Annotated in this window: 57 protein-coding genes; 22 read left to right on the top strand and 35 right to left on the bottom strand. The window is 72.6% G+C overall.

Features of this window, described 5'->3' with window-relative positions; all coding sequences use genetic code 11:
• Window positions 1-131: 131 nt before the first annotated feature.
• The 4 genes from PKC53_RS03140 to PKC53_RS03125 all read left to right on the top strand — a co-directional run bounded on the left by PKC53_RS03140 (window position 132) and on the right by PKC53_RS03125 (window position 3,273).
• Entirely contained in the window at window positions 132-428 is a 297-nt protein-coding gene (locus tag PKC53_RS03140) for a hypothetical protein (RefSeq protein ID WP_324426206.1), read from the top strand.
• Entirely contained in the window at window positions 421-1,686 is a 1,266-nt protein-coding gene (locus PKC53_RS03135) for an AMP-binding protein (RefSeq protein ID WP_324426204.1), read from the top strand. Before PKC53_RS03140 ends, PKC53_RS03135 begins: the two co-directional genes overlap by 8 nt.
• A 121-nt stretch (window positions 1,687-1,807) precedes the next feature.
• Window positions 1,808-2,773 carry a tripartite tricarboxylate transporter substrate binding protein BugD gene (locus tag PKC53_RS03130; protein ID WP_324426310.1) on the top strand — a complete coding sequence of 322 codons (966 nt, stop codon included), beginning with the start codon at window positions 1,808-1,810 and terminating at the stop codon, window positions 2,771-2,773.
• 110 nt (window positions 2,774-2,883) lie between these two features.
• On the top strand, window positions 2,884-3,273 hold the full coding sequence (locus tag PKC53_RS03125) for a hypothetical protein (protein ID WP_324426202.1): 390 nt from the start codon (window positions 2,884-2,886) through the stop codon (window positions 3,271-3,273).
• Window positions 3,274-3,311: 38 nt separating this feature from the next.
• Here PKC53_RS03125 and PKC53_RS03120 read toward each other — a convergent pair whose 3' ends face one another.
• The 6 genes from PKC53_RS03120 to PKC53_RS03095 are packed head-to-tail and all read right to left on the bottom strand — an operon-like array spanning window position 3,312 to window position 7,765.
• The gene (locus tag PKC53_RS03120) at window positions 3,312-3,704 is read right to left on the bottom strand and encodes a VOC family protein (RefSeq protein ID WP_324426200.1); all 393 of its coding nucleotides are present in this window, start codon (window positions 3,702-3,704) and stop codon (window positions 3,312-3,314) included.
• A 20-nt stretch (window positions 3,705-3,724) separates the two neighbouring features.
• Window positions 3,725-4,165 (bottom strand): D-aminoacyl-tRNA deacylase, encoded by a 441-nt coding sequence (gene dtd, locus PKC53_RS03115; RefSeq protein WP_324426198.1) that lies wholly within the window; start codon window positions 4,163-4,165, stop codon window positions 3,725-3,727.
• Entirely contained in the window at window positions 4,165-5,055 is an 891-nt protein-coding gene (locus PKC53_RS03110; RefSeq protein WP_324426196.1) for a cation diffusion facilitator family transporter, read from the bottom strand. The genes dtd and PKC53_RS03110 overlap by 1 nt, the downstream gene beginning before the upstream one ends.
• A complete protein-coding gene (locus PKC53_RS03105; RefSeq protein WP_324426194.1) occupies window positions 5,052-5,738 on the bottom strand; it encodes a hypothetical protein in 687 nt (228 codons plus the stop codon). The genes PKC53_RS03110 and PKC53_RS03105 overlap by 4 nt, the downstream gene beginning before the upstream one ends.
• Before the next feature lie 36 nt (window positions 5,739-5,774).
• Entirely contained in the window at window positions 5,775-6,746 is a 972-nt protein-coding gene (locus PKC53_RS03100; protein WP_324426192.1) for a lysylphosphatidylglycerol synthase transmembrane domain-containing protein, read from the bottom strand.
• Window positions 6,743-7,765, bottom strand: a complete 1,023-nt coding sequence (locus tag PKC53_RS03095; RefSeq protein ID WP_324426189.1) for a glycosyltransferase family 2 protein — start codon at window positions 7,763-7,765, stop codon at window positions 6,743-6,745. The genes PKC53_RS03100 and PKC53_RS03095 overlap by 4 nt, the downstream gene beginning before the upstream one ends.
• Before the next feature lie 33 nt (window positions 7,766-7,798).
• Between PKC53_RS03095 and PKC53_RS03090 the strand changes: the two genes are divergently transcribed.
• Complete coding sequence (locus tag PKC53_RS03090) at window positions 7,799-9,262, top strand: glycosyltransferase family 39 protein (protein WP_324426187.1); 1,464 nt, start codon at window positions 7,799-7,801, stop codon at window positions 9,260-9,262.
• 9 nt (window positions 9,263-9,271) lie between these two features.
• On the opposite strand, the gene tyrS is transcribed toward PKC53_RS03090, so the two are convergent.
• Window positions 9,272-10,525, bottom strand: coding sequence for a tyrosine--tRNA ligase (tyrS, locus tag PKC53_RS03085; protein WP_324426185.1), 1,254 nt, complete (start codon window positions 10,523-10,525; stop codon window positions 9,272-9,274).
• Window positions 10,526-10,791: 266 nt separating this feature from the next.
• Between tyrS and PKC53_RS03080 the strand changes: the two genes are divergently transcribed.
• Together PKC53_RS03080 and PKC53_RS03075 are read left to right on the top strand one after the other, a co-directional pair.
• The gene (locus PKC53_RS03080; protein ID WP_324426183.1) at window positions 10,792-12,126 is read left to right on the top strand and encodes a M23 family metallopeptidase; all 1,335 of its coding nucleotides are present in this window, start codon (window positions 10,792-10,794) and stop codon (window positions 12,124-12,126) included.
• Between the two features lie 10 nt (window positions 12,127-12,136).
• A complete protein-coding gene (locus PKC53_RS03075) occupies window positions 12,137-13,267 on the top strand; it encodes an anhydro-N-acetylmuramic acid kinase (protein WP_324426308.1) in 1,131 nt (376 codons plus the stop codon).
• Between the two features lie 310 nt (window positions 13,268-13,577).
• On the opposite strand, the gene erpA is transcribed toward PKC53_RS03075, so the two are convergent.
• The 5 genes from erpA to rplM form a co-directional block, all read right to left on the bottom strand.
• Window positions 13,578-13,952 (bottom strand): iron-sulfur cluster insertion protein ErpA, encoded by a 375-nt coding sequence (erpA, locus tag PKC53_RS03070; protein WP_324426181.1) that lies wholly within the window; start codon window positions 13,950-13,952, stop codon window positions 13,578-13,580.
• A 22-nt stretch (window positions 13,953-13,974) separates the two neighbouring features.
• Window positions 13,975-14,373 (bottom strand): polymer-forming cytoskeletal protein, encoded by a 399-nt coding sequence (locus PKC53_RS03065; protein ID WP_324426179.1) that lies wholly within the window; start codon window positions 14,371-14,373, stop codon window positions 13,975-13,977.
• Window positions 14,374-14,422: 49 nt separating this feature from the next.
• Window positions 14,423-15,130, bottom strand: coding sequence for a DUF6776 family protein (locus PKC53_RS03060; RefSeq protein WP_324426177.1), 708 nt, complete (start codon window positions 15,128-15,130; stop codon window positions 14,423-14,425).
• A gap of 81 nt (window positions 15,131-15,211) precedes the next feature.
• Window positions 15,212-15,604: a 30S ribosomal protein S9 gene (rpsI, locus tag PKC53_RS03055; protein ID WP_324426174.1), complete on the bottom strand. Its 393-nt coding sequence runs from the start codon at window positions 15,602-15,604 to the stop codon at window positions 15,212-15,214.
• 11 nt (window positions 15,605-15,615) lie between these two features.
• Window positions 15,616-16,044, bottom strand: a complete 429-nt coding sequence (gene rplM, locus PKC53_RS03050) for a 50S ribosomal protein L13 (protein WP_324426172.1) — start codon at window positions 16,042-16,044, stop codon at window positions 15,616-15,618.
• 346 nt (window positions 16,045-16,390) lie between these two features.
• On the opposite strand from rplM, the gene PKC53_RS03045 reads away from it, so the two are divergent.
• From PKC53_RS03045 to PKC53_RS03035, 3 genes are all read left to right on the top strand, one after another.
• Window positions 16,391-17,098 carry a GNAT family N-acetyltransferase gene (locus PKC53_RS03045; protein ID WP_324426170.1) on the top strand — a complete coding sequence of 236 codons (708 nt, stop codon included), beginning with the start codon at window positions 16,391-16,393 and terminating at the stop codon, window positions 17,096-17,098.
• A gap of 194 nt (window positions 17,099-17,292) precedes the next feature.
• Entirely contained in the window at window positions 17,293-18,123 is an 831-nt protein-coding gene (locus PKC53_RS03040) for a DUF2726 domain-containing protein (RefSeq protein WP_324426306.1), read from the top strand.
• Complete coding sequence (locus PKC53_RS03035; protein WP_324426304.1) at window positions 18,120-19,148, top strand: serine/threonine protein kinase; 1,029 nt, start codon at window positions 18,120-18,122, stop codon at window positions 19,146-19,148. Before PKC53_RS03040 ends, PKC53_RS03035 begins: the two co-directional genes overlap by 4 nt.
• An 84-nt stretch (window positions 19,149-19,232) precedes the next feature.
• Here the strand turns inward: PKC53_RS03035 and htpG are convergent, their stop codons facing one another.
• From htpG to PKC53_RS02995, 8 genes are all read right to left on the bottom strand, one after another.
• Complete coding sequence (gene htpG, locus PKC53_RS03030) at window positions 19,233-21,116, bottom strand: molecular chaperone HtpG (RefSeq protein ID WP_324426168.1); 1,884 nt, start codon at window positions 21,114-21,116, stop codon at window positions 19,233-19,235.
• 98 nt (window positions 21,117-21,214) lie between these two features.
• Entirely contained in the window at window positions 21,215-21,490 is a 276-nt protein-coding gene (locus PKC53_RS03025; RefSeq protein ID WP_324426166.1) for a DUF493 family protein, read from the bottom strand.
• A gap of 156 nt (window positions 21,491-21,646) precedes the next feature.
• Window positions 21,647-22,534: an aminotransferase class IV gene (locus PKC53_RS03020; protein WP_324426164.1), complete on the bottom strand. Its 888-nt coding sequence runs from the start codon at window positions 22,532-22,534 to the stop codon at window positions 21,647-21,649.
• 26 nt (window positions 22,535-22,560) lie between these two features.
• On the bottom strand, window positions 22,561-23,745 hold the full coding sequence (locus tag PKC53_RS03015; protein ID WP_324426162.1) for a D-alanyl-D-alanine carboxypeptidase family protein: 1,185 nt from the start codon (window positions 23,743-23,745) through the stop codon (window positions 22,561-22,563).
• Between the two features lie 89 nt (window positions 23,746-23,834).
• Window positions 23,835-24,443, bottom strand: a complete 609-nt coding sequence (locus PKC53_RS03010) for an alpha/beta fold hydrolase (RefSeq protein ID WP_324426160.1) — start codon at window positions 24,441-24,443, stop codon at window positions 23,835-23,837.
• Between the two features lie 32 nt (window positions 24,444-24,475).
• The gene (locus tag PKC53_RS03005) at window positions 24,476-24,802 is read right to left on the bottom strand and encodes a (2Fe-2S) ferredoxin domain-containing protein (RefSeq protein ID WP_324426158.1); all 327 of its coding nucleotides are present in this window, start codon (window positions 24,800-24,802) and stop codon (window positions 24,476-24,478) included.
• Window positions 24,803-24,825: 23 nt separating this feature from the next.
• On the bottom strand, window positions 24,826-25,941 hold the full coding sequence (locus tag PKC53_RS03000) for a VanZ family protein (RefSeq protein ID WP_324426156.1): 1,116 nt from the start codon (window positions 25,939-25,941) through the stop codon (window positions 24,826-24,828).
• A gap of 87 nt (window positions 25,942-26,028) precedes the next feature.
• Window positions 26,029-26,469 carry a CopD family protein gene (locus tag PKC53_RS02995; RefSeq protein ID WP_324426154.1) on the bottom strand — a complete coding sequence of 147 codons (441 nt, stop codon included), beginning with the start codon at window positions 26,467-26,469 and terminating at the stop codon, window positions 26,029-26,031.
• 209 nt (window positions 26,470-26,678) lie between these two features.
• Here PKC53_RS02995 and hemB point away from each other — a divergent pair, with 209 nt between their 5' ends.
• The 3 genes from hemB to PKC53_RS02980 are packed head-to-tail and all read left to right on the top strand — an operon-like array spanning window position 26,679 to window position 29,667.
• Entirely contained in the window at window positions 26,679-27,686 is a 1,008-nt protein-coding gene (hemB, locus tag PKC53_RS02990) for a porphobilinogen synthase (RefSeq protein ID WP_324426152.1), read from the top strand.
• A complete protein-coding gene (locus PKC53_RS02985) occupies window positions 27,686-28,771 on the top strand; it encodes a magnesium transporter CorA family protein (RefSeq protein WP_324426150.1) in 1,086 nt (361 codons plus the stop codon). The genes hemB and PKC53_RS02985 overlap by 1 nt, the downstream gene beginning before the upstream one ends.
• Complete coding sequence (locus PKC53_RS02980; protein ID WP_324426148.1) at window positions 28,768-29,667, top strand: DMT family transporter; 900 nt, start codon at window positions 28,768-28,770, stop codon at window positions 29,665-29,667. Before PKC53_RS02985 ends, PKC53_RS02980 begins: the two co-directional genes overlap by 4 nt.
• Window positions 29,668-29,688: 21 nt before the next feature.
• On the opposite strand, the gene ybeY is transcribed toward PKC53_RS02980, so the two are convergent.
• Both ybeY and PKC53_RS02970 read right to left on the bottom strand, forming a co-directional pair.
• Complete coding sequence (gene ybeY / locus PKC53_RS02975; RefSeq protein WP_324426146.1) at window positions 29,689-30,138, bottom strand: rRNA maturation RNase YbeY; 450 nt, start codon at window positions 30,136-30,138, stop codon at window positions 29,689-29,691.
• Window positions 30,135-31,127 (bottom strand): PhoH family protein, encoded by a 993-nt coding sequence (locus PKC53_RS02970; RefSeq protein ID WP_324426144.1) that lies wholly within the window; start codon window positions 31,125-31,127, stop codon window positions 30,135-30,137. Before PKC53_RS02970 ends, ybeY begins: the two co-directional genes overlap by 4 nt.
• Before the next feature lie 189 nt (window positions 31,128-31,316).
• On the opposite strand from PKC53_RS02970, the gene PKC53_RS02965 reads away from it, so the two are divergent.
• From PKC53_RS02965 to ruvA, 3 genes are read left to right on the top strand one after another with little or no spacing between them, the layout of a single operon-like run.
• Window positions 31,317-33,224 (top strand): ATP-binding protein, encoded by a 1,908-nt coding sequence (locus tag PKC53_RS02965; protein WP_324426142.1) that lies wholly within the window; start codon window positions 31,317-31,319, stop codon window positions 33,222-33,224.
• Between the two features lie 46 nt (window positions 33,225-33,270).
• Window positions 33,271-33,921, top strand: coding sequence for a response regulator transcription factor (locus PKC53_RS02960; RefSeq protein WP_324426139.1), 651 nt, complete (start codon window positions 33,271-33,273; stop codon window positions 33,919-33,921).
• A 30-nt stretch (window positions 33,922-33,951) separates the two neighbouring features.
• Window positions 33,952-34,524, top strand: a complete 573-nt coding sequence (gene ruvA / locus PKC53_RS02955; RefSeq protein ID WP_324426138.1) for a Holliday junction branch migration protein RuvA — start codon at window positions 33,952-33,954, stop codon at window positions 34,522-34,524.
• Between the two features lie 3 nt (window positions 34,525-34,527).
• Here the strand turns inward: ruvA and PKC53_RS02950 are convergent, their stop codons facing one another.
• Both PKC53_RS02950 and PKC53_RS02945 read right to left on the bottom strand, forming a co-directional pair.
• Complete coding sequence (locus PKC53_RS02950; protein ID WP_324426136.1) at window positions 34,528-34,998, bottom strand: copper chaperone PCu(A)C; 471 nt, start codon at window positions 34,996-34,998, stop codon at window positions 34,528-34,530.
• A gap of 94 nt (window positions 34,999-35,092) precedes the next feature.
• Entirely contained in the window at window positions 35,093-35,494 is a 402-nt protein-coding gene (locus tag PKC53_RS02945; RefSeq protein WP_324426134.1) for a DUF2946 domain-containing protein, read from the bottom strand.
• A 55-nt stretch (window positions 35,495-35,549) separates the two neighbouring features.
• Here PKC53_RS02945 and ruvB point away from each other — a divergent pair, with 55 nt between their 5' ends.
• The 4 genes from ruvB (at window position 35,550) to PKC53_RS02925 (ending at window position 40,017) form a co-directional block, all read left to right on the top strand.
• Window positions 35,550-36,608 carry a Holliday junction branch migration DNA helicase RuvB gene (gene ruvB, locus PKC53_RS02940; RefSeq protein WP_324426132.1) on the top strand — a complete coding sequence of 353 codons (1,059 nt, stop codon included), beginning with the start codon at window positions 35,550-35,552 and terminating at the stop codon, window positions 36,606-36,608.
• Between the two features lie 9 nt (window positions 36,609-36,617).
• Window positions 36,618-37,925, top strand: a complete 1,308-nt coding sequence (locus PKC53_RS02935; RefSeq protein ID WP_324426130.1) for an efflux RND transporter periplasmic adaptor subunit — start codon at window positions 36,618-36,620, stop codon at window positions 37,923-37,925.
• Between the two features lie 143 nt (window positions 37,926-38,068).
• Window positions 38,069-39,298, top strand: coding sequence for an FtsX-like permease family protein (locus PKC53_RS02930; protein ID WP_324426128.1), 1,230 nt, complete (start codon window positions 38,069-38,071; stop codon window positions 39,296-39,298).
• The gene (locus PKC53_RS02925; protein WP_324426125.1) at window positions 39,295-40,017 is read left to right on the top strand and encodes an ABC transporter ATP-binding protein; all 723 of its coding nucleotides are present in this window, start codon (window positions 39,295-39,297) and stop codon (window positions 40,015-40,017) included. The genes PKC53_RS02930 and PKC53_RS02925 overlap by 4 nt, the downstream gene beginning before the upstream one ends.
• A 210-nt stretch (window positions 40,018-40,227) precedes the next feature.
• Here the strand turns inward: PKC53_RS02925 and PKC53_RS02920 are convergent, their stop codons facing one another.
• From PKC53_RS02920 to PKC53_RS02885, 8 genes are all read right to left on the bottom strand, one after another.
• Window positions 40,228-43,521 carry a PilC/PilY family type IV pilus protein gene (locus PKC53_RS02920; protein WP_324426123.1) on the bottom strand — a complete coding sequence of 1,098 codons (3,294 nt, stop codon included), beginning with the start codon at window positions 43,519-43,521 and terminating at the stop codon, window positions 40,228-40,230.
• A gap of 23 nt (window positions 43,522-43,544) precedes the next feature.
• Window positions 43,545-44,201, bottom strand: a complete 657-nt coding sequence (locus tag PKC53_RS02915) for a hypothetical protein (protein WP_324426121.1) — start codon at window positions 44,199-44,201, stop codon at window positions 43,545-43,547.
• A gap of 1 nt (window position 44,202) precedes the next feature.
• Window positions 44,203-45,306 (bottom strand): PilW family protein, encoded by a 1,104-nt coding sequence (locus PKC53_RS02910; RefSeq protein WP_324426119.1) that lies wholly within the window; start codon window positions 45,304-45,306, stop codon window positions 44,203-44,205.
• Between the two features lie 9 nt (window positions 45,307-45,315).
• Complete coding sequence (locus PKC53_RS02905; protein WP_324426117.1) at window positions 45,316-45,786, bottom strand: pilus assembly protein PilV; 471 nt, start codon at window positions 45,784-45,786, stop codon at window positions 45,316-45,318.
• Entirely contained in the window at window positions 45,780-46,367 is a 588-nt protein-coding gene (locus tag PKC53_RS02900) for a GspH/FimT family pseudopilin (protein WP_324426302.1), read from the bottom strand. Before PKC53_RS02900 ends, PKC53_RS02905 begins: the two co-directional genes overlap by 7 nt.
• Window positions 46,361-46,813: a prepilin-type N-terminal cleavage/methylation domain-containing protein gene (locus PKC53_RS02895; protein WP_324426115.1), complete on the bottom strand. Its 453-nt coding sequence runs from the start codon at window positions 46,811-46,813 to the stop codon at window positions 46,361-46,363. Before PKC53_RS02895 ends, PKC53_RS02900 begins: the two co-directional genes overlap by 7 nt.
• Window positions 46,814-47,201: 388 nt before the next feature.
• Window positions 47,202-47,825, bottom strand: coding sequence for a histidine phosphatase family protein (locus PKC53_RS02890; RefSeq protein ID WP_324426300.1), 624 nt, complete (start codon window positions 47,823-47,825; stop codon window positions 47,202-47,204).
• 68 nt (window positions 47,826-47,893) lie between these two features.
• A complete protein-coding gene (locus PKC53_RS02885) occupies window positions 47,894-48,253 on the bottom strand; it encodes a DUF1840 domain-containing protein (RefSeq protein ID WP_324426112.1) in 360 nt (119 codons plus the stop codon).
• Window positions 48,254-48,331: 78 nt separating this feature from the next.
• Here PKC53_RS02885 and PKC53_RS02880 point away from each other — a divergent pair, with 78 nt between their 5' ends.
• Window positions 48,332-49,174, top strand: a complete 843-nt coding sequence (locus PKC53_RS02880) for a fumarylacetoacetate hydrolase family protein (protein WP_324426110.1) — start codon at window positions 48,332-48,334, stop codon at window positions 49,172-49,174.
• Window positions 49,175-49,205: 31 nt separating this feature from the next.
• Here PKC53_RS02880 and PKC53_RS02875 read toward each other — a convergent pair whose 3' ends face one another.
• From PKC53_RS02875 to PKC53_RS02865, 3 genes are all read right to left on the bottom strand, one after another.
• Window positions 49,206-51,293, bottom strand: a complete 2,088-nt coding sequence (locus PKC53_RS02875) for an EAL domain-containing protein (protein WP_324426298.1) — start codon at window positions 51,291-51,293, stop codon at window positions 49,206-49,208.
• A 2-nt stretch (window positions 51,294-51,295) separates the two neighbouring features.
• Window positions 51,296-52,639, bottom strand: a complete 1,344-nt coding sequence (locus PKC53_RS02870) for an HD domain-containing phosphohydrolase (RefSeq protein WP_324426109.1) — start codon at window positions 52,637-52,639, stop codon at window positions 51,296-51,298.
• An 89-nt stretch (window positions 52,640-52,728) separates the two neighbouring features.
• Window positions 52,729-53,634, bottom strand: a complete 906-nt coding sequence (locus PKC53_RS02865; protein WP_324426107.1) for a helix-turn-helix domain-containing protein — start codon at window positions 53,632-53,634, stop codon at window positions 52,729-52,731.
• A gap of 113 nt (window positions 53,635-53,747) precedes the next feature.
• Between PKC53_RS02865 and pobA the strand changes: the two genes are divergently transcribed.
• A complete protein-coding gene (gene pobA / locus PKC53_RS02860) occupies window positions 53,748-54,926 on the top strand; it encodes a 4-hydroxybenzoate 3-monooxygenase (RefSeq protein ID WP_324426105.1) in 1,179 nt (392 codons plus the stop codon).
• Window positions 54,927-55,131 lie beyond the last annotated feature (205 nt).

Here is a 55,131-nt window from a genome sequence, read left to right as displayed (position 1 = left end):
CGAAGCGCCTACGGCGCCTCCCCCCGGGGGGGGCGCCGCCAGCGGACCGGCGAAGCCGGATCCGCGGCGGCCGCCTGACCGGGTCGCCCTTGGCTTGAACGCCGCCGCTCGTGGCGCGAGAAAAGGCGGCCATGAGTGACGACTGGGGCTTCGCGCCGCCGTTCAAGGCCGATGAAGCGTTGGCCGGCCTGAAGCGCAGCCTGCGCGAGCTCGGGCTGGCCGAGCGCGAGGGGCGCTTCGAGCGCCGCGGCGTCGCGATCGCGAGGGTCGCCGTCGACGGCGCGACGATCGCGGCGGCGCTGGTGCGCAAGCCGTCGCGCACCAGCCCCGAGTGGCAGGCGCGGACGCTGAAGTCCGGCGCCGACGTGCGCGATTTCGTGGCCCACGTGAAGAAGCAACTCGCCGCCTGGAGCGACCGCGATGAGTGAGTACTACGACGCGCTGGAGACGCGCGAACCCGGCGAGCGCGAGGCCACCCTGCTCGCGGCGCTGCCGGCGCAGGTCGCGCGTGCGCAGGCCACCGCGGCGTTCGCACAGATCCTGGCCGGCGTCGACGCCGGCGCGGTGCGCTCGCGGGACGCGCTGGCCGCGCTGCCGGTGACGCGCAAGAGCGAACTGCTCGCGCGGCAGAAGGCCGCGCGCGAAGCCGGGGGCGACCCGTTCGGCGGCTTCGCCGCGGTCGGCTGGGCGACGCTGGGCAGCGTGCGCACGGCACGACGCGTGTTCCAGTCGCCCGGGCCGATCTACGAGCCCGAAGGCGAGGCGCGCGACTACTGGCGCTTCGGCCGCGCGCTGTTCGCCGCCGGCGTGCGCGCCGGCGACCTGGTGCACAACAGCTTCAGCTACCACCTCACGCCGGCCGGCTCGATGGTCGAGACCGGCGCGCACGCGATCGGCTGCACCGTGTTCCCGGGCGGCGTCGGCAACACCGAACTGCAGCTGCAGGCGATGGCCGAGTTGCGGCCACGGGCCTACGCCGGCACGCCGAGCTTCCTGCGCATCGTCTTCGAGAAGGCCGACGAGCTCGGCGTGCGCCTGCCCAGCCTGACCCGCGCCTCGGTCGGCGGCGAGGCGTTCCCGCCGGCGCTGCGCGACGCGCTGCGCGCGCGCGGCGTCGAGGGCTACCAGAGCTACGGCACCGCCGACGTCGGCCTCATCGCCTACGAGACGACGGCACGCGAGGGGCTGGTGCTCGACGAGGGCGTGCTGGTCGAGATCGTGCGCCCGGGCACCGGCGAGCCGGTGCCCGACGGCGAGGTCGGCGAGGTCGTCGTGACCACGCTGAACCCCGACTACCCGCTGATCCGCTTCGGCACCGGCGATCTGTCGGCGGTGCTGCCGGGCGGCTGCCCGACCGGGCGCACGAACCGCCGCATCCGCGGCTGGCTCGGCCGCGCCGACCAGACCGCCAAGGTGCGAGGCATGTTCGTGCACCCGAGCCAGGTCGCCGAGATCGTCAGGCGCCACCCGGAAGTGGCGCGGGCGCGACTGGTGATCGAAGGCGAAATGGCCGACGACCGCATGACGCTGCACGCCGAGGTCGCCGCCGCACCCGCGGCGCTGGTGCAGGCACTCGCGGCGACGATCCGCGACGTCACCAAGCTGCGCGGCGACGTGCGGATCGTCGCACCGGGCAGCCTGGCCAACGACGGCAAGGTCATCGACGACGCGCGCCGCTACGCGTGAGCCGGCGCTGCGGCTGCGGCGCCGCGATGCGGGATCGCCCCTACGTAGTTCCCGCGGCGCGACGGCGGGCCGCGTCGCTAGCATTGACCGTTGGACCAACTCGCCCTGGAGACCCCCGATGCTGAAGAAGACCCTGTTCGCTACGCTGGCGCTGGCCGCGGGTGCCGCGTTCGCCTACCCCGACAAGCCGATCACGATCGTCGTGCCGTTCGCCGCCGGCGGGCCCACCGACAAGGTCGCGCGCGACTTCGCCGAGGCGCTGCGCAAGCCGCTGGGTGGCGCGTCGATCGTCGTCGAGAACGTCGGCGGCGCCGGCGGCACGCTCGGGGCGAACAAAGTCGCCAAGGCGGCGCCGGACGGCCACACGCTGCTGCTGTACCACATCGGCATGTCGACCTCGGCGTCGCTGTACCGCAACCTGCCGTACAAGACGCTCGACGACTTCGAGTACCTGGGCATGATCAACGACGTGCCGATGACGCTGATCGGCCGCCCGACGCTGCCGGCCAACAACTACGCCGAGCTGGTCAAGTGGCTGGGCGACAACAAGGGCAAGGTGAACCTCGCCAACGCCGGGCTCGGCGCCGCGTCGCACCTGTGCGGGCTGCTGTTCCAGCAGAGCCTGAAGATGGAGATGACCACCGTGCCGTACAAGGGCACGGCGCCGGCGATGACCGACCTGATCGGCGGCCAGGTCGACATCATGTGCGACCAGACCACCAACACCACGCCGCAGATCGAGGGCGGCAAGGTCAAGGCCTACGCGGTGACGACGACCAGCCGGCTCACCACGCCGGCGCTGAAGAACCTGCCGACGCTCGACGAAGCCGGCCTGAAGGGCTTCAACGTGAGCATCTGGCACGGCCTGTACGCGCCCAAGGGCACGCCGAAGGCGGTGGTCGACAAGGTCAACGCGGCAATGCGCGAGGCGCTGAAGGACCCCGAGTTCATCAAGCGCCAGGAAGCGCTGGGCGCGGTGATCGTCACCGACGACCGCGTGACACCGGCCGGCCACAAGAAGTTCGTCGCCGCCGAGATCGACAAGTGGGGCGCGGCGATCAAGGCCGCCGGGCAGTACGCCGACTGACGACCCGCCCGAAGCGCCTTCGGCGCTTCCACCCGGCCGGCGTCGGGCGCGTCCTCACGGGCCACGGCGTGACCCCGCTCGGCAACGATGCAGGCACCGCGGCCGCCCGCGTGGATGACGCTTTCGTCGTTGTCGGCGGTGTGCGCCGGGCACTGTACGTGCTCGACAGCATCACCGAGGCGGTCGGCCGCGCCGAAGGCGCGGTGGTCGTCAGCGGTTCGCACGGCGGGCTCAGCGCCGGGCGTTTCGCGCTGCAGGCGCGCGTCGCTCTGGCGGTGTTCAACGACGCCGGCGTCGGCAAGGACGGCGCCGGCATCGCCGCGCTGGCGCTGCTCGATGCGCAGGATGTCGCCGCCTGCGCGGTGTCGCACGACAGCGCGTGCATCGGCAACGCGCGCTCGACGCTGCAGCACGGCGTGCTCTCGCACGTCAACGCCGCCGCGGCCGCGCTCGGCGCCCGGCCCGGGCTCGCGTTGCGCGACTGGCTGCACCCCGACTGACGCCGCCGCGCACCCGCGCCGAAGACGCCGTGGCCGGCTCAGCGCGCCGCGCGGCAGACCACCGCGATCTTGTGCCCCTCGGGGTCGCGGAAGTAGGCGGCGTAGAAGTGGGGGCCGTAGTGCGGCCGCGGCCCCGGCGCGCCTTCGTCGTGCGCACCATGCGTCAGCGCCGTCGCGTGCACCGCGTGCACCTGCGCACGCGTGACCGCGTGCAGCGCGACCATCGTGCCGTTGCCGACCGAGGCCCGGCCGCCGTCGAACGGGCGGCACAGCCACAGCGACGCCGGTGCATCGTCGGCGCCACCGGGGCCCCAGCCGACGTAGGTGTCGTCGGTGTGGCAGCGCCGCTGGCCCAGCGGCGCGAGCACCGCATCGTAGAAGCGCGCCAGGCGCGGGGGGTCGTCGCTGCCCAGGGTCACGTAGCTGATCATCGTCGGCGGCCGGCGTGGCGTCAGCGCAGCACCAGCGGGATCGTCACCGGCCCGTCGTTGACCAGGTACACCTGCATGGCCGCACCGAACTCGCCGGCGCCCACCAGCGGATGCGCGGCACGCGCGAGATCGAGCACGCGCTCGTACAGGCGTCGGCCCTGGTCGGGCGGCGCGGCGCCGGTGAAGCTCGGCCGGTTGCCGCCGCGGGTGTCGGCAGCGAGCGTGAACTGGCTGACGATCAGCAGCCCACCGCCGACGTCGCGCACGCTGCGGTTCATGCGCCCGGCGGCGTCGCCGAAGATGCGCAGCTTGAGCAGCTTGTCGACCAGTTGCTGCGCGTGCGCGTCGGTGTCGGCAGGCTCGGCGCAGACGAACACCAGCAGCCCCGCGCCGATCTCGCCGACGACGCGCGCGTCGACGACGACGCGGGCCTGCGCGACACGCTGCACCAGCGCCAGCATCAGATCGCGTCCTCGGCGTCGCCGGCGTGCGCCTCGACGTCGCTGGGCAGCAGCTGGATCGTCGCGCGCAACCCCGGCACCGCGCTCATCAGCGCCAGTTCGACCGAGTTGCGCAGCGCCGCGGCGCGGCCCAGCGACCACTGCGCCGGCATGTGCATGTGCAGGTCGACGAAGCGGCGCTGGCCGGCGCGGCGCGTGACGACGTGGTCGAAGCGGATCGTGCGGTGCGCGAAGCCGGCGAGCACCTGGTCGATCTGCGCCAGCACCTCGGGTTCGAGCGCGCGGTCCATCAGCCCGTCGGCCGAACGGCGGATCAGCGACACGCCCTCGCGCGCGATGTTCAGCGCCACCGCGATGGCGAGCAGCGGGTCGAGCCACAGCCAGCCGGTAGCGCCGGCGACGAGCACGCCGGCGACGACGCCGATCGAGGTCCAGACGTCGGTCATCAGGTGGCGCGCGTCGCCCTCGAGCGCGATCGAACGGTGCTCGTGCGCCTTGCGCAGCATCGCCCAGGCCAGTGAGCCGTTCAGCGCCGTGGCCGCCAGCGACAGCGCCGTGCCCCAGCCCAGCTGCTCGAGCGGCTGCGGCGCGAGCAGCCGCTGCACCGCGGCCCAGATGATCGCCAGCGCGGCCACCAGGATCAGCACGCCCTCGAAGCCGCTCGAGAAATACTCGGCCTTGTGGTGGCCGTAGGGGTGCTCGTCGTCGGGCGGTGTCGCCGCCAGCGTGACCATCAGCAGCGCGAAGCTGGCGCCGGCCAGGTTGACCAGCGACTCGAGCGCGTCCGACAGCAGGCCCACCGAGCCGGTCAGCCACCAGGCGCCGGTCTTCAGCGCGATCGTCGCCAGCGCGACGGCGACCGAGATCTTCAGGTAGGCGGCGGCGCTCATCCGGCGTCGGGTGGCGCCGCGGTGCGACGCGCCAGCGCGCGGTGCTGCCCCAGCCCCAGCAGCACCAGCAGCGCCAGCGCCATCTCCAGCACTTCCTCGAACGCCAGCCCCAGCGCACGCGCGCGCGCCGACACCGCGACGCCGAGGTCGTCGGAGAGGATGTTCACGCCGCGGTCGACCGCCTTGGTCAGCACCAGCGTCACCAGGAACACCGCCGCGGTCACGGCCACCGGGTGGCGCTCGCGCAGCGCGCGCCACAGCGTGGCGCCGCGATGCCGCGCCAGCCACCACAGCGCCCAGGCCACCGGCGCCAGCACCGCCAGCGCCGCCGCCTTGTGCGTCAGCGGCTGCGCGCCGATCCAGAAGCGCGACTTGAGCACGCTGATCTCGGTCCACGCCTTGTGCAGGTCGAGCTCGCGCAGGCCGAACGCCGTCATCACGATCGCCAGCGCCAGCCACAGCGCCAGCGGCTGGCGCGCGTCGCGCAGCGCCAGCAGCGCCAGCGCGGCGACGAAGTAGCCCGCCGCGGCAACCGTCTCGAACGGCCCCTGCTCGGACATCAGCGCCTGCACCCGCGGCGGCGACGCGAGCGCACCGATCATCAGCGCGACGACCCCCAGCGCGGCCACCAGCGCGACCGCAGCCGACGGGCGGGTCAGCCGCGAAGCGGGCGGCGTGGGCATGCGGTCAGCGCGCGGCACATGGCCTCGATTGTCGGCTCATTCGCGCGCACCCCCGACCAGCAGCGCCAGCCCGGCGACCGCCTGCACCAGCGCCGCGGCGCCGTAGAGCATCGCCGCCGCCACCGCCTGCGGCGCCGCGACGCCGAACGCGCCCAGCGCGAGCACCGCCGCGGCCTCGCGCGTGCCCCAGCCTCCGAAGCTCACCGGCAGCGTGGCCATCAGGAACACCGGCACCGCCGCCGCCGCCCAGGCCCAGTACGGCAGCGCGACGCCGAGCGCCGCGCCGCCGCAGGCCAGCGTGCCGATCGACAGCAGTTGCACCGCCGTCGAGGCGATCACCTGCACACCGTACTGCGCCAGCAGCCGCGGGCGGCGCACGAGTGGCACCAGCTTGGCGATCCCGCGCCGCCGCGTCGCCGCGGCGGTCGACGCCCGCGAGCCGGCGCGCTGCCAGGCCCACAGCAGCGGCACCGGCAGCAGCAACGCCACGACGGCGCCCGCGGCCAGCGCCGCCGGGCCGACGACCGCGCCGGCGCGCTGGCCCGACGCGGCGAGCAACGCCGCCACCGCGTCGGCCTGCGCCAGCCCGTACGCGGCGCCGAGCGCGCCGATCACGACCAGCAAGCACAGGCCGCCGACGCGGTCGACCAGCACCGACACGCCGGCCTCGAGCAGCGGCAGGCCGCGGCGCGACAGCGCCTGAGCACGGTACAGATCGCCGCCGACCACCGCGCCGGGCAGCAGCGCGTTGATCGCCACGCCGCGGAAGTACGCCGCCAGCGCCCAGCCGGCACGCACCGTCGACCCGAGCCAGCGCGCCAGCGCCCACCAGCGCAGCGCCGATGCGGCGTTGGCCGCCACCGCGCTGGCCAGCCCGAGCGCCAGCCAGCCCGGGTCGGCGCCGCGCAGCGCGAGCCACAGCGCGCGCGGGTCGACCCACCACAGCAGCAGCGCCAGCAGCAGCGCCGCGGCCGCGACACGCGCGACGGCGCGCGCCGGCGGGCTCAACCGCCGCGCTCCGCGTCGCGCGTCGGGCGGTCGCCGTCGGCACGCACGTGGTACTGCGGGCGACCTTGCCCTTCATGGTAGACGCGCATCAGCATCTCGCCGGTCAGCCCGGCGACGATCAGTTGGGCGCCGATCAGCACGAGCATCACGCCGGCCAGCAGCAGCGGACGCCCGCCGATGTCCTCGCCGCCGAGCTTGAGCACCAGCAGGTACGCCAGCACCAGCACCCCCGGCGTGGCCAGCCACAGGCCGAGCCCGCCGAAGGCGTGCAGCGGGCGTTGCCGGTAGCGCATGAAGAACACGATCAGCACCAGGTCGAGGATCACGCGGAACGTGCGGTCGATGCCGTACTTGCTCTGCCCCCGCGTGCGCGCGTGGTGGCGCACCGGCATCTCGGCGATGCGCGCGCCGGCGTCGCGCGCGAGCGACGGGATGAAGCGGTGCAGTTCGCCGTACAGCCGGATGCGGTCGATGATGTGGCGCCGGTACGCCTTCAGCGCACAACCGTAGTCGTGCAGCGGCACGCGCGTGGCGCGCGAGATCAGGCGGTTGGCGATGCGGCTGGGCAAGCGGCGCGACAGCGCGGCGTCCTGGCGCTCGCGGCGCCAGCCCGACACCATGTCGACGCCTGGGTCGGCCTCCAGGCGCTGCAGCAGCAGCGGGATGTCCAGCGGTTCGTTCTGCAGGTCGGCGTCGAGCGTGACGACGTAGCGCCCGCGCACGCGGTCGAAACCCGCCTGCAGCGCGCTCGACTGGCCGTAGTTGCGCGCCAGCGGTACCGCGCGCAGCCAGCCGTGATCGCGCGCGAGCCGCCCGAGCAGCTCGGCGCTGCCGTCGGTCGATCCGTCGTCGACCGCGATCAGCTCGAAGCGGTAGCCGCTCGGCGCCATCGCCGCGCCGACACGCTCGACGAGCTCGCGCAGGTTGTCGACCTCGTTGAACACCGGGATCACGATCGACACGTCGGGCGGGGCCGCGGCGACGTCGTTCGGCGGCAACACGGGCGCAGGCAGCGGCATGCGCGCATTCTGCCCGCCGCTATGCTGCGCGCCGTGCCGCACCCTGCCCCGCCCTGGCCGGCGACCGCTCGAAACGACCAGCCGCTGGCCGGCGGCTGGTGGGTTGCGCTGTGTGCCTACTTCGCGGCGCACGCGCTGCTGCGTGTGGCGCTCGGCGACGGGCTCGAGCTCGACGAGGCCGAGCAGGTGCTGTGGACGCAGCGGCTCGCGCTGGGCTACGGCACGCAGCCGCCGCTGTACACCTGGCTGCAGTGGGCGGTGTTCCAGGTGCTCGGCGTGTCGGTGGCGTCGCTGGCGCTGCTGAAGAACACGCTGCTCGCGCTGACCTACCTGTTCACCTTCCTCGCCGCGCGCACGCTGGTGCCGGCGCCGCTGGCGGCGCTGGCATCGGCGAGCATGCTGCTGATCCCGCAGATCGGCTGGGAGTCGCAGCGCGACCTGACCCATTCGGTGGTGTGCACGACGGCCGCGGCGGCGACCCTGTGGCTGGTGCTGGCGCTGCGCCAGCGGGCCAACCCGGTGCGCTACCTGGCGCTCGGGCTGGCCGTCGGGCTCGGCGTGCTCGCCAAGTACAGCTACGCCGTGTTCGCCACGGCGCTGCTGCTCGCGCTGCTCGCGGCGCCCGACACGCGCGCACTGCTGGTCACACGCTGGACGGCCGCGGCGCTGGCGCTGGCGCTGCTCGTCGTGCTGCCGCACGGCGTGTGGCTCGCGACGCACCTGGAACAGGCCACGCAGGGCACGCTGGCGAAGATGGGCGCCGACGCGCCGCTGCCGTGGGCCGAGGGCGTCGCGCGCGGGCTGGGCAGCGGTGCGCTCGCGGTGCTGAGCTTCCTCACGCCGCTGTGGCTGGTGCTGCTGGCGCTGTTCGTTCGACGCGCCACGGTGGCCGAAGCGCCCGCGCCGGGGCGGGGCTGCGGGCTGCTGCGCCGCTACCTGGCGGCGCTGGCGTTGCTGCTGCTGGTGCTGGTGCTCGCCGGCGCGGTGACGCAGTTCAAGGACCGCTGGATGCAGCCGCTGCTGTTCCTCGCCCCGCTGGCGTTCTTCGCGTGCGCACCGCATGGCGCGACGCCGCGGCGGCTGCGGCAGCTGCGCCGCCTGCTCGCCGGCTGGGCGCTGCTGGTGCTGGCGCTGATCGCGCTGCGCGCGCCGCTGGACGGCTGGCGCGACACCCCCGACGAGCTGAACGTGCCGGCACGCGCGCTGGCGGGGTCGCTGCGCGACGCCGGTTTCGACGGCGGGGCGATCGTCAGCGACGACCGCCACCTCGCCGGCGTGTTGCGGCTGCAGTTCCCGCATGCGCGCGTGCACGTCGTCGGCCGCGACGCCGGCGAGCCGCCCGCCGCGGCGCTGTGGATCGCGCGCGGCGACAGCCTGGATGCGATCGAGGCGGTCTTGGGCCGGCCGGCCGAGGCGGCGCGCACGCTGGCACTGCCGCCGGCGCTGGCGCCCGCAACGGCCACGCCACTGCGCTTCACCTACGCCCTGGTGCGCTGAGCGTCTGCGTCAGGCCAGCGTGACGCGCGCGAACCTGCGCTTGCCGACCTGCACGACGAAGGTGCCCGGGCCCAGCTTCAGGCCCTTGTCGCCGACCGCGCCGCCGTCGACGCGCACGCCGCCGCCGTCGATCAGGCGCATCGCCTCGCTGGTCGACGGCGCCAGCCCGGCCTGCTTGAGCAGCGCGCCGATGCCCAGCGGCGCGCCGCTCAGGTGCACCTCGGGGATGTCGTCGGGCACGCCGCCGCGCGCGCGCAACTCGAAGTCGGCCTGCGCCGCGTCGGCCGCCGCCGTGCCGTGAAAGCGCGCGGTGATCTCGCGCGCCAGCAGCACCTTCGCGTCCTTCGGGTTGCGCCCGGCGTCGACCTCGGCCTTCAGCGCCGCGATCTCGGCTTCGCTGCGGAAGCTCAGCAGCGTGAAGTAGCGCCACATCAGCGTGTCGTTGATCGACAGCAGCTTGGCGAACATCGTCGCCGGCGGCTCGGTGATGCCGACGTAGTTGCCCTTGCTCTTGGACATCTTGTCGACGCCGTCGAGCCCCTCGAGCAGCGGCATCGTCAGGATGCACTGCGGCTCCTGCCCGTACTCGGCCTGCAGTGTGCGGCCGACCAGCAGGTTGAACTTCTGGTCGGTGCCGCCGAGCTCGAGGTCGGACTTCAGCGCCACCGAGTCGTAGCCCTGCATCAGGGGGTACAGCAGCTCGTGCACGCTGATCGGCAGGCCGCCCTTCAGGCGCCTGGCGAAGTCGTCGCGCTCGAGCATGCGCGCCAGCGTGTACTTGGCGGCGAGCTGGATCATGCCGCGCGCGCCCAGCGCGTCGCTCCATTCGGAGTTGTAGCGGATCTCGGTGCGCGCCGGGTCGAGCACCATGCTCGCCTGCGCGTAGTAGGTCTGCGCGTTGGCCTCGATCTGCTCGCGCGTCAGCGGCGGGCGCGTGGTGTTGCGCCCCGACGGGTCGCCGATCGTCGACGTGAAATCGCCGATCAGGAAGATCACCTGGTGCCCCAGGTCCTGCAGCTGGCGCATCTTGTTGAGCACCACCGTGTGCCCGAGGTGGATGTCGGGCGCGGTCGGGTCCAGCCCGAGCTTGATGCGCAGCGGCTGGCCGGTGGCCTCGGCGCGCGCCAGCTTGGCCAGCCAGTCGGACTCGGGCAGCAGTTCCTCGCAACCGCGGCGGCTGACCGCCAGTGCCTCGCGCGTGCGCTCGGTCACCGGAAACGACGGCTTCTCGTGATGCGAAACGGCGGACACAGGCGCTGACATGATGGCTCGGCGGTGGCACCGAAAGCGGGCATTTCCCAGGTTCGGGGCCACTTTCGGCCGGATATACTGGCCGGCGGTCATCAGACCGCCACAGAAAAAAATCAACCGGAGCAAGGTCCGGCGGGCGAATTCTATCGGTCGGCCGGAGTTTCCTATTGCACCGTGTCGCGCGCTCCTGCGGAGCGTGTCGGCCGCAGACGCCGGGGCGTTGGGCCCCGCCCGCACTCGTGGATCCGTTGGGCTGGTTGAACCGCAGCACTGCAGACGTGCAGCAATTCGTCGCAAGGCACCACCGCGGCCTGATGGCCGGCGTCGCCGTCGGTCTGGTCGGCTTCGCCGCCGCCGCGTTCGGCATCGCCCCGCTGGCGCCCGACGCTGCCGAGTTGCCGCGCCGCGTGGTCAGCGAGGCGATCGACGTGCTGCCGCTCGAGGCTCAGCTCGAGGCGCTGGCCGACCACTCGCTGGCGCTGTCGCGCAGCCAGGTCACGCGCGTCGGCGACACCGCCGACAGCCTGCTGCAGCGCCTCGGCGTCGCCGACGTCGACGCGTCGGCGTTCCTGCGCCGCGACGCCACGGCGCGGCGCGTGCTCGAGGGCCGTCCGGGCAAGCTGGTCAGCGCCACGGCGCGCGGCGACGGCACGCTGCTCGAACTGGTGGCCCGCTTTCCGGCCGAGCGCGACCAGGCGCGCACCCACTTCACTCGCCTGACGGTGCAACGCGACGGCGACGGCTGGCGCGCCTTCGCCGAGATCGCACCGCTCGAGGCGCAGGTGCGGGTGGGCAGCGGCACGATCCGCTCGTCGCTGTTCGCCGCCACCGAGGAAGCCGGCATCGCCGATGCGATCGCGATTCAGGTGGCCGAGATCTTCTCGACCGACATCGACTTCCACCGCGAACTGCGCCGCGGCGACACCTTCAGCGTGGTCTACGAGACGCTGACCGCCGACGGTGAGCCGATCGTCTGGAACCAGGGCACCGGCCGCGTGCTGGCCGCCGAGTTCGTCAACGGCGGGCGCGTGCACCAGGCGCTGTGGTACCAGGGCCGCGACGGCCGCGGCGGCTACTATGCGTTCGACGGGCAGAGCAAGCGCCGCACCTTCCTCGCCAGCCCGCTCGAGTTCTCGCGCGTGACATCGGGTTTCGCGATGCGCATGCACCCGATCCTGCAGCGCCTGCGCGCGCACAAGGGCGTCGACTACGCCGCGCCCACCGGCACCCCGGTGCGCGTGGTCGGCGACGGCGTCGTCGACTTCGCCGGCCGGCAGAACGGCTACGGCAACGTCGTCATCGTGCGCCACAGCAACCACCGCACCACGCTGTACGCGCACCTCAGCCGCATCGACGTGAGGCGCGGCGAGCGCGTCGCGCAGGGGCAGCACCTGGGCGCCGTCGGCGCGACCGGCTGGGCCACCGGGCCGCACCTGCACTTCGAGTTCCACGTCAACGGCGTGCACCAGGACCCGATGCGCATCGCCAAGTCGTCGGAGGCAGTGACGCTGGCCGCCAGCGAGCGCGCCGGGTTCGAGCAGCAGGCGCAGGTCGCGCGCGTCAAGCTCGACGTCGCGCGCTCGATCACCACCGCCGCGCTCGACCGCGACTGAACCCGCCCGGCTGCCGATGTCGCTGTACGTCGGCCTGATGTCGGGCACGTCGCTCGACGGCATCGACGCCGTGCTGGCCGACATCGAAGGCGACGCGGCTGCGCTGCGCATCGCCACCGTCGCCCACCGCCACGCCGGCTACCCCGACGACCTGCGTGCCGAGTTGCTGGCGCTGAACACGCCGGGCCGCGACGAACTCGCCCGCGCCGCGCGCGCGGCGCAGCGCATGGTCGAACTCGCCGCGCGCCTGGTCGGCGAACTGCTCGCGCACGCCGGTGCCGACGCTGCCGCCGTGCGCGCGATCGGCTCGCACGGCCAGACCGTGCGCCACCATCCACCTGCGGCGGACGAGGCGGTGCCGTTCACGGTGCAGATCGACAACGGCGCGCTGCTCGCCGAGCTGACCGGCATCGACGTGGTGTGCGACTTCCGCCGTCGCGACCTCGCCGCGGGCGGCCAGGGCGCGCCGCTGGTGCCTGCGTTCCACGCGGCGCGCTTCGCGCGTCCCGGCACCGCCGTCGCGGTGCTCAACCTCGGCGGCTTCGCCAACCTGACGCTGCTGCACGCCGACGGACGCGTCACGGGATTCGACTGCGGGCCGGGCAATGTGCTGCTCGACCTGTGGTGCGAGCGGCACACCGGCCAGCGTTTCGACGCCGAGGGCCGCTGGGCGGCGAGCGGCCGCGTCGAACCGGTGCTGCTCGAAGCCTTGCGCGCCGACCCCTTCTTCGCGCAGCCCCCGCCGAAGAGCACGGGCCGCGACCAGTTCAACGCGGCGTGGCTGGACGCACGCCTGGCACGCTTCGGCGCGCTGGGCGCCGCCGACGTGCAGGCCACGCTGGTCGCGCTGACCGCCGGCGTCGTCGGCGACGACCTGCAGCGGCACGCGCCGCGGACGGCGCAGCTGGTGGTGTGCGGCGGCGGCGCGCACAACGTTCGCCTGCTCGACGTGCTGTCGCGCGCACTGCCGCACGTCGACGTGATCACTGCCGACCGGCTCGGCATCGGCGCCACCCAGGTCGAGGCCACCGCCTTCGCCTGGCTCGCGCACGCGCACCTGCAGCGTCAGCCGGGCAACCGGCCGGAAGTCACCGGCGCGCGCGGACCCCGCGTGCTCGGTGCGCTGTACCCGGCGCGCTAGTGCGGGTTTGCGATCGACCACCGAAGACCCGGGCCATCGGTCGCGGCCTGCGGGCGTCGAGCGTGCCGAGGCCGGCGGGCCCCTGTCGCGCCATGTCCCCCCGGACCCGGCTGCCCGCGCCCCTGCCCCCGTATTTGCGCACCAGGGTCGCCGCCCTCGGTGGCCGACGTGTCGGTGGTCGAGGCCCGAGCTTCAAGACGGTGGCCGGTCGCGGGCAGTGCGCATGCCGTCGAACGCGGTGTCGTGCAGGACCGGGGAGCCAGAAACGCGACGGCCGCCCGTGGGCGGCCGTCGGCGGGGCTGCAGTCGATCAGACCGAGAACGACGACCCGCAACCGCAGGTGGTGTTGGCGTTCGGGTTCTTGATCACGAACTGCGCGCCCTGCAGGTCGTCCTTGTAGTCGATCTCGGCACCGAGCAGGTACTGCAGGCTCATCGCGTCGATCAGCAGCGTGACCCCGTTCTTGGTCATCTGTGTGTCGTCCTCGTTGATCACCTCGTCGAAGGTGAATCCGTACTGGAAGCCCGAACACCCGCCGCCCTGCACGAACACGCGCAGCTTCAGGTCGGGATTGCCCTCCTCGTCGACGAGTTCCTTGACCTTCTCGGCCGCGCTGTCGGTGAACACCAGCGGTGCCGGCATCTCTTCGCTCACACCCTGGACCTGCTCGGCAACTGCGTTCATCGGTACTCCATTCAAGACAGAACTAACCTGGGCCTGAAGCGGCGAGTTTCAACGCCACCCGTTCCTCGGACTTCAACGGCCGCAACTCGCCGTCGATCACCGCGCCCTGATGCATCTCGAGGGCTGCGTAGCGCACGTCGCCGACGATGCGCGCCTTCGGTTGCAGTTCGACCAACTCGCGCGCCTCGACCGGCCCCGTCACAGACCCGTTGATGATCACATGGTCGGCTTTGACCTTGCCATGGACCCGGGCATTCTCGCTGACCACCAGGATGCTCGGCGCGTCGCCGACGGCGACGACGTCGCCGTGAATCTCGCCGTCGACGCGCAGACCGTCACAGAAGCGCAACTCGCCGCGCACCTGCGTGCCCTCGCCGACCAGGCTGCGGATCGGCGGCTGCTTGCGTCGGGAAAACCACATCGCCCACGACTCCCTTGTTCGTCCGGCGCGGCGGCGGGACTTCGCGCGGTCACAGACTCGCCCACTGCATCGCACGCACCGCGCCGCCCTGATCCAGGATCCTGACCTGGACCGTTTGTACCACGGCGTCCGGTGGATGGTCGACGAGTCCGTCGACGCGCATGTACTGCCGCAACTGCAGCGGCAGTCCGCCTACGGGCATCGCCTGCGACCAGGCCTGTCCTGCGCGCGTGCCCACCAGCGACACCTCGTACCTGCCCGTGAACGGCGCCGGCGACTTGCCCGACTGCATCACCAGCAGCTGGTAGCGCAACTGCCCCGGCCCGGCCGCCTCGACCTGCAGACCGCGCACGGCCAGCGCGTCGCCCTGCGCCGGTAGCAGCGTCTCGAAGAAGCCCAAATCGGCCTTCAGCGCCAGGTTCTCGCTCTCGGCCTGGCGCAACCGCTGCTGCACCGCCTCGAGCGCGGTGCGCTCGGCACGCAGCAGGCTCTCCGCGGTGTTGGCCACCGACTGCACGGCGCCCAGTTCGCTGCGTGAACGCGCGAGCTCGCGCCGCAACTCGCGCACTTCGGTGTGCAGGTCGCGGTCGAGGCCGGCGATGTCCTTGCCCAGTTCGAACGCCCACAGCGCGATCGCTGCCGAGAAGCCGAGCACCACGGCGGCCAGCGCCCAGCGCAGTGGCCACGGCAGGTGGCTGCGCACGATCATGCGCGGCGCGGACACCGACAGGCGACGGCGCAGCAGCTTCCAGCGCATCAGGCTGCCGGCGCGACGCGGCGCACAAACGAACGAGGCCGCACAGCGGCGGCCTCGATGCGGGTCCTGCGGGCAGGCGCCTCAGCGCTTGCTGAACTGCTTGCGGCGGCGCGCACCATGCAGGCCGACCTTCTTGCGCTCGACCTCGCGCGCGTCGCGCGTGACGAACCCGGCCTGGCTCAGTTCGGGCTTGAGCGCCGCGTCGTAGTCGATCAGCGCACGCGTGATGCCGTGGCGCACCGCACCGGCCTGGCCCGATTCGCCGCCGCCGTGCACGTTGACCTTGACGTCGAACGCCTCGCCGTTGTTCGTCAGCAGCAGCGGCTGCTTGACGATCATGATCGACGTCTGGCGGCCGAAGTACTCGTCCACCGGCTTGCCGTTGACGACGATCTGGCCGTTGCCCTTCTTGATGAACACCCGGGCCACCGACGACTTGCGGCGGCCGGTGCCGTAGTTCCAGTTTCCGATCATCCCGCCGCTCCTCAGATTTCCAGCGTCTTCGGCTGCTGGGCCGCGTGCGGATGCGCGCCACCCGCGTAGACCTTCAGCTTCTTGGCCATCGCGTAGCCCAGCGGGCCCTTGGGCAGCATGCCCTTGACGGCCTTCTCCAGCGCGCGGCCGGGATGCCTGGCCTGCATGTCCTTGAACGATGTACCGTAGATGCCACCCGGATAGCCCGAGTGGCGGTAGTACACCTTGTCGGTGGCCTTGCTGCCGGTGACGCGGATCCTGTCGGCGTTGACGACGATGATGAAATCGCCGGTATCGACGTGAGGCGTGTAGATGGCCTTGTGCTTGCCGCGCAAACGACGTGCCACTTCGCTGGCGACACGTCCGAGCACCTTGTCGGTGGCGTCAATCACAAACCACTCGTGCTTCACCTCGGCCGGCTTGGCGCTGAAGGTCTTCATGAGGGTCTTTCGTTGCGGCCGCCCGCACCCACCCGTCGGGGTGCGCTGCGTCGGCCTCGTCACGGCTGTGCGGGCGCCGCGGTCACCTCGGTGCGGGCTCGTGCTGGCCCCCTCTCGGTGCTGGTCCGGTGCGCCGGGGCGACGACCTGTCGACGCCGGCGGTTCGCCGACGCCGCGCACTGCGCGCCCTGTTTCCCCGCCGTTTTCGGGAAAGCCGCGCAGTATATCCGGCTTTTGCGGCCAGCGAGAACACGTGGCGCCGAGCGCGGCATCACGGTTGGAGCACGCTCTCCACCAAGTGCCGCTACCATGCGGGTTAACCCTAGATTCCCACAAGGAGTAAGGCATGGGCTTCCCAGGCGACATCCTCAGCCGGCCCGGACTTCGCCCCGACCGCCACGCGCGTCCCGACGAACCGAAGCACGAACCCGCATTTCACTGGATCCCGATCCGCTCGCTGGCCGAGCGCCACCGACCGCGCATCCTGACGCACCTGCTGGCGCTGGGCGACGCCGACCGCTACCTGCGCTTCGGTCACCCCGCCACCGACAGCCAGATCGGGCGCTACGTCGACGGCATCGACTTCGCCCGCGACGAGGTGTTCGGGATCTTCAACCGCCGCCTCGAGCTGATCGCGATGGCGCACCTGGCGCACGCCGGCGAGGCGCACAGCGCCGAGTTCGGCGTCTCGGTGCTGCCGAAGGCGCGTGGGCGCGGCTACGGCGCGCGGCTGTTCGACCACGCGGTGCTGCACGCGCGCAACCGCGGCGTCGACACGATGATCATCCATGCGCTCAGCGAGAACACGGCCATGCTGCGCATCGCGCGCAAGGCGGGCGCGACGATCGATCGCGCCGGCACCGACTCGCAGGCCGTGCTCAAGCTGCCGCCGCACGACATGGCGTCGCACGTCAGCGAGATCGTCGAGGACGGCGCTGCCGAGATCGACTACCGCATCAAGGCCCAGGCACGGCGCATCGACGGACTGCTCGACGCGATCGCCGACGTCAAGGCGGGGGTTCGGGGCCAGAGCGGGCACACGGCCATGGACTGACCCGTCGGGCCGATGCGGCGAAACCGCACGGTTGCGGGGCTGCCCGGGGTTGTGACCGGCGGTAACATGCGCGCGGTTTCAGTGCGGAACTGCGCCGGCGGTCGTGGCGCCCCCGCGACACGACCCGACACGGCTGCATGACCTCGACGACATTGCCCTGGCTGCTTGCGCTCGCGACCCTGACGCTGGTCGCCATGGGAATCGCCGCCGGCCTGTGGTGGCGTTCGCGCCGCAGCGCGCGCCCCAAGCCGCTGCCCACCGAATGGGCGCTCACGCCCCGTCCGGTGTTCAACACCGAGGAGCGGCGCCTGTACCGCCAGCTGCGCGAGGCGCTGCCGCACCACATCGTGCTCGCCAAGCTGCCGCTGGTGCGGTTCTGCCAGCCGGCCGACCCACAGGACGTGCGCTACTGGTACGAGCTGCTCGGCTCGACGCATGTCACCTTCGCGATCTGCAGCGCCAACGGCCGCGTGCTCGCCGCGATCGACTTCGACCACGACCGCAGCGGCTCGCGGCGCACGCTGCTGATCAAGCAGTCGGTGCTCGGCGCCTGCCGCATCCGCTACCTGCGCTGCCCGCTGGACCACCTGCCCACGGTGCACGAACTGCAACTGCTCGTGCCGCAGGCCGGCGCGCCGGCGCGCAGCCCGCAGGTCAGCGCCGCCGCGGTCACCATGCACGCCGCGGCGCCGATCGCCGAGCCGGCGCGCGACGCGCTGGGCGCGGCACCCGCCGCCGGTGCGCGCCGGCGCCGCCGCGCCACGCTGTGGCAGGACTCGGGCTTCTTCCACGACTCGTTCTTCGGCCTCGAGACCCGCAACGACGCCAGCTTCCCGAGCGAGTTCAGCCCCTACTCGCCACCACCTGCGCCGCCGGCGGTGCGCCGCGCCAACGGCGCCGACGATGAACGCCCGCGTGCGCCGCTGGACACGGCGTGGCCTGCACCGTGGCCCGAGCGCCGTCGCGACGAAGGCGGCGACGCCGACGACGAGCCACCACAGCTCGGCGCATCGGGCGGCCGCTGAACGTGTCGCGCCCTGCCGCGGCGGTCGACGGCTACGCCGCGCTGACCCCCGACGCCGTGCTCGACGCGCTGGCCGGCGCCGGGCTGCACCCGGACGGCCGGCTGCTGCAGCTCAACTCGTACGAGAACCGGGTGTTCCAGGTCTTCCTCGACGACGGCACGGCGGTGGTCGCCAAGTTCTACCGTCCGCACCGCTGGAGCGACGCGCAGATCCTCGAGGAGCACGCCTTCGCGCTCGAGCTCGCAGCCCACGACGTGCCGGTGGTGGCACCGCTCGCGCTGCGGACCACGCCGTCGTCGGCGGGCGGCTGCATGCTGGCCGGCACGCCGGCGACGCTCGCCGCCGACCTCGCCAGCGGTTTCCGCTTCAGCGTCAGCCCGCGCCACGCCGGGCGCTCCCCCGAACTCGACGACCCCGCCGTCGCCGCCTGGCTGGGCCGCTTCATCGGGCGCCTGCACGCGGTCGGCGCGCGGCAGCGCTTCGCGCACCGGCGCAGCCTCGACGTCGCCTCCTGGGGAGACGCGTCGCGGCAGTGGCTGGTCGACCACGACGTCGTGACGCCCGCCGAGCTGGGCGCCTGGCGCGCCGCGGCCGACGCCGCGCTGGCGCTGGTGCACGCCGCCTTCGCACGCCTGAGCGGCCTGCGCGTGCTGCGGCTGCACGGCGACTGCCACCTCGGCAACATCCTGTGGCGCGACGAAGGTCCGCACGTCGTCGACCTCGACGACGCCTGCAACGGCCCGGCGGTGCAGGACCTGTGGATGCTCGAGCCCGAGGGCCCGCAGCGCACGGCCGCCTGGGCCGCGCTGCTCGACGGCTACCGCGTGTTCATGCCGTTCGACGACCGCGAACTGGCGCTGATCGAGCCGTTGCGCACGCTGCGCATGCTGCACCACAGCGCGTGGATCGCGCGCCGCTGGAGCGACCCGGCGTTTCCGGTGGCGTTTCCCTGGTTCGGCACACCGGCGTACTGGAGCCAGCAAGCGACGCAGCTGCGCGAGCAGGTCGAGCTGATGTCCGGCTGAGCGCCCACCCGGGGCGGGCTCCCCCCGGGGGTCAAGCCGCCCCGTGGCGGCCCGGCGACGACTCGAGGGCGACGGCGCGCGGTGTCAGGCGCTGAGCAGCCGCGTCACGCGCTGCACGTAGGCGGCAGGGTCCTCGAGCTGCCCGCCTTCGGCGAGCCAGGCTTGGTCGAACAGGATCTGCGCCAGGTCGTCGAAACGCTCGTCGGTGTCGAGCCGCCTGACCAGCGGGTGCTCGGGGTTGACCTCGAGGATCGGTTGCGACCTCGGCGCGTTCTGACCGGCCTGCTTGAGCAGGCGCGCCAGGTGCGCACTCATGTCGCCTTCGTCGACGACGATGCACGCCGGCGACTCGACCAGCCGCGTCGTCACGCGCACGTCCTTGGCGCGCTCCTTCAGCGCCGTCTTCAGCCGCTCCAGCACCGGCTTGAACGCCTCCGCCACCTCCTCGGCGTGCTTCTTCTCCGCCTCGTCCTGCAGCTTGCCGAGGTCGACCGCGCCCTTGGCGACGCTTTGCAGCGGCTTGCCGTCGAACTCGTAAAGGTGCGCGAGCATCCACTCGTCGACGCGGTCGACGAGCAGCAGCACCTCGATGCCCTTCTTGCGGAACACCTCGAGCTGCGGGCTGGCCTTCGCGGCACCCAGGCTGTCGGCGGTGACGTAGTAGATCGCCTCCTGGCCGTCCTTCATGCGCGCGACGTAGTCAGCGAAGCTCACGCCCTCGTCGGCGTGCGTCGACGCGAAGCGCAGCAGCTTGGCCAGGCGCTCCTGGTTGGCGTGGTCCTCGCCGACGCCCTCCTTCAGCACGGCACCGAACTCGCGCCAGAACTTCAGGTACTTCTCGCGCTCGCCGGCGTCGTCGCTGTCGGCCAGGCCCTCGAGCATGCCGAGCACGCGCTTCGTGCAGCCCTCGCGGATCGCCTTCACGTCGCGGCTTTCCTGCAGCAGTTCGCGGCTGACGTTCAGCGGCAGGTCCGCCGAGTCGACGACGCCCTTGACGAAGCGCAAGTACACCGGCATCAGCGCCTGCGCGTCGTCCATGATGAACACGCGCTTGACGTACAGCTTCACGCCGGCGTGCTTGTCGCGGTTCCACAGGTCGAACGGCGCCTTGGCCGGGATGTACAGCAGCTGCGTGTATTCGGTGCGCCCCTCGACGCGATTGTGCGTGTACGCCAGCGGCGCTTCGCTGTCGTAGCTGATCTGCTTGTAGAACTCGACGTACTGCGCGTCGGTGATCTCGCTCTTGGGCCGGGTCCACAGCGCCGCGGCCTTGTTGACCGTCTCCCACTCGTCGGACAGCGCGTATTCCTTCTTCTCCTCGTCCCACGCCTCCTTGCGCATCAGGATCGGCAGCGAGATGTGGTCGGAGTACTTGGCGATGATCGACTTGAGCTTCCAGGTCTTCGCGAACTCCTCCTCGCCGTCGCGCAGGTGCAGGATCACGTCGGTGCCCCGCTGCTCGCGCGTGATCGGCTCGACGTCGAATTCGCCGCTGCCGTCGCTGGTCCAGCGCACGCCTTCCTCGGGCTTGAGGCCGGCGCGGCGCGACTCGACGGTGATGCGGTCGGCGACGATGAAGCCCGAGTAGAAGCCCACGCCGAACTGGCCGATCAGGTTGGCGTCCTTCTTCTGCTCGCCTTCGAGCTTCGACAGGAACTCGCGCGTGCCGCTCTTGGCGATCGTGCCCAGGTGCTGCACGGCCTCCTCGGCGCTCATGCCGATGCCGTTGTCGCGGATCGTCACCGTCTTCGCGTCGGGGTCGAAGAAGACGCGGATCTCGAGGTTCGGCGCGTCCTCGTACAGCCCGGGCGCGTCGAGCGCCTCGAAGCGCAGCTTGTCGCAGGCGTCGCTGGCGTTGGAGACCAGCTCGCGCAGGAAGATCTCCTTGTTCGAGTACAGCGAATGCGTGACCAGGTGCAGGATCTGCTTGACCTCGGCCTGGAAGGACAGGGTTTGCTTCTCGCTCATCGTCGTTCGCGTCGGATTCGTGGAAAAGCGGCGCCCTCGCGCCGTCGGGGCCGGACATGGGGGCGTCCGGCCGGGCTTCAAGCCCCGGCCGGCGGGCTTCAGAGCACGACCTTGACCATCGGGTGCGCGCTCAGCGTGCGGTACAGCTCGTCGAGCTGCTCGCGGCTGGTCGCCGTGACGGTCACCGTCAGCCCCAGGTAGTTGCCGCTGCGGCTCGGCCGCTCCTCGACCGAGGCCGGGTCGAAGCCGGGGTCGAAACGCTGCACCACCTGCACGATCGCCGCGCGGAAACCGTCGACGTGCGCGCCCATCACCTTGATCGGGAACGCGCTCGGGTACTCGATCAGGCTCTGCTCGGACGGAATGTCGCGCATCGGCTGCAGACTCAGTACAGCCCTACGGGTTGCGCGGCAGCACCTGCGCCGCTGGAGCGCAAGCCCATCGAGCGGCCGCCAGCGGATCCGGCTTCGACGGTCCGCTGGCGGTGCCCCCTCGAGGGGGAGGCGCCGAAGGCGCTGCGGGGTGGTGCATCAGATCGACTGTTCGCGCTTCGCGCGCTGGTAGGCCTCGTGCAGCCGTGCGTACACCGGGCCGGGCTTGCCGCGCAGCGCACCGTGGCCGACCGGCTCACCGTCGATCTTGGTCACCGGCAGCACCTCCTTGGTGGCCGAGCTCAGCAGCACCTCGTCGGCGGCGCGCACGTCGGCCTCGGAGATCGGGCGCAGGTTGTACGCGATGCCCTCCTCCTCGCACAGTTCGCGCAGCAGCTCGACGCGGATGCCCTCGAGCACCTGCTCGCTCTTCGGCGGGCCGAGCAGCGCGCCCTCGTGCACGATCCACACGTTGCTCGCCGACGCCTCGGTCAGCCAGCCGTCGCGGAACAGGATCGTCTCGACCGCGCCGTGGTCGGCCGACAGCTGGCGCGCCAGCACCGCGCCGAGCAGGCTGGTGCTCTTGATGTCGCCGCGCTGCCAGCGGAAGTCGGCCGCCGTCGTGCACGCCACGCCGTGGTGGCGCTGCTCGGCGGTGGGCGGCTTCATCGGGTTGGCCATCATGAACACGGTCGGCTCGATGTCCGGCGGCATCACGTGGTCACGCGGCGCGACCCCGCGCGTGACCTGGATGTACACCAGCTGGTCTTCGGCGCCGCTGTGCGCGTGCAGCGCCGCGACCAGCGCGCGCGCGCGGTCAAACCACTGCTCGCGCGTGGCCGGCGCGGCGATGCGCACCTTGGCCAGGCTGCGCCCGAGCCGCGCGACATGGTCGTCGAAACGGAACAGCCGGCGCGCGTACACCGGGATCACCTCGTAGACGCCGTCGCCGAAGATGAAACCACGGTCGAGCACGCTGACCTTGGCGTCGCACAGGCGCGTGTACTCGCCGTTGAGGAAACACGGGGTGTCGGGCAGGGCGGTCATCGCGGGCCTTTCGCGGGTCGGTCAGCTTAACGGATCCACAGCCGCAGCGCATCCCAGGCGCGGCCGAACACACCCGCCTCGGGCACCGCCTCGAGCACCACCAGCGGCACCTCGCCAACCGGCGCGCCGGCGCGCGTCGTGATCTTCACCGTGCCCACGCGCTGACCCTGCGCCAGCGGCGCGACCAGCGGGTCGGTGCGCTCGAGCCGCGTCTGCAGCCGGTCGGCCTCGCCACGCGGCACCGCGAGCACCACGTCGCTGGCCACCCCCAGCGCCGCCTGGCGCTTCGTGCCCTTCCAGACCTCGGGGCTGGCGATGGCCTTGCCGCCGTCGAAAAGCTTGATCGCGTCGAACGCGGCGAAGCCCCAGTTGAGCAGCTTCTGGCTCTCGTTGGCGCGCGCCTCGCGGCTGTCGGTGCCCAGCACGACGCTGAGCAGCCGGCGCTTGCCCGGCGTGTTGCCGCCGGGGCCGAGGTTCGGGAACTCGCGCACCGCACTGGCCACCAGGCAGTAGCCGGCCGCGGCGGTGTAGCCGGTCTTCATGCCGTCGACGGTGGGGTCGCGGCGCAGCAGCAGGTTGCGGTTGTCCTGCCGGATGCGGTTGTAGGTGTACTCCTTGACCGAGTAGTAGCGGTAGTACTGCGGGAAGTCGGCGATGATGCGCGAGGCGATCGTCGCGATGTCGCGCGCGCTGCTGCGGTGACCCGGCTCGCTCATGCCGGTGACGTTGCGGAACTCGGTGTTCTTCAGCCCCCAGGCCTGCGCCTGGCGGTTCATCATCGCGACGAAGTTCTCCACCGTGCCGGCCACCCCCTCGGCCAGCGCCACCGTCGCGTCGTTGCCCGACTGCACGATCATGCCGTGCAGCAACTCGTCGACCTTGGGCGTCATCGTGGTGTTGATGAACATCAGCGACGGGTCGCCCTTGCGCTCGTCCCAGGCGCGCTGGCTGACCGGCAGCGTCTGCTCGAGCGTCAGCCGACCCTCGCGCAGCGCGCCGAACACGATGTAGGCGGTCATCAGCTTGGTCAGCGACGCCGGGTCGGCCGGCGCGTCGGCGTCGCGCTCGGCCAGCGTCTGGCCGGTGGTCAGGTCGAGCAGCAGGTAGTGGCGTGCCGCGACCTCGGGCGGCGGCAGCGGCTGCGCCGACGCCGGCAGCGCGGCAGCGGCGATCACGAACAGGGCGAGCAGGGAGCGGAGGAATCGATTCATCGAGAGCGGAGCCGGTCGGAAGGCAGAGACGACAGAAAGTGGAGGAGGTCGGCGGGACGCGCGCGCAGGGTCCGCACGCGCGACGTTGCTCAGGCGGCCAAGGCGCGAACGACGATCGACTTGAGCAGCGGCAGCCGACCGTGGAAGAAGTGGCCGACGCCGGGCACCACGACCACCGGCAGCGACTGCGGCCGCGCCCAGTCGAGCGTGGCCGCCAGCGGCACGACGTCGTCGGCTTCGCCGTGGATCACCAGCGTGTCTTCGGGTACCGCGGCGACGTCGAAGTTCCCCGTCGCCGGAGCGACCAGCAGCAGGCGTTGTGCCGGCGGGTCGAGCCGCGCCGCCGCCTGCGAGGCGACATAGCCGCCGAAAGAGAAGCCGCCGAGCACCAGCGGCATCGTGGCGTCGCGGTGCGCGGCGACCACCGCGAGCGCGTCGTCGACTTCGCCGCGGCCACCGTCCCACCCACCCTGCGACGCGCCGATGCCACGGAAGTTGAAGCGCACCGTGCGCCAACCGACCTGCAGCAGCGCGCGTGCCAGCGTCTGCACGACCTTGTTGTCCATCGTGCCACCGTGCAGCGGGTGCGGGTGGCACAGCACCGCGACGCCACGCGGCGCGCCGGCAGGCGCGTCGACGCCGCACTCGAGGGCGCCGGCGGGCCCGGCCACCAGGTGCCGCTGCGTGTGCACGTTCACGGGCTTGTCGCGGCGAAGGCCGAGCCGGCCGCTCAGCGCCCGACGTCGGGCGGCAGCACCAGCCGCTCGACGACACGCCCGTTCTTCAGGTGCGACTCGACGATCTCGTCGATGTCGTCCCGGTCGACGTAGTGGTACCACACCGCCTCGGGGTAGACCACCGCCACCGGCCCGCCGGCGCAGCGGTCCAGGCAACCGGCCTTGTTGACACGCACCCGACCCGGCCCCATCAGTCCGGCGGCCTTGACGCGCGACTTGCAGTGATCGAACGCGCCCTGCGCGTCGTGCTGCGCACAGCAGGCCTCGCCGCCGTCGCGCTGGTTCAGGCAGAAGAAGATGTGGCGCGCGTAGTAGCTCATCGGCGGGATTGTAGGCAGCGGGCTCACGCCGGCTCGTCGCGGCGCGCCAGCCGCGTGAGCAGCCACGCCAGCGCCGCGTACGGCCAGACCCAGCCGATCCACTGCGCCAGCCCGTGGAAACGGATGAAGCGCCCCTGCTGCCAGTCCTGCAGGCTGTGCGCGTAGTAGGCGTCGGTGGGGGCCATCGCGACCACCGCGACCAGCCCGGTGAGCGCCACCAGCGCGATGCCCGCGGCCAGCCGCCGACCCGCCGGCATGCACAGCAACGCGCCGAGCAGTCCGGCCGCCAGGCCCGGCCCGGCGGCCGGCGTCCACCACGCCAGCGCATTCTCGGGCCCGAAGTTCAGCGCGGTGGCCAGTGTCATCGTCCCGACCGCCACCGCCGCGGCGCCCAGCGCCAACGCCAGCCGACGCCAGCCCGGCGGGCTCACCGTGAACGCGATCAGGCACGGCGCCAGCAGCCCCAGCGCCACTGCCACCGCCTCGACGAGCGGCGTCGGGCGCCCGGCGACGCCGGCCGGCAGCGCCAGCAAGTCGTGTACAGCATCGGCCCAAGGCGTGCCGTCCAGCGCGGCCAGCGCCCAGCCGCGCGCCTCGTCCCACACCTGCCCCATGCCCAGCGGCACCGGCGTCGGGAACAGCAAGCCCAGCGGCCACAGCAGCAGCAGCGCGATCGCCGCGGCACTGTGACGCACGAACCAGCGATCGCGCCAGACCTGCCAGCGCTCGAGCGCGCCGAGCGCGTGCGCCAGCGCACCGAGCAGCGCGCCGGCCAGCGCGCCGACGACGTTGAGCAGCAGGTCCAGCGACGAGGGCACGCGCGCCGGCAGGAACTGCTGCAGCACCTCGAGCGTGTACGACAGTGCCGCGGCACAGAGCAGCGCGGCGGCGAACGCGGTGGCCACGCGGCGGCCGGTGCGCACCGCGGCGACGTAGACCAGCGCGCCCAGCGGCAGGTAGCCGAGCAGGTTCGCGGTGATGTCGAACTGCGGGAACCACGCCGGCCACGGCAGCCGCCACCAGCCCCAGCCGCCGCCGCTGGGCACGCGCCAGCCGGCGAACGGGAACAGGCTGGCGTAAGCGACGACGCCAGCGAACGCCGCGGCGAGCAGCGTGGCCGAACTGCGCGGCCGCGTCATGCCCGCGCCCGACGCTGCGCGGCGGCCGGGAAGGTGCCGACGGCGTCTTCGTCGGGCGGCGAACGCGGTGACCGTGGCGGGGACACTTCAAAACGGCTTGACGACGACCAGCACGACGATCGCCGTGAACAGCAACACCGTGACCTCGTTGAAGACGCGGTACCAGCGATGGCTGCGCCGGTTGGCGAGCCGCTCGAAGTCGCCCAGCAGCCGCCGGCACCAGTGGTGGTAGCCGAGCACCGCCACCACGCCCGCGAGCTTGGCGTGCATCCACCCGCTGCCGGCACCGAGGCCGATGCCGTAATGCAGCCACAGCACCAGTCCCAGCGCGACGGCCGGCAGCATCAGCAGGGTCGAGAAGCGATACAGCTTGCGCGCCATCAGCAGCAGGCGCTCGCGCTCGGCGTGGCTGTCGGGTGCGACCATCGCCAGGTTGACGAACAGCCGCGGCAGGTAGAACAGCCCCGCGAACCAGCTCGCGACGAACACGACGTGGAACGCCTTGACCCACAGGTAGCCGGAACTCATCGCGTCATTATGGTGGGCCGCCCTCGACGGCACGGCGACGCAGGCGGTGCGGCTATCATCGGCCGCACAGTCCACCGCAGGCTGGCGTCGACCGCAAGCAGTTGCCGACCGCGCGCGAGAGCCGGCCCCGAAGGCGCCGCGGCCGGGTCGGTGCGACGCTTGCGCAGCACCCCGGCCTGCCCCGCCACCACCGTGCCGAGGTCGCCCCCGTGAACAGCCTGCTGCCCCCGTTCCCCACCAGCCGCCCACGCCGCCTGCGCCGCGACGCCGCGATCCGTGCGCTGGTGCGCGAGCACCGCCTCGCACCCGAGGACCTGATCCTGCCGGTGTTCGTGCTCGACGGCGCGAACCGCGTCGAGGACGTGCCGAGCATGCCCGGCGTGCAGCGGCTGAGCGTCAACCGCCTGTTCGCCGTGGCCGAGCAGTGCGTCGCGCTGGGCGTGCCGGTGATGGCGCTGTTTCCGGTCATCGACCCGGCGCTGAAGACGCCCGACGGGCGCGAGGCGCTGAACCCCGACGGCCTCGTGCCGCGCGCGGCGGCGGCGCTGAAGGCGCGCTTCCCCGAACTCGACCTGCTCACCGACGTCGCGCTCGACCCGTTCACGACGCACGGCCAGGACGGCCTGATCGACGACAGCGGCTACATCCTCAACGACGAGACGGTGGCGGTGCTGACGCAGCAGGCCAGGGTGCAGGCGCAGGCCGGCGTCGACATCGTCGCGCCCAGCGACATGATGGACGGGCGCATCGGCGCGATCCGCGGCGCGCTCGAGGCCGCCGGTCTCGTGCACACGCGCATCATGGCCTACAGCGCGAAGTACGCGAGCGCGTTTTACGGGCCGTTCCGCGACGCCGTGGGCAGCAAGGGCAACCTCGGCAGGAGCGACAAGAAGGTCTACCAGATGGACCCGGGCAACACCGACGAGGCGCTGCGCGAGGTCGCGCTCGACATCGCCGAGGGCGCCGACATGGTGATGGTCAAGCCCGGCATGCCGTACCTGGACATCGTGCGCCGGGTGAAGGACACGTTCCGCATGCCGACCTTCGCCTACCAGGTCAGCGGCGAGTACAGCATGCTCAAGGCCGCTGCGGCCCACGGCTGGCTCGACCACGACGCGGTGATGATGGAGTCGCTGCTGGCCTTCCGGCGCGCCGGCGCCGACGGCGTGCTCACCTACTTCGCGCTCGACGCCGCGAAGCGGCTGCGCCAGGGCTGATGCGCGTCTTCCACGTCACGTCCGACCAGTTCACCGAGCTCGACGCGCTGCCCGAGACGCTGCCCGCGGCCGGCTTCGTCTGGATCGGCAGCGCGCGGCGCGAGTTCGAGGTGCGCGCCGCCGAGGTGCAGTCGCGCCTGCAGCGGTGGACCGGTGCGACGCTGGTCGACCTGCACGTGTCGGACCTGCTGAACAACCAGCTGCCGAGCCACTTCGACACCACGTTCGACTACGACCTGCTGGTGTTCCGCCGGCTCGCCGCGGCGCCCGGCTCGGCAGTGCCCGGCGACGGCCGGCAGGCGGTGCGCAGCGCGACGCGGCAGGCGCTCGAGGCAATCGACACCAGCCCGGTCGGGTTCGCGGTGTTCGACCGCGTGCTCGTCACGGTGCACCCGGCCGACTGCGCGGTGCGCGACTTCTTCGCCGCGCGGCTCGCACAGCGTGGCCAGGGCGCGGCGGCGCGGCTGCCCGCCGGCCCCGCCGACCTGATGCTGCGCATGGTCAACCACATGGTCGACAGCTACCTCGAGCTGCGCCGGCTGCTGGCGCGCCAGCTCGGCGAACTGCAGCTCGAACTGCTCAACCCGCGCAGCCACTTCGACGACTGGGCGCTGCTGCTCGAGGCGCGCAACCGCCTGCACCTGCTCGAGGACACCTGCGAGGACCAGCGCAGCGCGGTGCAGGAGTGGATCGACGCGCTCGACGAGTGGCCGACCGAAGCCGACAAGGCCGCGCAGCGCGAACGCGAACTGCTGCGCCTGCGTTCGCGCGACGTGCTCGAGCATGTCGAGCGCGTGCTCGGCCACGTGCGCCGCCTCGAGCAGTCGATCGAGACCGCGGTGCAGATGCACTTCTCGGCGCTGGGCCACCGCACCAACAACATCATGCGCACGCTGACCGTGCTCACCGCGATCTTCCTGCCGCTGAACCTGATCACCGGCTTCTTCGGCATGAACTTCGACTTCCTGCCGCTGATCCACTCGGCCGAGGGCTTCTGGCTCGCCTTCTGGACGATGGTCGTGGTCGGCGCGGGGCTGGTCGCGTTCTTCTGGCGCAAGCGCTACCTGGGCGGCAGCACGCGATGACGCTGGCACCGCGCCAGCTGGCGCTGCTCGTCGGCCTGACGCTCGCGTGGGGCATCAACTGGCCGGTGATGAAGCTCGGCGTCACGCACTACCCGCCGCTGACGTTTCGCGCGATCTCGATGGTGCTGGGCCTGCCGCTGCTGGCCGCCGCGCTGTGGCTGCAGAAGCTGCCGTTCGCGGTGCCGCGCGCGCACTGGCGCGAGCTGGCGCTGCTGACGGTGACCAACATGTTCGTCTGGCACCTGGTCGTGGTGCTCGCGATCCCGCACCTGAGCTCGGGCCGCGCGGCGATCCTCGGCTACACGATGCCGGTGTTCTCGGCGCTGTGGGGCCTGCTGGTGTTCGGCGACCGGCTGCGCGCGCGCCAGGCGCTGGGCGTCGCCGCCGCGGCGCTCGGCGTGGTGCTGCTGCTGTGGCACGAGTTCGCGCGCGTCGCCGGCGCGCCGGTGGCCGCGTCGGCGATGCTGCTGGCCGCCGCGGTGTGGGCGCTGGGCACGCGCCAGCTGCGCGCCACGACGATCCCGCTGCCGACGCTGACGCTGTCGTTCTGGATGACGCTGGCCACCGCCGTCGCCGTGTGCGCCGCGGCGGCGCTGTTCGAGCGCGCCCAGTGGCACTGGCCGAACGCGCCGGCGCGCGCGGCGATCGCGTTCAATGCGCTGCTGGTGTTCGGCTTCGCGCAGGTGGCGTGGCTCGTGCTCGCGCGCTCGCTGCCGCCGATCGCGTCGACGCTGTCGGTGATGATGATCCCGGTGCTCGGCACCGTCGGCGGCGCGCTCGCGCTCGGCGAGGCGCTGCACTGGCAGGACGCGGCTGCGGCGGCGCTGATGGTCGCCGCGATCGCCTCAGTGCTGTGGCCGGCGCGCACCTCCGCGGCCGGCGCGCCGCGCGGCTGACGGCGCCGCCCGCGACCGGGGTCAGCCGGCGTACGGGTCGTGCAGCCCGAGTGCGTGCAGGATCGCGCGTTCGCGCGACTCCATCGCCGCCGCGTCGGCGTCGCGCTCGTGGTCCCAGCCCTGCGCGTGCAGTGCCCCGTGCACCAGCAGGTGCGCGTAGTGGTCGGCCGGCGCGAGGCCGAGTGCGCGCGCCTCGCGCTCGACGACCGCAGCGCACAGCACCAGGTCGGCGACGACCTGCGGCTCGCGCGCGTAGTCGAAGGTCAGCACGTTGGTCGCGTAGTCCTTGCCGCGGAACTCGCGGTTCAGCCGCCGACCCTCGGCCTCGTCGACGATGCGCACCGCCAGCTCGGCCGGGCGTTCGAGCGCGGCGCGCAGCCAGCGCGCGACGCGGTGGCGCGGCAGCAGCGTGCGGTGGCGCGGGTCGGCGAACTGCAGCGACAGCGCGAGCGCCGGCGGCGCGGGCTTCACGGCTTGCGCTCCGCCGCGTCGGCGCGGTCCTGCCGCGCGCGGTCGGCGTCGTAGGCCTCGACGATGCGCGCCACCAGCGGGTGGCGCACGACGTCGGCGGCGGTGAAGCGGGTGAAGGCGATGCCCTTGACCCGGCGCAGGATGCGCTCGGCCTGCACCAGCCCGCTGGCCGCGCCGCGCGGCAGGTCGATCTGGCTCACGTCGCCGGTGACCACCGCCTTCGCGCCGAAGCCGATGCGCGTGAGGAACATCTTCATCTGCTCGGGCGTCGTGTTCTGCGCCTCGTCGAGGATCACGAAGGCGTGGTTCAGCGTGCGCCCGCGCATGAACGCCAGCGGCGCGATCTCCAGCGTCGCGCGCTCGAACGCCTTGGTCACCCGGTCGAAGCCCATCAGGTCGTACAGCGCGTCGTACAGCGGGCGCAGGTAGGGGTCGACCTTCTGCGTCAGGTCGCCGGGCAGGAAGCCCAGCCGCTCGCCGGCCTCGACGGCGGGCCGCGTCAGCACGATGCGCTGCACCTGGCTGCGCTCGAGCGCATCGACGGCGCAGGCGACCGCGAGGAAGGTCTTGCCGGTACCCGCCGGCCCGATGCCGAAAGTCAGGTCGTGACCGAGGATGTGCTGCAGGTACTGCGTCTGGTTCGGCGTGCGTCCGGCCAGGTCGGCACGGCGGGTGTGCAGCACGATGCCCGCGCCGGGTGCGTCGCCCGCCACCGGCGACGCCGCGCCCAGCGCGTCGACCAGCGCCAGTTGCAGCGCCTCGGCGCCGATCGGTCGGCGCGCGCGTTCGTACAGCGACTCGAGCAGCGCGAGCACGCGCTCGGCGCGCGCGCGCTCGCCGCGCAGCGTGAAGGCCTCGCCGCGGCGCGCGATGCGCACGCCGCTGGCCTGCTCGACGACGCGCAGGTGTTCGTCGAGCGCGCCGCACAGGTGCGCCAGGCGGGTGTTGTCGGGCGGCACGAAGGCGTGGCGCAGCGTGGCGATCGGCATGGGCGTCGGGATCTCGGGTCGCGCCGCGGGCCGCGGCGTCGACATTGTCGCGCCGCGCCCCGGCGCGGGCCGCACGAGCGCCGCCGCGCGGCCGCGCGCAGGCGGCGCGTCCTGCCTCGGGGAGGATGTCACGCGGTGACGGGACGGTCGTCCCGGCGTGCGCGAGCCCTCCTGCACAATGCCGCGGCGATGACCGCCCCGCTCCTGCACCGCCCGGCCGGCGCCCCGCGGCACGCGCGGCGGGCCGCGGGCACGATCGCGCTGCTGGTGGGGTTGACGCTGGCCTGGCTGTTCGCCGGCAGCGTGCGTGCGCAGGGCCACCTCGAGCTGCGCGTCGCGCTCGCCGCCGCCGGCGACGCGGCCGTGTTCCCGGTCGACGCGCCGACGCGGCTCGTGGAGCTGCCCGACGAGTGGTCGCGCTCGCGTCCCGGCGCCGGGGGGCCGGTCTGGTACCGCGTGGCCTTCGACGCCCACGGCGTCGAGTTCAGCGGCGACCTGTTCGCGCTGTACATCGAGCGCGTGTGCTCGACGCTCGAGGTGCAGCTCAACGGCCGGCGCGTGCACGTCGCCGGGCGCCTCGACGAGCCGGTGACGCGCAACTGCCAGTTCCCGCAGCTGGTCACGCTGCCGGCGGCGCTGCTGCGCGCGGGCAGCAACACGATCGACATCAAGGTGGTCGGCGACCCGCTGCACCAGGTCGCGTCGCGCCAGCGCGCCGGCGCGCTGTCGGCGCTGGTGATCGGCCGCCACGCCGAGCTGGCGCCGATGCACGCGCGCGCGCACGCGCTGAACGTGACCCTGCCGCAGATGGCCAGCGCGGTGCTGCTGCTGCTCGGTGGCTTCATGGTCATCATGGGCGGGCTGAACCGGGTGTACAGCCACCTCGCGTACTACGGCGCGCTCGCGGTGGGCTGGGCGGTGTTCACGGCGCGGCTGTGGTGCAACGACCTGCCGCTGGCCAGTTACGACACCGAGCTGCTGCTGGTGTCGTTCATGCCGTTCGTCACGCTGGCCGCGGTGCAGTTCCTGCTGCGTTACGCCGGGCGAAGGTGGCGCGCCGTCGACGCCGCGCTGTACGCGCAGTGCGCGCTGGTGCCGCTGACGCTGGTGCTGGCCGGCTCGACGCGGCTGCACCCCGTGGCCAGCGCCTGGTACGCGCTGTTCATGGTCGAGGTCGCGGCGGCGATCGCGCTGCACCTGCACGCGACGTGGCGGCAGCGGCGCAGCCGCTTCTGGGTGATGGGCGCGCTGCTGCTGGGCGTGCTCGCGCTGGCGTCGATCGAGTGGGTCGGCCAGCAGCGCCTGATCGACGCACGCTGGCTGGGGCTGTCGCACCTGCTGATGCCGGTGGCCTTCGTCGCGATGGGGCTGCACCTGATGCGCGAGTACGGGCGCACCCTGCAGTCGATCGAGGCCGACCGCCAGTCGCTCGAGGAACGCGTGCGCGAGGCCACTGCGCAGATCGAGCGCAACTACGAGCAGCTCGCCGAGCTGCGCGTCGAGCAGGTCACGCAGCAGGAGCGCAAGCGCATCGCCGCCGACCTGCACGACGACCTCGGCGCCAAGCTGCTGACCATCGTGCACACCAGCGACAACGACCGCATCTCGACGCTGGCGCGCGAGGCGCTCGAGGAGATGCGCCTGTCGGTGCGCGGCCTCACCGGCAAGCCGGTGCAGCTGCTCGACGCGCTCGGCGACTGGCGCGCCGAGGTGGTGTCGCGGCTGGCGCAGACCGGCATCGAGGCCGAGTGGTCGTCGCCGGTCGACGACGCCGGCCACACGCTGGCCGCGCGCGTGTACGTGCAGACCACGCGCATCCTGCGCGAGGCGGTGAACAACATCATCAAGCACAGCGGTGCGTCGCGCTGCTCGGTGCGCGTCGCGCTGGCCGGCGGCGACTTCCAGCTGACGATCCAGGACAACGGGCGCGGCATCCCGATGGAGCTCGACGGGCGGCTGGACCGCGGCCACGGCATGTCGAGCATGAAGCACCGCGCCAAGCAGATGCGCGGTCAGTGCCTGGTCGAGTCGGGTCCGGGCTACGGAACCGTGATTCGCCTCACGCTTCCGCTCGAGTCCGGCGCCGCGTCGGCGTGATCGGCCGCTAGGATGGCCGCTGACTGCATCCACCGGGGTTGTGTCGATGAAGACCATCCTGCTGCTCGAGGACCTGCCGCAGATCCGCGCCTGGCTCAAGGACCTGCTGCTCGAGGTGTTCCCGGGCGCCGACGTCTCCGAAGCCGCGCGCGTGCACGAGGCGCTGTCGCTGGTGTCGGCGGTGGGCTTCGACCTGGCGCTGATCGACCTCGGCCTGCCCGACGGCTCGGGCGTCGACGTGATCGCCGCGCTGCGCGAGCAGCAGCCCGACGCGCAGTCGGTGGTGGTGTCGATCCACGACGACGACGACCACCTGTTCCCGGCACTGCAGGCCGGCGCCTACGGCTACATCCTGAAGGAGCAGGCGCGCGAGCTGATCAAGGTGCAGCTGCAACGCATCAGCCAGGGCGAGCCGCCGCTGTCGCCGTCGATCGCGCGCAAGGTCATCGCCTACTTCGCCGCGCAGGCGCGCCCGCAGGAGCCGGCGATGCCGCGCGTGCAGCTCACCGACCGCGAGAACGAGGTGCTGCTGCGCGTGGCCAAGGGCTTCACGCTGCCCGAGATCGGCCAGCAGCTGAACCTGTCGCGTCACACGATCGCCGACTACGTCAAGCAGATCTACCGCAAGCTCAACGTCAGCTCGCGCGCCGAAGCCGCGCTCGAGGCGCAGCGCCTGGGGCTGTTCGGCCGCCGCTGACGCCGCCGGGGCGCCGATAATGCGCGCCCCATGATCGGTCGACTCGCCGGCACGCTGCTCGAGAAGTCCCCGCCCACCGTGCTGGTGGACGTGGGCGGCGTCGGCTACGAGGTCGACGTGCCGATGAGCACCTTCTACCACCTGCCTGCGCTCGGCGAGCGCGTCGCGCTGCTGACGCACTTCGTCGTGCGCGAGGACGCGCAGGTGCTGTTCGGCTTCCTCAGCGCCGAGGAACGCGCCACGTTCCGCCTGCTGGTGAAGATCAGCGGCGTCGGGCCGCGCACCGCGCTGGCGATCCTGTCGGGGCTCAGCGTCGCCGACCTCGCGCAGGCGGTGGCGGCGCAGAGCAGCGCGCGGCTGGTCAAGGTGCCGGGCATCGGCAAGAAGACCGCCGAGAGGCTGCTGCTCGAGCTCAAGGGCAAGCTCGGACCCGAACTCGCCGCGCCGGTCGGCGTCGTGACCGACGCGCAGGCCGACATCGTGCAGGCGCTGGTCGCGCTGGGCTACAGCGAACGCGACGCCGGCGCGGCGCTGAAGGCGCTGCCGCCCGACGTCGGCGTCGCCGACGGCATCAAGCTCGCGCTGAAGGCGCTGACGCGCTAGGCGCTACTGCGCGCCGTGGCGGTGCTGCATGCCGCCCGCCATGCCCAGCGGGCGCACCGGCGCCTGCACCTCGAGCGTCTCGCGCTTGCCGTCGCGGCCCTCGACGACCAGCGTCACCGGCACGACCTCGCCGTCCTTCAGCGCGCGCTTCAGGTCGAGCAGCATCACGTGGTGGCCGCCGGGCTTGAGTTCGACCGGCTGTCCGGCGGGCAGGTCGACGCCCGGCACCGCGCGCATGCGCATCACGTTGCCGTCCATCGCCATCTCGTGGATCTCGACCACGCCGGCCACCGGCGAGCGCGCCTCGACCAGCCGGCCGCCGGCGGCGGAGGTGATCTGCGCGAACATGCCGGTGGCCTTCTGCTGCGCGACGGTGCCGCGCACCCAGGGGTCCTTCACCTGGGTCTGCGCGAAGCTGCTGAAGGCCAGTGCGCACAGCGCGGTGGCGGCGATCGTACGAATGCAAGGGTTCATGTCGGACTCGTCATCGGGTGAACACGCCCGGCGCGACGGGTCGGCCGGGCCGACGGGCGCGCGCGGACGGACCGCGCGCGCCACGGGGCGAAGGTCAGGCCGCGACGCGGGGCGGCGCGCGCGGACGGGCGTCGGGCCACGTCGGCGACGCGGGCGGCTGCGGCCGCACGGCGACGGCCGCGGGCTCGACGGGCGACGGCGCGAGTCCGGCCGACGACGGCGGCGGCAGCGCCGCGTCGGGTGCGTTCGTGCCGCACCAGGGGCAGTGCTCGAAGGCCGCCGCCGCGCCCGCAGCCGGGTCGCCCGACATCGACGGGGTCGGCTGGCCCAGCGGCACCCAGCGCGAACCCTGCGCGGTGCACACCTCGATCCACCCGCGTTCGCCGGTGCGCGCCGCCAGCGCCTGCGACAACGTCGGCAGCAGCGCCAGCGACCACACCGCGAGCAGCGCCAGCCAGGCGGGCCATCGCGGCGGTCGGCGCGGTCGGGTCGACATGCGCCGATTATCGGCCCGCCGCAAGGGCGCCGCGGCGCGCTGGCGATAATCGACCATGGCCATCCAGACCGACGACTTCGCCGCCGCGGCGCCGCCGCGGCGCCTCGTCGGCGGCGCCGCGGCGTCGCCCAACGAGGAGGCGTTCGAACGCGCGCTGCGGCCCAAGGGGCTGGCGGACTACGTCGGCCAGGCGAAAACGCGCGAACAGCTCGACATCTTCATCGGCGCGGCGCGCCGGCGCGCCGAGGCGCTCGACCACGTGCTGCTGTTCGGTCCGCCGGGGCTGGGCAAGACGACGCTGGCGCACATCGTCGCGAACGAACTGGGCGTCAGCCTGCGCCAGACCAGCGGTCCGGTGCTGGAGAAGCCCAAGGACCTGGCGGCGATCCTCACCGGCCTCGAGCGCCACGACGTGCTGTTCATCGACGAGATCCACCGCCTGAGCCCGGTCGTCGAGGAGATCCTCTATCCCGCGCTGGAGGATTACCAGATCGACATCATGATCGGGGACGGCCCGGCGGCGCGCTCGATCAAGCTCGACCTGCAGCCGTTCACGCTGGTCGGCGCCACCACGCGCGCCGGCATGCTGACCAACCCGCTGCGCGACCGCTTCGGCATCGTCGCGCGGCTCGAGTTCTACAGCCCCGACGAGCTCGCGCGCATCGTCGCGCGGTCGGCATCGCTGCTCGGCGTGCCGGTCGACGCCGGTGGCGCGATGGAGATCGCACGCCGCAGCCGCGGCACGCCGCGCATCGCCAACCGGCTGCTGCGCCGCGTGCGCGACTACGCCGAGGTGCGCGCCGGCGGGCACGTCGACACCGGCATCGCCGACGCCGCGCTGGCGATGCTCGACGTCGACCCGCTGGGATTCGACCTGATGGACCGCAAGCTGCTGGAGGCCGTCGTGCACCGCTTCGACGGCGGCCCGGTGGGGCTGGACAACGTCGCCGCGGCGATCGGCGAGGAGCCGGGCACGATCGAGGACGTGATCGAGCCGTACCTCATCCAGCAGGGCTACCTGCAGCGCACGCCGCGCGGACGCGTGGCCACGCACGCCGCGTACCGTCACCTCGGGCTCGCGCCCAAGGCCGCGCCCGATCTCTTCAACCCCTGAACGCCACCGATGACCATCGCGTTCGCGTCGCGCCGCCTCACCGTGCGCCGCGCGATCACGCTGCTCGCGGTGCTGGTGCTGGCCGCGGCGCTGGTGTGGCTGCAGCGCCGCCCGGTCGAGGTCGACGCGGTCGTGGTGCGCACGCAGCCGCTGCAGCGCACGCTGCTCTTCTCGGCGCGCGTGCAGACGCCGGCGCGCGTCGAGGTGGGCGCGACGCTGACCGGCCGCGTCGCGCGGGTGCTGGTCGACGAGGGCGACGCGGTGATCGCCGGTGCGCCGCTGCTGCAGCTCGAGGACGACGAGCTGCGCGCGGCGCTGGCGCAGGCACGCGCGGCGCAGGCACAGGCGCAGGCACGGCTCGCGGCGCAGCGCCAGGTGTCGCGGCCGGGCGCCGACGCGGCGCTGGCGCAGGCCGAGGCCACGTTCGCGGTGGCCGAGCGCGAGCTGGCGCGCAGCCGCGAGCTGGTGGCGCAGGGCTTCATCAGCAGCGCGCGGCTCGACGAGGTGCAACGCGCACTCGACATCGCCCGCGCCCAGCGCGACGCGTCGCGTGCGCAGGCCGCGGCGCAGCGCAGCGACGGCGCCGAGGCCGAGGCGGCGCAGGCGCAGCTCGACGCGGCGCGCGCCGCGCTCGACAGCGCGCAGGCGCGGCTGGCGCAGGCCACGCTGCGCGCGCCGGCCGCGGCCCGCGTGATCGTGCGCGCGGTCGAGCCGGGGCAGATCGTGCAACCCGGGCGCGCGCTGCTGACGCTGGCCGTCGACGGCCCGACCGAGCTGGTCGCGCCGGTCGACGAGCGTTTCCTCGCGCAACTGCAGCCGGGCCAGCACGCGCAGGTGCTGGCCGACGCCTACCCCGCCCGCACGTTCGACGCGCGAGTCGCGCGCCTGGCGCCGGCCGTCGACGCCGCACGTGGCGCCGTCGAGGTGACGCTGCTGCCCGAGGGCCCGCCGCCCGACTTCCTGCGCGAGGACATGACGCTGTCGGTCGAGGTGGTCACCGGCGAGCGCGCCGCCGCGCGCGTGCTGCCGCTGAGCGCGCTGCGCCCCGGCGCGGGCACCGACCGCGCCGGCGTCAACCTGCTGCGCGACGGCCGCGTGGAGGCGCGGGAGGTGGCGCTGGGCCTGCGCACGCTCGACCAGGCCGAGGTGCTCGACGGCGTCGCCGAAGGCGAGCTCGTGCTGCTCGACCCGACGCTGCCCCCCGGAGCGCGCGTGCGCGCACGCACCGTCGACGCCGCCGCGGCGCTGCGCCCGCGCGCCGCGGCCACCAGCCGCGACAACGCCGGCGGCGGCATGGGCAGCGCGATGTCGCGGTGAGATGGTCCCCCCCGAAGCGCCTTCGGCGCCTCCCCCCCGGGGGGCACCGCCAGCGGACCGGCCGAGCCGGATCCGCGGCGGTCGCTGCATGGGGCCGCATCGCATGCGACGCGGGCTGGGTGCGCTGGTGGTGAAAGGCTGAGATGCGGCTCGGGCTGGGCTTCGAGTGGCGCGTGGCGTTGCGCTTCCTGCGCGAGGGGCGCTTCCAGACGCTGCTGATCGTGTTCGGCGTGGCCGCCGGGGTCGCGGTGGTGGCGTACATCTCGGCGCTGGTCAGCGGCCTGCAGCGCAACACGCTGGACAAGACGCTGGGCGCGCAGGCGCACCTGGCGATCAGCCCCGCCGACGAACGCGTCACGCCGGTGCTGCCACGCGCGGCCGACGGCACGCCGGCGTTCGGCGACACGCAGGCGCGCGCTCAGCGGCTGCGCACGATCGCCAACTGGCCCGCGCTGCTGGACACGCTGGAGGCGCAGCCGGGTGTGGCCGCGGTGTCGCCGATGGTCAGTGGCGCGGCACTGGCGTCGCGCGGCGAGGCCACGCGCTCGGTCAACGTGGCCGGCGTCGAGATCGCACGCTACGACCGCGTCGTCGGGCTGGCCGCGAAGACCGTGGCCGGGGCACTGCGGCTGGGGCCGGGCGAGGCCATCGTCGGTCGCACGCTGGCCGACGACCTGGGCGTGCGCGTCGGCGACCGCATCACGCTGGCCACCGGCACGCGCGCCGAGACGCTGCGGCTGACCGCGCTGGTCGACCTCGGCGTGACCGAGCTGAACCGGCGCACGGTGATCGTGCCGCTGCGCAGCGCGCAGAGCCTGTTCGACCTGACCGGCGGCGCGACCCGGCTGGAAGTGACGCTGGCCGACGTCTGGTCGGCGCAGGCGCTGGCCGACGAACTCGGCCGGCGCTGGCCGCTGAAGGTCGAGAGCTGGCAGCAGACCAACGCGCAGCTGGTGTCGGCGCTGAACGCGCAGAGCGTGAGCACCGCGCTGATCCGCGGCGTGGTGATGGTCGTCGTCGTGCTCGGCATCGCCAGCGTGCTGGTCGTGTCGGTGGTGCAGAAGCAGCGCGAGATCGGCATCCTGCGGGCGATGGGCGCGACGCGCGCCCAGGTGATGCGCGTGTTCCTCGTGCAGGGGGCGGTCGTCGGCGCCGTCGGCTCGGTCGCCGGGATGGCGCTGGCGCTGGCGATGATCTGGGCCTTCACGCGCTTCGTGCGCGGCAGCGACGGCCTGCCGCTGTTCGCGATCACGCTGCCGCCGGCGCTGGCCGTGCAGGTGGCGGCGATCGCCTTCGTCGCCGGCGTGCTGGCCGCGGTCGCGCCGGCGCGGCGCGCCGCGCGGCTGGACCCGGCGCAGGCGATCCGGCTGTGAGCGCCGGCAGCGCGGGCCCGCTCGTCGCGCTGCGCGGCGTGCGCAAGAGCTACAACGTGGGCCTGCCCAGCGAAGCCGAGGTGCTGCACGGCATCGACCTGGACGTGGCGCGCGGCGAGTTCGCCGCGCTGATCGGCCCGAGCGGCTCGGGCAAGAGCACGCTGCTGAACATCCTCGGGCTGCTCGAACGTGCCAGCGGTGGCAGCTACGCGCTGGCCGGTGCGGCGGTCGACGGACTCGACGACGACGCGCTCACGCGGCTGCGCCGCGACACGATCGGCTTCGTGTTCCAGTTCCACCACCTGCTGCCGGCGTTCAGCGCGCTGGAGAACGTCACGCTGCCGGCGCTGGCGCGCGACGGGCGCGTCAGGCGCGCGGTGCGCGAGCGTGCCGCCGCGCTGCTCGACGAGGTCGGCCTGGCCGCGGCGATGGACAAGCGCCCGGCCGAACTCTCGGGCGGCATGCAGCAGCGCGTGGCGGTGGCGCGTGCGCTGGTGCTCGAGCCGGCGCTGGTGCTGGCCGACGAACCCACCGGCAACCTCGACACCGCGTCGTCCGACGAGGTGTTCGCGCTGCTGCGCCGCATGCACGAGGAGGTCGGCACGAGCTTCCTCGTCGTCACTCACGACCCGCGGCTGGCGGCGCGCTGCGACCGCATCGTCGAGATGGTCGACGGGCGCATCGCCAGCGATGCGGCGCGTCACGACACCCGCCTCTGAGCGCCCTGCGGGCCGGGATGCGCCCGGCGCGCTTCCCGGTCGCTGCAGGGGACCTGCCGGGTCCGGGGTCAAGCCGGCTTCGGGCGGCCCGGCGATCGCATCGCGATCTCGGTTGTCCGCACCCACCCGGCGGCCGCCGCGGATCCGGCTGCGCCGGTGCGCTGGCGGCGCCCCCCGGGGGGAGGCGGCCGAAGGCCGCTCCGGGGGGGCTCAGTTCGCGAGTTCGCGCCAGAGCACGCGGCGCATGACCCCGACGGTCCCGGGCGGCGGCTCGGGCGCGAACCTCGGCGTGTTCCTGCCGTCGACGCCCTGGACCAGCGTGATCAGCTTGCCCGTGGAGCCCACGATCGTCGTCGTGCCGACGACCAGCACGTCACCCGCGTAGGTCTGCAGCAGCTTGCCGCTGCCGACGTCGAAGTAGTACAACCACGACGTGCCGCCGGGCGTACACACCGTCGGTTCGGGCACGTTGCTCGCCACGATCAACTGGTTCAACTGCTGGTCGAAATCGACGTTCACGCGTTCGCCGCTCGACAGCGCCAGATCCACGTACCAGCCCGCCTGGCTCGACCAGTTCACCGCGGCGGGGCTGTCCAGCCCGCTGCGGTCGGCCTTCAGCGTGTGCTTGACCATCGACACGTTGGTGCGCAGCGTGCCCAGCGGCGTCGTGCTCAGATCGTCCTTGAACGAATAGATCGTCTGCAGGCTGCCGTCGCCGATGTCGGTGACCCCGAGGTAGCGGCCCGTGGCCACCGAGACGACCACGTACTTGTTCGACCCCACCACCACCTCGGACAGGATCGGCTTGGTCGTGATCGGCTGCGTCGACCCCGTCTGGGCGAGCAGGAACGCGTCGCTGCCGGGCAAGTTGTCGTCGAAGTCGAAGCGCCACACGTTGCCGAACATGTCCGTGCCGTAGATATGGGTCGACGTGTTGTCGCTGTCGTCGTCGACCCAGGCGTTGATCTTGCCGAGGTTGCTCGGAGCGCCCGCCGACCCTGCGGTCGTGCTGAGCTTCTTGATCAAGGTGCCGGTCACGGCGTTGACCACGTACAGGTGCCCCTTGCCGGTGTTGTTGTAGCCCGACGAGAAGGCGACGATCCACTGCCCCGCCTTGTTCTTGGTAACGATCGGATTGCCGAACGTCAGGCCCAGATCGGCCTCGGTGTACTCCCACAGCGACTTGGGCGCCTGCGGGTCCGTGATGTCGAGGGCGTAGTACCCCTTGCCGCCCTTGCCCAGCCCGCCCACCAGGATCGTGCGCCAGTTGGTGCCGTCGTACACGTCGGCGACGACCGGCGCGCCGTCGACGAGGAAGCGGTGCTTCGATTCGTACTCGACGTCGGCCAGCGCGTGCATGCCGGCCATCGCCATCGACGGCACGTAGGCCCACAGTTCGGTGCCGCCGCTGGCGTCGTCACTGACCTTGATCGCGTGCAGCATGCCGTCGTTGGCGGCCACGTACAGCACCCCCTGCCGCGACGCGTGCGCGTCGCGGAACGCGCCGTAGCCGGCATCCGAATACTTGAACGGCGGCTTCTTCACGTACACGGGCGCGCCGTTGATGATGTCGCCGAGCACCATGTCGCGCTTGCGGAACAGACGGTGGTCCTCGACCGCCGCGTCGGTCTCGTAGGTCGTCGCACCGCGCAGGTAGTCGACCACGTTGGGCCCGGTGACCAGCGCCTTCGCGGTGGCGCTGAGCGACGCGCACTGCGACAGCTTTTCGCTGCCCGCGGCGCACAGGCCGTCGAACTTGGCCTTGTCGGCGGCAGCGAGATTGGCGTACTCGAACGATTCGAGGTTGTTGCTGGCACCCACCTTGCGGAACAGGATGTTGCGCGCCCCCTGCCCCGCGATGCGGTCCGAAGCCGACCACAGCGGCGTGTCGGTGGTCTTCGCACCGGTGGCGGTGTTGATCTTGTAGGCGTGCACGGTGCCGTCCCAGAGCTTGGTCCGGTACAGCGGAACGAACAGCCAGTCGTCGCCGGTCGAAGGCGTCAGCGAACTGGTGGCCGCGGCCGACGCGCTGCCCAGCAGCGCCTCGATCTGCTTCATCGCCGCGTCGAGGCTGTCGGCGAGTTCCTGCGCGTCGTTGACGCTGTAGTAGGTGCCGCGGCCGTTGACGGCAGCGTGCCAGAGGTCGTCGATGCGCTCCGCGCCGTCGTTGCTGATCGGATTCGGCCAGACCTTGGTGCCCTGGCGGATGTCGTAGAAGGCGCCGCTGGTCTGGCTCTCGTAGTTCTTGTCGAAGGCCAGCGTCCCGTTGACCCCCAGACCGATGGTCAGCGTCGTCATGTGCTGGTGCTTCGCGCTGTCGCTGAGCATCGCCAGCGCAGGCGGGCGCAGGATGCCGTCGGGCACGTTGTCCTCGCACACGTCCTGCGCGGCCACGGCACCCGAGCAATTGCCCAGTGCCGGCGAGCGCAGGTCGGTCTTGTAGTAGTAGTAGGCGATGTCGGCGAGGGTGTTGGCCACGCCGGCCTTGCCCGATCCGGCCTCGTCGCGCAGCGGGCGTGCCACGCCGGTGCCGCCGTCCTGGTTGCCGATCGCGCTGCCGTCGATCTGCCTGAGCTTGTACGACGAGGTCTCGGAGTTGGTGTTCCAGTAGCCGTCGGTCGACAGCATGGTGTAGTTGCGCTGGCACGAGTACTGCACGGGGTCGATCTGGCCGGAGATCTTGTTCGCGTAGTACAGGCCCGCCTTCGTCAATGCCGGGCGCAGCGGCGTCCAACCGTTCGGATCGACCCCGTACAGGCGACTGAAGAAGTCGGCCTTGTGCGTGCCCATGTCGAACTCGCTGACGTCGAGGAATCGCGAGCCCTTCTTGACGCCCGTTTCGTTGATCGTCGTGAAGCCGACGCGGAAGCGGCTCGCGTCGATCTGTGCGAAGGCGCGCCCGATGCCGGCGCGCATCGCGAGGATGCGCGTGCGGTAGTACGAGTACCAGTTGGCGTAGTTGGTCTTCTCGGCTTCGGTCAGGCCGCCGATCTTGATGTCGTAGCGGGTCACGTTGCCGCAGCTGTGGGTCTGCCCCGGCTTGAGCGTGGCCCAGTAGAACCGCGTGTTCGGCGTCTTGCTGTCGTTGTCGTGGTTGATCGAGGGCGTGTTCAGGTTGGACGTGGAGCTCAGGTTCTTCGTCGAGCTGCTGCTGTCGTAGCCGTCGACGCGCGCCGCGGTGAAGCTGGCGTTCGCGAACGGGGTGCCGTCGGCCTTGAGCGGCGGCAGGTAGACCTTCGTCGGGTCGTAGAAGATGCGGTTCTGCGCGGCGACGCCGAAGCACACGTTGTTGTAGTCGGCGTTGTCCGGCAGGTAGTCCCAGGCCATGCTCCCCGAGTCGTCGAGTATGAACATCAGGTTCGAGCGCACCAGCGTGCCGTCGTTCAGGGTGCCCAGCGGCACGTCGGCGATGTCCGCCGCGGCCTGCGCCCACCCACCCACGGCCAGTGCGGCCGCGGCGACGGCGACCCGGGCAACGCGACTGCGACGCGATCGATTCAGCATGGCGGATCTCCTCGGCAGCGACATCAGAGTTGAATGATGGTTTCGGTGAACGACACGGTCCCGCGAGCGCTCACCGCGCGCACCACGATGCGGTAGTACTGGGCGTTCGTCACCACCAGCGACGCCTTGCCCACCTTGTAGTCGACGACGCCCTTGTTGCCCCCCGTGCTCATCGACGAGTTCACCGGGAACGCGCAGTCGATCGCCGAGGGGTTGCCCTCGGAGGCGCACAGCCGCGTGATGACGTAGCGCGCGCGGTTGGCCCCGTCGTTGAGCACGATCTCCGCCGACGGTTCGACGCACACGTCGAAACTGCCACTCGGGTATTCGCCGCAGCCGTCACCCGTCCAGTCGACGACCGCACGCAACGGGTCGGCCGAACCCTGCCCGGTCGCATCCAGCGCGTCGAGGCTGGCGGCGTAGTAGCCGTCGCCCGGCTGGTCGTCGTACAGCGGCTCGCCCGAGTTCGTCGCCAGCCAGCCGATCGCCTGTTCGGCCGCCTGCCCGGCGGCGGCGGTGGCGTCCTGCTTGAAGCCGAGGTTGCCGATCACCAGCGCGCTGGTGTCGACCGAACGCACGAGCGAGACGGCGGCCAGCGAGATGACGACCAGCGCCAGCAGCGCGAACAGCAGCGAGACACCGCGCTGGCGCAGCCTTCGGACAGCAGGAACACGCGGCATCTCAGGCTCCCCACAGCATGTTGCGCAGCGGCGCGACGACCTCGAAGACCATGTAGCGGTAGTGCTTCCAGTCGGGCAGGGCGTCGATCTTCAGCGTGATGCACTTGCTGTCGTCGCAATCGACGGCACCGGCCACGGTGATCGTCGTGCCGACGTCCCACTGCGGCTCGGCGAAGGTCACTTCCTCCTTCTGGTAGGTGACGCTGCGCGCGACGACGGCGATGCGCAGCGCTAGCACCTGCCGCCATCCGGCGTTGTCGAGCGGAGTCACGTTGTCGTAGAGGTCGACGGTGCCGTCGCCGTCGGTGTCCTTGCCGTACATCGCCTGCAGATTCACGATGTGCGGAAACAGGTCGGCGGCATCGATGGCGCCGGAGGTCGGGTTCACCGTGCGCTGGCGCAGGCTCTGTGCCTGGATGTCGAAGGTCCGGTTGACGATGCGCCCGGCGTTGAGCAGCAGCGTGCCTTCCGCATAGCCGTCGTCGGGGAAGATGCTCACCGCGCCGTCCTGGTTCCAGGCCCCGTTGGCCACGCCCGGTGCATGCAGCAACTGGTTCGTGCCGGTGATCGACGTGACGCTGAACGCGCTGCAGCCGTTCGCCGCGCTGTAGACCTCGGGCACGGCGATCATCACGTCGCCCACGTTGGCGCCGATCGGGGAACGCACGACGAAGCGATCACCGTCCTTCGGATGGGGCAGCGTCACGGTCAGCGGCACCGAGTAGGCACCTTCGGCGGTCATCACGTTGATCGTGTCGGGGGCTCCGCCGGCGCCGTCGGTGATCGTCACCGGCGCCAGCGTCCAGTCGAACTCACCGGCCGTCTCGTGCTTGGCCTTGATCGGGCATCCGAGGCTGCCTTGCACGAGCGTCAGCCCGTAGCCGGCCATCTGGATCTCGCGCTGCAGCGTGTACAGCGCCAGGGCCCCATTGACCTGCGCATCGGACGACCCCGTCGTGACCCGCTTCTGGCCCTCGGCAAAGGCCATGATCTGCGACACCACGAGCGTCACGACGAGGCCGAGCGCCAGCGCGACCATCAACTCGATCAGGGTCACGCCGCGGTCGCGTCGGGCCGCGGCGGGTATGACGACGTACGGTGCCATGGCGTCGACCTAGCTGTTGGTGATGGCCGAGACCAGCGTGAAGCGGCTGGTCTCCTCCCCGGGCGGGGTCCACCGGATTTCGATGGTGACGAAGCCGGTGGCGGCATCGACGGTGATCGTCGAGTCCCCGTCCGGCAGCCTCGACTGCACCAGCCGCAGGAAGTCCTTGCAGTTCGGCTGCGCATCGCAGGTCGCCGTGCCGTAGGTGCCGATGTTGGTGCGATCGGCCCACATGTAGCCGAGCAGGCGCTGGGCCATGAAGGCGGCCTCGGCGCGGAAGGTCGCGGCGGTCTGCACCCGCGTCATCGAGGCCTGCAGCCCGACGACACCGAGGATGCCGAAGGCGAGGATGATCAACGCGACGAGCACCTCGAACAGCGCCACACCGCGCTGCGCCGAGCCGGCGTTGCGCCGATGCCGCGTGGTCGACGACGAGGGCGTATGGATCGATGGAATCATCCCGGTCACCTGGCTCAGCATTTGCGCGGGTCGTCGGACGACGAGACCTTCGGGTCGCACATGCGCACCGTTCCCCCCGGCCCCACGACCAGCCGCAGCGCGCGGTAGTCGGCTCCCGGATCGACGTGATCGACGTCGATCGCGACGTCGCCGCCGACACCCACGGTGCGGCCGAAGCCGTTGAAGACGATGCTGCTCGCGCCGGCCGCGACGGCGACGTACTTGCCTCCGACCCCGCCGGCACGCGCCTCGACGATGCGCGGTTCCGATGTGTCGGACGGTGCCGCCGAGCACTTGCCGGTCGGATCGTCGCGGCTGACCACCCACGACACGCCGGTGTCGGACAGTTCGCACGAGTCGTCCATGGTCGCCGTATCGGACAGCGACACGAGGGCGAAGCGCACCGGCGCGTTGCGCCGCAGGGCCTCGGTGCGCGCCTTCTGCAACCCGGCCTGGATCGAGCCTGCCACGTTGCGGATCTGCGTGTTGGCGACCCAGGCCGCGACGCCCGGCGCGACGGCCATCAGCACCATCGCGAGCACCGACAGGGTCACCATCAGCTCGATCAGGGTCACGCCACGGTGGCGTCGTCGCGTCAGCATTCGTTGCCTCGCGACAGCCAGCATGACTTGCTCACCGACGAGCCCTTGAACTTGGTCGTCTGCTGAGCGTTGTTGTGGTCGATCGTGTAGACCTGACCGTCGGTCGCCGCGCCGCTCGCACCGGTGGCGGTGACGCGGTAGCCCTGACCGCTGTCGAGCACTTCGCAGGCGAACGTGAACCACTTGCCCGCGGCGAACGCGGCCCACGCCGGCCCTCCCGCGCCGCCGCCGCAGTCATCCACGCCGTAGTTGCGGTTGTCCTGGTAGTACTGTTCGAGCTTGACGCGGAAGTCGGACAAGGCGGCGAAGGCCTCGGGCAGCTGGCCGCGCCGCACGTAGTCGCGATACGCCGGAAGCGCAACGCCGGCGAGGATCGCCACGATGGCGACCGTGATCATCACCTCGATCAACGTGAAGCCCCGCGTCCTCGCCCGGGTCGAGGTCATCGGCTGTCGCAAAGTCATCTTCGGAGCCCTCCACAAGCCTTGGTCTGAGAGCGGTATCGGCCGCAGCGGCCATCTGCACCAGTGCTTTGGAGGCCAGTCTAGGAGCGCTGCGGTGCGCGCGCCGCGAACTCCTGCGCACTCGCCGATGCGCGTGCGACGAGCGGCCGCTGCACGGCGACGAACGGCTGCGGCATGCGCGGCCGGGGTGCGACATCGGCGTGTCGGCGCCGGCGCGATGCGGGCGGCGCGGCGCCGCTGCGGCCGGGCCATCGACCTTCGGACGCGGGCTGGCGCGCGGTCTTGCGCTCGGCGCGCGGCAGCAACGCGGTCGCGGCGGCGGGCGGGCGTGCGCCGCGTTGCCTTCGAAGCCTGCGCCGGCGCCGCGACGTCAGCCGCGCGAGTCGTCGGCTGTGGCGCCGTCGAGGTGTGCGGTGTCGGCCCACCCGACCAGCGTCAGGCCCTGTGGCGTGGCCAGCAGCCGGTTGATGCCGGCGTTGACCACCTGCCAGGTTCGCGGCGCCTGCAGCTCGATGCGCGTGGCGGCGCGGTACAGGCAGTCGAGCACGCCGCCGTGCGCGACCACCGCGATCTGCCCGCCGGGGTGGCGCGCGGCGAGCGCGACCACCGCACCGACGCAGCGCGTGTAGAAGTCGCGCAGCGTCTCGCCGCCCTCCGGGCCGAAGTCGGGTTCGCGGCGGCGCCAGGCCAGCGCCTGCTCGGGCCAGCGCCGCTCGATCTCGTCGAAGCCCAGCCCTTCGAACACGCCGAAGGCGCGCTCGCGCAGTGCGGCGTGGCGCTGCAGCGGCAGCCCGTGCCGCTGGGCCAGCGCGGCGGCGGTGTCGGCGGCGCGCGCCAGGTCGCTGGCGTAGACGGCGGCGAAATCCTCGTCGGCCAGCGCCTGCGCCACGCGCTGCGCTTGCCAGCGCCCCACCGCGTTGAGCGCGATGTCGGTGTGGCCCTGGATGCGCGCGCCGGCGTTCCAGTCGGTCTCGCCGTGGCGGATCGCGACGATGCGCGTCGCCGCTTCCGGCCCGTGCGGCGATGCGCCGTCGCCGCCGCCGGCGCCGGCGCCGCCGTCGTTCACACGCCCCAGACGATCGGTTGCCCGTCGCGGTGGCACTGGCGCATCATCTCGATCAGCGGCCACACGCGCTGGCGCAGCGTGACCACCGCCTGCGGCGCGGCCTCGCCGGCCTGCTCGGCCTCGTCGCGCCGGCGTTCGGTGTCGGCTTCGTCGGCGAGCACCGCCTGCTCCAGCGCGGCGATCGCCGCCGGCATGTCGGCCGGCTCGATGATGCCCTTAGCCGACGGCTCGCGCCCGAGCAGGCGCAGCACGTGGTCGCCGTTGGGGCCGAGCATGATGACGTCGGCCGCGTCCCTGGACTTGAACTTGTAGATCATCGCCTGTGCCTGTGCCGCGGTGACAACCGCAGCGGGCATTGTGCCTCGGTGCACCGGGCGGCCGATCGGCCGATCGGCTACAAACGCGGCTGTCCCCACCCCCGGAGCCCGCCCGCGATGAAACTCGTCCGCTTCGGCCCTGCCGGCCGCGAGAAGGTCGGTGCCGTCGACGCCGACGGCCGTCTGCGCGACCTGTCGCGCGCCGTGCCGCACCTGCACCTGCCGGCCCTCGGCCAGGCCGGGCTGCGCCGCATCGAGCGGCTGCCGCTGCACGAGTTCCCGCGCGTGCGTGGCGCGTCGCGCCTGGGCGTGCCGTTCACCGGCATCTCGAAGTTCGTCGCGATCGGGCTGAACTACGCCGACCACGCCGCCGAGGCCGGGCTGCCGGTGCCCGCCGAGCCGATCGTGTTCATGAAGGCCAGCACCTGCATCGCCGCGCCGAACGACGCCATCGTGCTGCCGCCGGGCAGCACGAAGACCGACTGGGAGGTCGAGCTGGGCGTGGTCATCGGCCGCACCGCACGCCAGGTGGACGAGGCCGGCGCGCTGGCGCACGTGGCCGGCTACTGCGTGGTCAACGACGTGTCCGAACGCGCCTGGCAGCTCGAGCGCGGCGGCACCTGGGACAAGGGCAAGGGCTTCGACACCTTCGGGCCGATCGGCCCCTGGCTGGTCACCACGCGCGAGGTGCCCGATCCGCAGGCGCTGGCGCTGTGGCTCGACGTCAACGGCCAGCCGCGCCAGCGCGGCAGCACCGCGACGATGGTGTTCGGCGTCGCGCAGCTGGTCAGCTACGTCAGCCGCTGCATGACGCTGCTGCCCGGCGACGTCATCGCCACCGGCACGCCGCCGGGCGTCGGCATGGGCATGCAGCCGCCGCAGTACCTGCGCCCCGGCGACGTGGTCGAGCTCGGCATCGACGGGCTGGGCCGCCAGCGGCAGGTGGTGCGCGCCGGCTGAAGCGGCGCACGCCCGGCCGACCGTCGGGCGCTCAGTTGGCCGCCGCGCGCCGGCCGGGACCGTGCTCGCGCAGGTGGCGCGTGGCCTGCGCCACGTCGAGCGCCGGCGCCACCAGCCAGCCCTGGATCTCGTGGCAGCCGATGCGCTGCAGGAAGGCGCGCTGCGCTTCGGTCTCGACACCCTCGGCGATCACCGCCAGCCCCAGCGACTGCGCGATCTGCACCACCGCGCGCACGATGCCGGCGTCGCCGTCGTCGCCGGGCAGCCCGGCGACGAAGCCGCGGTCGATCTTCAGCCGACGGATCGGGAACTGCTTCAGGTAGCCCAGGCTCGAGAAACCCTTGCCGAAGTCGTCGATGGCCAGGCACACGCCCAGCCGCGCCAGCGCGCGCAGCCGCTCGAGCGCCTCGCGCGCGTCGTGCAGCAGGATCGACTCGGTCAACTCGAGCTCGAGCAGCGGCGCGGGCAGCGCGTGGTCGCGCAGCACCTGCGCGACGCGGTCGACGAAGCCGTCGTGCTGGAACTGCAGCGCCGACACGTTCACCGCCACCGGCACCGCCAGGCCGTCGCGCCGCCACTGCGCGGCCTGCCGCACCGCGCGCTCGAGCACCCAGTCGCCGAGCGCGACGATGAAGCCGCTGTCCTCGGCCACCGGGATGAACTCGCCCGGCGGCACGTCGCCGCGCTCGGGGTCGCGCCAGCGCAGCAGTGCCTCCAGCCCCACCGTGATGCCGTCGTCGAGCGCCACCTGCGGCTGGTAGTGCAGCCGGAAACGCTCGCTGGCCAGCGCCATGCGCATCGCGTGGTCCAGCGCGATGCGCGAGCGCAGGTCCACGCTGCCGTCGGGTGCGGCGCGATGCGCACGCCAGCCGGCGCGCCCGGCCTGCTTGGCCTGCTGCATCGCGGTCTCGGCGTGGCGCAGCAGCTCCTGCGGGTGGCGCGCGTCGCGCGGGAACAGCGCGACGCCGACACTGCAGGTCACGGTGAACGCGCTGCCGTCGACGTCGAACGGCTCGGCGACGACCTCCAGCAGCCGCTGGGCGCCGGCCTCGGCGCCTGCAGCGTCGCTGAAGTGCAGCAGCAGCGCGAACTGGTCGCCGCCGACGCGGGCGATCAGGTCGCCTTCGCGCAGCGCGGCGCGCAGCCGCGCGCCGACCTCGCGCAGCACGCGGTCGCCCGCCTCGTGGCCCAGGCTGTCGTTGACGCGCTTGAAGTGGTCGAGGTCGAGGTACATCAGCGCGAAGCCGCGCCCCTCGCGCGCCGCCAGCGCCGCCGCCGGTGCCAGCCGCGCGGCCAGGTAGCGGCGGTTCGGCAGCCCGGTCAGCGCGTCGGTGAACGACATCAGCTCGACGCGGCGGTCGGCTTCGACGCGTTCGCTGAGATCGCGGAACGCGTAGACGCGCCCGATCATGTGCTCGCCGTGGCGCCGCGGCAGACTCACGCGCTCGATCACGCGCCCGCTGCGCAGCATCAGCCGGTCGTGCGCGCCGGCCTGCGAGGCGCTGCGCAACAGCGCGATGCGGCGTGCGTCGTCGGCCGGCTCGCACACCTCGCGCTGCATCCAGGCGAACACCGCGTCGGCGTCGCGCGCGCGCAGCAGCGACTCGGGCATCTCCCACAACTCGACGAAGCGCCGGTTCCAGGCGCGCAGCCGACCGGCGAGGTCGGTCACCAACAGCCCGTCGGCGGTGGCCTCGAGCGTGGCCTGCAGCTCGCCCAGCGCCTGCGCGCGCGACTGTTCGGCGGCGTGCTGTTCGCTCAGGTCGACCAGCGTGACGACGAACCCGCCGGGCGCCGGGCGCACCCAGCGCTCGACCTGGCGCGCCGCGCCGTCGCGGCGCGCCAGCACGGTGCGCGAGCGCAGCGCCGCGCCGGGGTCGGCCGCGGCTTCGAGCCAGAACGCCTGGTCCTCCGGCGTCGCCAGCAGCGTCGCGGCGTCGGCGCCGAGCAGCTGTTCGCGCGGCAGCCCGAGCAGCGCCAGCGCGGCGTCGTTGACGGCGCGCACGGTGCGCGTGGCCGCGTCGACCGTCCAGCAGGCCACGCCGAGCGCGTCGATCGGCACCGCCGCGGCGGCGTCCGCCGCGGTCGGCTCGCGTTGGCCGGCGGGCCAGCGCAGCACGGTCAAGATCCGTCCTCCGCACGCGGTGCGGCGTCGGCAGCGGCCGACGGCTCGAAGAAGTAGGCCACGCGCGCCGCCGGCGCCAGGTACTGCAGCGCGTCGGCGGGCAGCTGCGACGCGCGCACGCTGCGGCGGATGCCCAGCGTGCTGTCGCGCTCGAGGTCGAGGTACAACGCCTCGTCGCGCGGCGTGCGGCGGTCGTGCACCAGCACGCGCGGCTTCAGCGGGCGCGCCGAGTTGACCGTCATCACGAGCGCCCAGCGGTCGTCGGTGAGCTGCACCACCGAACCCGGCGGGTACACGCCCATCATGCGGATGAAACTCGACAGCACCGTCGCGTCGAAGCGCGTGCGGCCCTGCGCGAACAGCGTCGACAGCGCCTCGTGCGGCGTCATCGCGCGCCCCGGCTGCGGCGGGTTGCACAGGTTGTCGTAGCGGTTGACCAGCGCGACGATGCGCGCGGCCAGCGACATGCGCTCGGCGGCCAGCTTCTGCGGGAAGCCGCTGCCGTCGGCCATCTCGTGGTGCTGGGCGACCACCAGCAGCGCGCCGGGCGCCAGCCCCATGCGGCGCGCGTGCGCGACGCCGTGGGCGACGTGTTCGCGGTACAGCCGCGTCTCGGCGGCGCTGAAGGCCTCGTCGAGGTGGCGCACGCGGTCGGGCAGCTCGATCTTGCCGATGTCGTGCAGCAGCGCGCCGGCGCCCAGTTCGCCCATCGCGGCGGCGTCCAGCCCGAGCAGCTTGCCCAGCAGCAGCGACACCACGGTGACGTTGAGCGCGTGCGCGGTGGCGCGCTCGCCGGCGGCTTCGCTGAGCAGGCGGATGCAGGTCTCGCGCTGGTCGAGCATCTTGTCGACCAGGGCGCGCGAGAGCGCCTCGGTGCGCGCGCGTGCGGCCGCCGGGTCGCCGGGCACCAGTTCGACGGTGCGCCTGAACTCGCGTGTGGCCTCGGCGTACTGGCGCTCGCAGTGCAGCAGCGCCGCGCGCTGCGCGGTCAGCTGCTCGCGACGGCGGCGGCGCTCGGCGGCCTCGGGCGTCTCGGCCTCGGGCCGGGACCCCGTCGCCGCGCCGGGGTCGACGGTGCCGACGGTCGCCACCGCGGGCACGGCGCCGGTCAGCGTCGACGGGCGCGGCAGGTCGGCGTCGGCCGCCGCGGTGCGGCTCTTCTCCGGGCTCCAACGCACCTGCGCCAGGCCGAGGCCGCGGATGGTGTCGATGTCCTCGGCGCGGTCGATGCAAAAGCTCGACAGCGGGAACGGGTGCGACATCCAGCCCAGGTCGAGGTGGACGTACATGCCCACGCGCAGGTCGTGGACGGCGATGGTCGGCGTGGCGGCGGCGGTCATGGCGGCGAGCGCGGAGGGCGCCCGTCGGTTTTCGGCCGGCGCGGCGTTCGACTTGAGCGCGCCCGTGGCCGGTCGAACGCGAACGCGCCTCAGGCGGCGCCGGCCGCCGGTGCCGCGCGCCGCGAACGCGCGCGCCAGGCAGTGGGCGTCAGCCCGGTCTTGCGCTGGAAGAAACGCGTGAAGTAGCCGGCGTCGGAGAAGCCGATGCCGTAGGCGATCTGCTTGATGCTCAGTGTGGTGTAGGCCAGCTCGCGCTGCGCCTCGAGCAGCAGGCGCTGGTGCAGGACCTCCAGCGCCGAGTGGCCGAGCACGCGCCGGCAGACGCGGTTGAGCTGCGTCGCGGTGATGCCGAGTTCGGCGGCCAGCGTGCCCAGCGCCGGCTGCTCGCGAAACCGCGCCTCGACGCCATCGCGGAAGCGCCGCAGGTGCACCAGCGCACGCTCGCCGGCGGCGTCGTCCACCGGCGTGGCCACCAGGCGACCGACCAGCGCGAGCAGCTGCAGCAGGGCGCCGTCGATGGCCAGCGCGCGCCATGGCGCCCAGGCGGCGAACTCGTCGCGCAGCCGCTGCAGCACCGCGTCGACCTGCGCCGCGTCGCCCGCGTGGCCGGCCAGCGCGACGTGCAGCGGCCGCGACTGCAGCCGTGCCAGCAGCGCCGGCGCGCCGGCCAGCAGCGCGCGCAGGTGCGGTTCGAGCACGGTGACGACGAGACCGTCGACGTCGTCGGCGAAGCGGAAGCCGTGCGTCGCCAGCGCCGGCACCACGATCAGCGCCGGGCTCGCCAGCGCCAGCGCCCGGCCCTCGACCAGGGCCTCGGCGACGCCGTGGCGCAGGTACAGAATTTGAAACAGCACCTCGTGCCGGTGCGGGCGGATGTGCCAGTCGTGACGACGGCTGCGCTCGGCGATCGACTCGCAATGCAGACGGTCGGCACCGATGTCGACGCCGTGTTCGCCGTACAGCGCGTACGTGGGGGGGTGCGGCGGTGATGGCATCGGGAGGTTCGAATTGTTCAAGACGTCGCCGGATCTGTCCATTGAGGCACCGGCGGCGCACACTTAGGCTTCGTGTCCTCGCCCCCGCTTGACACCGGACAAGGAGACTGCCCATGCGCACCCAGGTCGCCATCGTCGGCGCCGGCCCGTCGGGCCTGCTGCTCGGCGCCGTGCTCGCCAAGGCCGGCATCGACGCCGTGATCGTCGAGCAGCGCAGTGCCGAGTACGTGCTCGGACGCATCCGCGCCGGCGTGCTCGAGCAGGTCACCGTGGACCTGCTCGACGAGGTCGGTGTCGGCGAGCGCATGCACCGCGAGGGCCTGAAACACGACGGCTTCGAGCTGAGCTTCGGCGGCGCGCGCCACCGCATCGACCTGTTCGGACTGACCGGCGGCAAGCGCGTGATGGTGTACGGCCAGACCGAGGTCACGCGCGACCTGATGAACGCACGCCAGGCCGCCGGGCTGAAGACCGTCTACGAGGCCGACAACGTCGCCATCCACGGCTGGGACGGCGGCCGGCCCAGCGTGACCTACCGCAAGGGCGACGAGACGCACACCGTCGACTGCGACTTCATCGCCGGCTGCGACGGCTTCCACGGCGTGTGCCGCGCCAGCGTGCCGCCCGATCGGCTGCAGACCTTCGAGAAGGTCTACCCGTTCGGCTGGCTGGGCGTGCTGTCGCGCACGCCGCCGGTGTCCGAGGAGCTCATCTACGCCAACCACGAGCGCGGCTTCGCGCTGTGCTCGATGCGCTCGCACACGCTGTCGCGCTACTACGTGCAGTGTTCGCTCGACGACAGGGTCGAACAGTGGAGCGACGCGATGTTCTGGGACGAGTTGCGCACGCGGCTCGACCCGGCCGCCGCCGAGGCGCTGGTCACCGGGCCGTCGATCGAGAAGAGCATCGCCCCGCTGCGCAGCTTCGTCACCGAGCCGATGCGTTTCGGCCGGCTGTTCCTGGCCGGCGACGCGGCGCACATCGTGCCGCCCACCGGCGCGAAGGGACTGAACCTGGCCGCCACCGACGTCGGCCTGCTCGGCCGCGCGCTGGTCGAGCACTACCGCGACCGCAGCGACGCCGGCATCGACCACTACTCGCGGCGCGCGCTGGCGCGCATCTGGAAGGCCGAACGCTTCAGCTGGTGGTTCACGCAGCTGATGCACAAGTTCCCCGAGACCGGCGCGTTCGGCCAGCGCATGCAGCGCGCCGAGCTCGACTACCTCGCCGGCTCGGTGGCCGCGCGCACGACGATGGCCGAGAACTACGTCGGGCTGCCGCTCGAAGGCTGAACCCGGCCGAGGTGTGGCAAACCCGGGTGCCCGCGCGACGGCATCGGCGGCATGCTTGCGCCTGCCCACGACCAGCCCAGCGCGCGAGCGCTCACCACCATGCACGCCATCCCGTCCCTCCCCCGCCGCACCGCGCCCGTCGCGGCCGCCGCGCTGCTGTCGCTGGGCCTGAGCGCCGCGGCGCAGGCGCAGGGCCAGCCGCCGC

This window comes from Azohydromonas sp., assembly GCF_035325925.1.
GTDB lineage: Bacteria > Pseudomonadota > Gammaproteobacteria > Burkholderiales > Burkholderiaceae_C > Calidifontimicrobium.
This window is presented reverse-complemented; position numbering and strand designations above follow the sequence as displayed.

Coding starts and splice junctions, on each gene's coding strand:
- PKC53_RS03140 (WP_324426206.1), top strand. CDS start 132: ATGAGTGACGACTGGGGCTTCGCGCCGCCGTTCAAGGCCGATGAAGCG.
- PKC53_RS03135 (WP_324426204.1), top strand. CDS start 421: ATGAGTGAGTACTACGACGCGCTGGAGACGCGCGAACCCGGCGAGCGC.
- PKC53_RS03120 (WP_324426200.1), bottom strand. CDS start 3,704: ATGATCAGCTACGTGACCCTGGGCAGCGACGACCCCCCGCGCCTGGCG.
- dtd (WP_324426198.1), bottom strand. CDS start 4,165: ATGCTGGCGCTGGTGCAGCGTGTCGCGCAGGCCCGCGTCGTCGTCGAC.
- PKC53_RS03110 (WP_324426196.1), bottom strand. CDS start 5,055: ATGAGCGCCGCCGCCTACCTGAAGATCTCGGTCGCCGTCGCGCTGGCG.
- PKC53_RS03105 (WP_324426194.1), bottom strand. CDS start 5,738: ATGCCCACGCCGCCCGCTTCGCGGCTGACCCGCCCGTCGGCTGCGGTC.
- PKC53_RS03095 (WP_324426189.1), bottom strand. CDS start 7,765: ATGCCGCTGCCTGCGCCCGTGTTGCCGCCGAACGACGTCGCCGCGGCC.
- tyrS (WP_324426185.1), bottom strand. CDS start 10,525: ATGTCAGCGCCTGTGTCCGCCGTTTCGCATCACGAGAAGCCGTCGTTT.
- erpA (WP_324426181.1), bottom strand. CDS start 13,952: ATGAACGCAGTTGCCGAGCAGGTCCAGGGTGTGAGCGAAGAGATGCCG.
- PKC53_RS03065 (WP_324426179.1), bottom strand. CDS start 14,373: ATGTGGTTTTCCCGACGCAAGCAGCCGCCGATCCGCAGCCTGGTCGGC.
- PKC53_RS03060 (WP_324426177.1), bottom strand. CDS start 15,130: ATGCGCTGGAAGCTGCTGCGCCGTCGCCTGTCGGTGTCCGCGCCGCGC.
- rpsI (WP_324426174.1), bottom strand. CDS start 15,604: ATGATCGGAAACTGGAACTACGGCACCGGCCGCCGCAAGTCGTCGGTG.
- rplM (WP_324426172.1), bottom strand. CDS start 16,044: ATGAAGACCTTCAGCGCCAAGCCGGCCGAGGTGAAGCACGAGTGGTTT.
- PKC53_RS03045 (WP_324426170.1), top strand. CDS start 16,391: ATGGGCTTCCCAGGCGACATCCTCAGCCGGCCCGGACTTCGCCCCGAC.
- PKC53_RS03040 (WP_324426306.1), top strand. CDS start 17,293: ATGGGAATCGCCGCCGGCCTGTGGTGGCGTTCGCGCCGCAGCGCGCGC.
- htpG (WP_324426168.1), bottom strand. CDS start 21,116: ATGAGCGAGAAGCAAACCCTGTCCTTCCAGGCCGAGGTCAAGCAGATC.
- PKC53_RS03025 (WP_324426166.1), bottom strand. CDS start 21,490: ATGCGCGACATTCCGTCCGAGCAGAGCCTGATCGAGTACCCGAGCGCG.
- PKC53_RS03020 (WP_324426164.1), bottom strand. CDS start 22,534: ATGACCGCCCTGCCCGACACCCCGTGTTTCCTCAACGGCGAGTACACG.
- PKC53_RS03015 (WP_324426162.1), bottom strand. CDS start 23,745: ATGAATCGATTCCTCCGCTCCCTGCTCGCCCTGTTCGTGATCGCCGCT.
- PKC53_RS03005 (WP_324426158.1), bottom strand. CDS start 24,802: ATGAGCTACTACGCGCGCCACATCTTCTTCTGCCTGAACCAGCGCGAC.
- PKC53_RS03000 (WP_324426156.1), bottom strand. CDS start 25,941: ATGACGCGGCCGCGCAGTTCGGCCACGCTGCTCGCCGCGGCGTTCGCT.
- PKC53_RS02995 (WP_324426154.1), bottom strand. CDS start 26,469: ATGAGTTCCGGCTACCTGTGGGTCAAGGCGTTCCACGTCGTGTTCGTC.
- PKC53_RS02985 (WP_324426150.1), top strand. CDS start 27,686: ATGCGCGTCTTCCACGTCACGTCCGACCAGTTCACCGAGCTCGACGCG.
- PKC53_RS02980 (WP_324426148.1), top strand. CDS start 28,768: ATGACGCTGGCACCGCGCCAGCTGGCGCTGCTCGTCGGCCTGACGCTC.
- PKC53_RS02970 (WP_324426144.1), bottom strand. CDS start 31,127: ATGCCGATCGCCACGCTGCGCCACGCCTTCGTGCCGCCCGACAACACC.
- PKC53_RS02965 (WP_324426142.1), top strand. CDS start 31,317: ATGACCGCCCCGCTCCTGCACCGCCCGGCCGGCGCCCCGCGGCACGCG.
- PKC53_RS02960 (WP_324426139.1), top strand. CDS start 33,271: ATGAAGACCATCCTGCTGCTCGAGGACCTGCCGCAGATCCGCGCCTGG.
- ruvA (WP_324426138.1), top strand. CDS start 33,952: ATGATCGGTCGACTCGCCGGCACGCTGCTCGAGAAGTCCCCGCCCACC.
- PKC53_RS02950 (WP_324426136.1), bottom strand. CDS start 34,998: ATGAACCCTTGCATTCGTACGATCGCCGCCACCGCGCTGTGCGCACTG.
- PKC53_RS02945 (WP_324426134.1), bottom strand. CDS start 35,494: ATGTCGACCCGACCGCGCCGACCGCCGCGATGGCCCGCCTGGCTGGCG.
- ruvB (WP_324426132.1), top strand. CDS start 35,550: ATGGCCATCCAGACCGACGACTTCGCCGCCGCGGCGCCGCCGCGGCGC.
- PKC53_RS02935 (WP_324426130.1), top strand. CDS start 36,618: ATGACCATCGCGTTCGCGTCGCGCCGCCTCACCGTGCGCCGCGCGATC.
- PKC53_RS02930 (WP_324426128.1), top strand. CDS start 38,069: ATGCGGCTCGGGCTGGGCTTCGAGTGGCGCGTGGCGTTGCGCTTCCTG.
- PKC53_RS02920 (WP_324426123.1), bottom strand. CDS start 43,521: ATGCTGAATCGATCGCGTCGCAGTCGCGTTGCCCGGGTCGCCGTCGCC.
- PKC53_RS02915 (WP_324426121.1), bottom strand. CDS start 44,201: ATGCCGCGTGTTCCTGCTGTCCGAAGGCTGCGCCAGCGCGGTGTCTCG.
- PKC53_RS02910 (WP_324426119.1), bottom strand. CDS start 45,306: ATGGCACCGTACGTCGTCATACCCGCCGCGGCCCGACGCGACCGCGGC.
- PKC53_RS02905 (WP_324426117.1), bottom strand. CDS start 45,786: ATGCTGAGCCAGGTGACCGGGATGATTCCATCGATCCATACGCCCTCG.
- PKC53_RS02900 (WP_324426302.1), bottom strand. CDS start 46,367: ATGCTGACGCGACGACGCCACCGTGGCGTGACCCTGATCGAGCTGATG.
- PKC53_RS02895 (WP_324426115.1), bottom strand. CDS start 46,813: ATGACCTCGACCCGGGCGAGGACGCGGGGCTTCACGTTGATCGAGGTG.
- PKC53_RS02885 (WP_324426112.1), bottom strand. CDS start 48,253: ATGCCCGCTGCGGTTGTCACCGCGGCACAGGCACAGGCGATGATCTAC.
- PKC53_RS02880 (WP_324426110.1), top strand. CDS start 48,332: ATGAAACTCGTCCGCTTCGGCCCTGCCGGCCGCGAGAAGGTCGGTGCC.
- PKC53_RS02870 (WP_324426109.1), bottom strand. CDS start 52,639: ATGACCGCCGCCGCCACGCCGACCATCGCCGTCCACGACCTGCGCGTG.
- PKC53_RS02865 (WP_324426107.1), bottom strand. CDS start 53,634: ATGCCATCACCGCCGCACCCCCCCACGTACGCGCTGTACGGCGAACAC.
- pobA (WP_324426105.1), top strand. CDS start 53,748: ATGCGCACCCAGGTCGCCATCGTCGGCGCCGGCCCGTCGGGCCTGCTG.